Origin of the sequence: Pseudomonas uvaldensis (assembly GCF_021271205.1) — a bacterium.
Classification (GTDB): Bacteria; Pseudomonadota; Gammaproteobacteria; order Pseudomonadales; family Pseudomonadaceae; genus Aquipseudomonas; species Aquipseudomonas uvaldensis.
In genome coordinates, this window is sequence record NZ_JAIWKS010000008.1 from 1 (window position 1) to 55,511 (window position 55,511).

Here is a 55,511-nt window from a genome sequence, read left to right on the forward strand (position 1 = left end):
CTGGAACAACCGCTGCGTTTCCAGGGCCAATACCATGACCTGGAAAGCGGCCTGCACTACAACCGCCACCGCTACTACAATCCGGAAACGGGCCGCTATCTGACGCCTGATCCGAGCAAACTGGCGGGTGGGCTCAATGGGTACCGGTACACCCTGAACCCGACGGGGTGGGTGGATCCGTTGGGGTTGGTGGATTGTCCGGGGAAGGGTGGGTGTAGGCCGGCGGTTGGACAGCAGGATCCGGCGGCGAAGGCTCAGGTGGATGAGGGGGAACCGCGGCTGCCGATGACGGCGGAGCAGCGGCGGGCTCGGATTGATGAGTTAGCGGAAGCCAATGCTAAGCGACGTGTAGAGGAGTATGAGAGGAAATATGACATGCATACTATCGCTAAACATAGTCCCGAGATACCGGATAGAGCCATAAGGCGGCGGCCAATTGACGGGAGTCATCCAACGATAAATGGACGAATAGGTTCCGTGAGTTCCAGCTCCCAATTTAGGAGTTGGAGGATGCAGATGCACGCACTAAATGAAGCACTTACAAGAAAAGCTCGGGGATTACCCGCGCATACGGGATTCGACAGAAGACAAAACCCTATTGTTAGGATGGAAATGCCTGGCGCCGGTCGGGGGTACAAACCCAACAGAAGAGATAGAGACAATCCTATCTTGAATGAGCATATGGACGGTGCTGAAGTAAAGTTTGACAGAATTGAAACGGACAAGCCGTTTACGGCTTTTCCTATTGATTAAGCTTGTTCGGAAAAACGGAGTTAATTATGTTGCTCGCCCCCTTTACTGATTTGCCATATCAGCCGACTGTCGACTCGCTCTTGGCTGGCATAGATACGGAATATAAAGATAATTCTTTTAGGGAAGAGTTGCTAAAGCTTGATCCGAATAGTGCGGCGGATCGGCGGATTATAATTAAAGACTACATAATTAAAGAGCAGGAGTATTTGTCGTATAGACATAAATTTCTGCTTTTGAGAAAGTTGGAAGAGGCGTTGGCGGATAAGCTTTATGATTTTGATGCTATGTTTGAGTATGACTATGATACTAATGAGCCTTCAGCTTCGCCTTGGTTGGTATCTGATATCCAGACACCGCGTAGCTTCTTCGAGGATATATATAAATTAGCAAGCGAAGAGTGGAAGCAAGATATCAACAAAGCCGCACTAGAAGATTCATCCACTTGGTAGGGGCGATCTGGGATGGCCTACTTTATACCATCGCCCCAATAGACCCGACTCCCACCGCCTCCACCACATACAAACTCCCCCCCAAAATCTCCTTCGCATGATGCTTAGCCTGCGAAGCCAGTTCCGCCAACTGGCTCGCATCCAGTTCCTCGCAAGCGTCCGGTCGCAAATGCACCACCCCGATCGACAACGACAGCAATCCGAACTCCTGGCGAACGCCCTGTCGATTCAATGCGGTAAAGCAGCCGGCCTCGAGGTGCTCAGGCCGATAGAACCGGCGGCAGTAGGTCTGGAAGTCGCTCAATAACTGATTCAGGCGCTTGCGCCAGTCTTCCGGGCCGAGGACCAGCAGGAAGTCGTCGCCGCCGATGTGACCGACGAAGTCGCGGCTGGGGTCGATGCGTTCGTTCAGGCACTGGGCCAGGCAGAGCAGGACTTCGTCGCCCCGGCCGTAGCCGTAGATGTCATTGAAGGGTTTGAAGCTGTCGATGTCGACGTAGCAGATCACCGCTTCCTGCCGTTGTTGCAGCAGGCGCGTCAGGCATTGCTGGATCGGGACGTTACCCGGCAGCAGGGTCAGCGGGTTGGCATAGCGGGCTTGTTGGATCTTAAGCTCAGTGATGAGCTTGAGCACGTCGATCACGCGACCCAGCCCCAGGTACCCCCCGTTGAGGGTGATGATGAAGTCTTCTTCAATGCGTTGCCGGGCGCGGCTGGTGATGAGGCGGCTGACCTGTTGCAACGATTGATTGAGTTCCACCGCCAGGAAGTCATCGCTCATCAGGCGGCTGATGGGTTTGCGGGCGAACAGGTCGGTGGCGAAGGGCTTGAGCAGCGCATCGGAGAGCGAGTGGCGGTGGACGATACCGCAGGGGCGGTCCTGGTTGTCCAGCACGGCCAGAGAGTTGAGGTTGGCCTGGCGCCGGAAAGCGTCGAGCACGGTGGCCGTGGGGGTGTCATGGGCCACGGCCGGTTGTTCGTTGAGCAGGGCTCCGAGGTCGTTGACCTCGTCGTTCAATGACACCACGCCGCTGTCCTGCCTGGGCATCAGCGCCCTGGCGTCTCGGGACGGTTGTTCCTGGGGGCGGGCCAGCAAGTATCCCTGGACCAGGTCGACGCCCATCTCCATCAACACCGCCAGTTCCTCCGGCAGCTCGATGCCTTCGGCGATCACCTGGGACCGTGAGGTACGGGCGATTTTCAAAATCGAGCCGACGAACTCGCGCTTGAGAGCGTCCTGGTGAATGCCATCGATGAAATGCCGGTCGATTTTCACGTAGTCGGGACGCAGTTCTGACCACAGCCGCAGGCTGGAATACCCGGCACCAAGGTCATCCAGGGCAATGGAGAAGCCCATGGCGCGATAATGATGCAGGGCGTTTTGCAGCAGTTGGAAGTCATCGATCGGGGTCTGTTCGGTCAGCTCGATCACCACCTGGCTGGGCGGTATGCCGAAATCCTGCAACAGTTGCAGCGTACGACCAGTCTGGTGCGCCGACTCCAGCAAGGATTCGGGCGAGACGTTGAGGAACAACTTGCCCGGCAGGTTCTGCTCGTTGAAACGCTGGCAGGCGCTGCGCCGGCAGGCCAGTTCCAATTCACTGAGGCGTCCGGCCTGGCGGGCCACGGAAAGCAGAGCAATGGGGGAGTGCAAAGGGCTGTTGGACGGTCCTCGGGTCAGCGCTTCGTAACCCAGGATACGCCGTTCGGAAAGGCAGACGATTGGTTGGAACAGGCTGTGCAAACCGCTTTGAGCCAGAATTGAACTCAAGGCACTCAGCTGTTCGGTCGTGGTCATGGCAATCTCTGGCGATAAAAAAAGGACGGGGCACCCCTCAGAGGGGCGCCGCGTCCTGTATTTCACGACAGAATGATGTCAGTTTGATGACGCTCCGAGGAGCGGTGGCATTAAATGGCTATCACCCTCAGTGCTTGGCAACCGCCGTATTGAGTTTCAGGTAATCCAACAGGATCCGACCGGTTTCGCTCAAGTAGGCATCGTCTTCCGGTTTGGTTTTTTCCGGCTCGGTGATGAGGTCTTCGTCCTCTTTTTTCAGCTCCTTGAGCGGTTCTTCACCCTTGGCCTTGCGTCGCAGGTTTTCCATCGCCAGTTGTTTGGCCTCGATGTCGGCATGCTGCGCGCGACGATCGGCTTCGTTGAGGGTGACGGTCTTCTCGGTCATCAGCTTCTGCGCCAGGGCCAGCTTGTCGCGGATGAACACGAACTCTGCGTCCTGGGCCGTACGGGCATCATGCTCGGACTTGAGTTGGGCCAGGAACGGTTTGAAAGGATCCACGGCCGGTTTGATCGCAGGGCGGATGGTGTCCCATGGCATGGCTTCGGGCAGGGCGCTTTCACCGATTTCCTTGGTGTCGATGATCGACGGGTAATCGATGTCAGGCAGCACGCCCTGGTGCTGGGTGCTCTGGCCGGATACCCGGTAGAACTTGGCCAGGGTCAGCTTCAGTTCGCCGTGGTTGAGCGGCTGGATGGTCTGCACCGTGCCTTTACCGAAGGTCTGGCCGCCAATGATCAGCGCACGGTGGTAGTCCTGCATGGCGCCGGCGAAAATTTCCGAAGCCGAGGCGGACAGGCGGTTGACCAACAACGCCATCGGGCCTTTGTAGAACGCGCCCGGATTTTCGTCTTCCAGCACGTCCACCCGGCCGTCGGCATTACGCACGAGCACCGTCGGGCCCTTGTCGATGAACAGGCTGGTCAGCTCGGTGGCTTCCTGCAGGGAACCACCGCCGTTGTTACGCAGGTCGATGACCACGCCGTCGACCTTTTCCTTCTGCAGTTCGGTCAGCAGTTTCTTGACGTCGCGAGTGGTGCTCTTGTAGTCCGGATCACCGGCGCGGAATGCCTTGAAGTCCAGGTAGAAGGCCGGGATCTCGATGATGCCGAGCTTGTAGTCCCGGCCATCCTGCTTCAGGTTCAGTACCGATTTCTTCGCCGCCTGTTCTTCCAGCTTCACCGCTTCACGGGTGATGGACACGATCTTGCTGGTCTGGTCGTTCGGCGCATTGCTGGCTGGAATGACTTCCAGACGCACCACCGAGCCTTTCGGACCACGGATCAGCTTGACCACTTCGTCCAGGCGCCAGCCGACCACGTCGACCATTTCCTTGTTGCCTTGAGCGACGCCGATGATCTTGTCCGCCGGGCCGACCTGTTTGGTTTTGTCGGCAGGGCCAGCCGGGACCAGGCGCACGATCTTGACCTGATCGTTGTCGCTCTGCAGCACCGCGCCTATGCCTTCCAGGGACAGGCTCATGTTGATGTCGAAGTTTTCCGCGTTATCCGGCGACAGATAATTGGTGTGCGGGTCGTAGGACATGGCGAAGGTGTTGATGTACGCCTGGAAGATGTCTTCGGCGCGGGTCTGGTCCAGGCGGGCCAACTGGTTCTTGTAGCGCTTGATCAGGGTTTCCTGGATCTGCTTGGGATCCTTGCCGGCGATCTTCATGCGCAGCACTTCGTCCTTGACGCGTTTGCGCCACAGGTCGTCGAGTTCGGCAGTGCTTTTGAGCCAAGGGGCATCCTTGCGGTCGACCAGCAGGGTTTCCTTGGTATTGAAGTCGATCTTATCGACGCCTCTGTTCAGTTCGGCGAGGGCGTAGTCCAGACGCGCCTTCACGCGATCCAGGTAGCGCTTGTAGATGATGAACCCGGCGTTCAGGTCGCCACTCTTGAGGAAATCGTCGAACTGGGTCTTCCACTTGTCGAATTCAGCGATGTCGCTCGCCAGGAAATAACTGCGCGAGGGATCGAGGAGCTTCAAGTAGCTGTCGTAGATGATGACGGAGCGTGCATCATCGAGCGGCGGCTTGCTGTAATGATGGCGCTTGAGCAACTCAACGACGTTAAGGCTGGCGATGACCTCGTCGCGATCGGGTTGAAGCTTGTCCCAGCTGTTGGCTGCGAACGTATCGCTCGACAGTGGCAACAGGCCAAGGCCAATGACAAGCGCGAGGGCGGTACTGGGGAACAGGTGCTTCATACTGATTCGACGCAAGGACAATTGATAACGCATATTAGGCCGTCTTTGAAGTCGCCGGTTCCATGTGGCCCGGGCGCATAATGCAAGAAAGCCCGGTGTAACAGCAGCGGGCCCAGTCGAGACTCACTATGGAGGCACCGTGAAAGCATTGCAAGGCGTTGAAGGCCAAGTGGTATGGGCTGATGAACCAAGTCCTGCGTGTGATGCAGGGCAAGTTCGCATCCGTGTGGCGGCGGCAGGCCTTAATCGGGCCGATTTGTTGCAAAAAGCGGGGCTTTACCCACCGCCGCCCGGTGCCAGTCAAGTGCTCGGATTGGAATGCTCCGGGGTGATCAGCGAGGTCGGGCCGGGCTCGTCCTGGCAGGTAGGCGACCGCGTTTGCGCCTTGCTCGCCGGCGGTGGGATGGCCGAGGAAGTGGTGGTCGACGGCCGACATGTGCTGCCGGTGCCAGAAGGGTTGTCATTAGCTGAAGCCGCCGCATTGCCTGAGGTCTACAGCACGGCGTGGCTGAATCTGTTTCAGTTGGCAGCGCTCAAGCCGGGCGAGAAAGTGCTGCTGCACGCCGGCGCCAGTGGCGTCGGCTCGGCCGCCATCCAGCTGTGCAAGGCGTTCGGCAATCCGTGCTGGGTCAGTGTCGGTTCGGCTGATCGGCTGGCTTATTGCCAAGCTTTGGGGGCCCAGGGTGGCGTGGTGCGCACCGAAGACATCGAGCAATTGGAGGCCTTCGGTCCCTTCGATGTGATCCTCGACCCAGTGGGCGCCAGCTACGCCCGGCTCAACGTGAAACTTTTGTCAGTTGACGGGCGGTGGGTTCTGATCGGTTTGATGGGAGGGCGGGAAACCCAGCTGGATCTGGCGAAGATCCTCGCCAAGCGGATCCAGTTGGTGGGCTCGACCTTGCGCAGCCGCGATGAGCAGTTCAAAGCCGATCTGCTGCGAGAGTTGGGCGAGCATGTCTGGCCATTGTTTGCTGATAAACGCCTGAACCCGCAGTTGGCCGAAACCTTTTCGGTAAAAGATGCCGGTGCGGCATTTGACAGGCTGGCCAGCAACCAGGTCTCGGGTAAGTTGGTGCTATTGATCGATGAAAGCTTGAGCTGATTTAACGCGGTATCTGATCCTCAAGGCCGTCCCGGCGACCATGAGGATCAACCCCCGACCACGTCTCTTCGGGTCCCTCTGCCGCAGCCCATTATTGACTGGGCGAGGTAATACTGACCCTTAGGACCTGCGAAAACATACGTTGCTCGCTGCTGTTGTCACGGACAATCGAATAATTGACCAGCACTGTTTTTCCGCTGTTTTCGGTGATCCATGTGTCGGGGATATTGAATACGTTGGCCTGGCCAGGCGTCATGCTCTGTGATTCGGTGTCGTGCGTCGTGACACCGGTCCAACGCGCCCTGATGGAGTAGCCGGTCAGGCTGTCATTGTCCACGGTCACCTGGGTGCCTGAATATCTGGGGGGCGGTAATGGATGAACTGCTTGCGGATCGATATGCAGTGTCAATCGCGATGACTCTATCGTCTCACCAACCCCTTTTTCCTTGACGGAATAACCGACTTCGACAGAGCGACCGATATTGTCAACGACCTCCAGTCGAGGAACCGGAATCAGCCTTTTTCCGGGGGGATCACCCACTTCGATAATTGGGCTGTTGTAATTGACCCGACCCTGCCAGCGCACCCTGATGGTGTCGGTGGCATGCATATCGGCGTAGTGAGGGACTTCGACATCCACATGAGAGTCTGTGTAGATGTCGCTCATTCTCAGATGGTCGCCTGCTGCGTTATAGGCTTTGGATACCTTGGGTGCGGTTTTTTCCGGTAGTTCGGGCAAGATGGCCTGGTCCTCTGTTCGATAGACGAAAGTGGCGTTATCTGTCGGAGTGGACGGTAAAGTGAGTAGGATAATAGGCACGATGATGCCTGTTTCATTGTAAAAGTCCTGCTGGTCATGTTGGGCGGTTGCCAAACCGCTGCCGAAATAGAAAAAGGCCTCAAGTGGAAGTGTGCTGCCTGTTCCTTCGGACCATGTCGCCAAGCGCAGCTCATTCTGGTCGGCGAAAGACATTGACCCAAGTAATGTCATGGCCTGTAGAGTGGCATTGAATGCGCTGACTGCTCCCGCCCCCAGCCCGGCCCTTACATCGAAACCGCATTGATGAAAGTAGCGGATTTGCGCGGGAACACTTATAAAGTGTGCGTACCATTGCGATGCCGTTGTAATACCTTGACTTTGACATTCTCGACTAGTGCTGGGGTCAGGGATGTTAGTATTGTAATCGCAGCCTTGCTTGGTCGGCCGATCTTCGGTGTTGGCGTCGAGAGGGAATGAACAAAGTACATGGATATTTACTTTTCCTTCGGGGCGCCGAAGGGGGGCGAAAAAAATGAAACCGTTATTGTAGCCATAGGCCAATTTTCTGTATTTTGAATCACGTCGTAGGTATGAGAAAGAAACGCCACCGCTTATTTGGGAGGCGGGGCTTGGATCCCATGCGTGATATTGGGCTGATTTCGTGGCTCTAAAGATAATTCCTGAACATAGAAAAGCTGCGAGATTCGGCGAGCCGCAGTTTTCGGCCAAATCATTATAGCGTTCATTTAAACCACGGGCGGTTTCCTCTCCGGCATTAACATAAATGTTAGAGGTTTGAATGTCGGCTGGTGGTTGCAGTTGAGAGACACATCCCCATAGCACTGCCAGCATGATGGCTGTGATTGCCTTTATGCTGGTGTCGGCAAAAGTTCGCTGTTCAAGATGCTTATTCGTATTCATGAGCGCTCCAGTCGGTGAAGAGACCCGAGTTAGAATGGCCGTGGAATTTATTAACCTGCGGATATGGCAACGCGTCTACTGTCAGAAATAACAGGCACCATTCGTCGGGTAAGGTATATGACCTGTCAGGTCTGACAGTAGACGCCGCGATTGGAACTTCCCTAAATGGGGCCTGGGGTGGCTGGGTGTAGCACTCTAATCATTCTCCACCAACAGCAGAGGTGTTGTGATGGCTACCAGAGAGCTCCGCCTGTCAATGGCAGAAGTCGAGACCAGCAATAAATCACCTGAAGTTGTCGTCGAGTTCTACCTTGATAATGCATTTCAATTCGCCACCTTTGTTTCTTCCTCGGTAAAAGATGGTGCCTACGATACGGTGCACGTCAAGGCTGATGCCGATGACGACGGCGACATGGACACGCAGGACGAAACGATTCTCCTGGAGCTTGCCACTGCCTTTTCCAGGTTCAAATAACGATGCCGCCATTTGCACGGACCTGTGGAAGCAAGGCTTGCCCGCGATGCGGCCTCCATGATCTGGCCGGTTAGCGAGGCATTTCTACCTTGAGCAAACCTGGCTCTCGCAGAACACGCCTCCTTCCAGAGCGATGGCAATGAGAAAACCGTCACTGAGTGCCGTGGGCATCGCGTTGCTGCTGGGATGCAGTACGCCTTCAAGGCAGTTGCATACGAACGATGCCGATGCACTGGGAGCGCAAACAGCGATCGATCTGACCACTCGTTATCGTACAAAAGTGATCGCTTGCGACTCCGCTCGGCCAGCTTATTTGTGCTCGGGCATCATGCTCAGGGGAACGGTTGCATCGGAATCATTCTTCCCTTGGAACCCAAGTCCGCTGTCGGTCAACAGTGGCGGCGTGTCATTCTCGTTTCTTCGAGAGGATGCGAAATACATCCGCCTGAGCTATGGCTATGCCAATGGCTTTATGTTCCGGCCTTATCTTGATTCCGTACGGGCAGCCGTCCAGCCAGACGTATTGTGTTCCTTTCCTGTGGATAGCTGGACGCTGGACAGAGACGAGAAAGGTTGCGGACAGTATCAGGCATTCCCTGGCAGTAGTCGGGAATGCCAATCCCAGGGGATTACCACGGCTGCGCAATGGCTGGCGCACTATCAATCTGTGCCGTCGCAACAACGCCCACCGCATCAATGCGGCTTCAATGTTCGCGAGGTGCTTGGTGGTGCTGCGGCAAGTGCGTTCCACGCCAGCCTCGAAGCACGGGCGCTGGGTTATGACGATACGAGTATTGCGCCTGTCCAGAATGAACTGCGCTTAGCTACTTGGGCCCAGAATATTGGTGGTGACCTACCTGTCGAAGCCTTTTTTTACACGTCCGGCGGGCTGACCGGCGCACAAACTGACCAGCGAAATTTTTACCTTGAAACCCACAAGTGGGTTCCGATTATCGCTTTGACGCTGCCAGCGGCACCGACGGGGAACGCGACGTTTGCCTATCGCAGCACCGATCAGGCTTTTTTCCCGGGGGGACCGCTTTCAGTGGGTCAAGCGCCGATGGCGTTGAACGGTTTCAGGATTTTCGCATCGTGGCCGCAGGCGGGGGGCGATGCCAAGGACAACGCGCTGACTCGCAGGGCTGTGGGAGGGACACCGCCGTACCGGTATGTGTCCAGCAACCCCCAGGTAGCATCGGTCACTCCCGGCGGCAAGGTGACAGGCATAAGGCGAGGCAACACGGTCGTTACCGTATCTGACTCGAGCACGCCGGCACAGTCATTAACCTACCCCGTGCAGGTGAGCAATACCTGGCTGTTGGGCGTCGTGCAGCCAGGCACTTTCAGTGGCGTCGCGGACTTTCATCGGTGGCTGAGCGCATCGGGAGGATTCATCATCAATAGCAGCGGGCAGTTTCAGAATCTCGAACACCTGTATGCACAGCCTTTTCCCCTTCCCCGTGGCAGATATTGGCTGGGTGAGCACGGTGGTGTTTGCCCGACGGGTTATTACACCTACTACCATGCGGAACAGACCAATGGGCTCGCTTGCGCCCTGCCTGGAGAGCCAAGCGTAACCGGCGCGCTGTATGTAATACCTCATTGAGCTGCGGTAATGTTTGAATCTCCAGCTATTTCCAATGATGAATCGGCCACCCGGCTTTCTCTGCGTGTTCAAGCAACATGGGGTCCGGGTTCACCACATGCGGATGATCCACCCGCAGCAACAGCGGCAAATCATTGCGGGAGTCCGAGTAGAAGCTCGCGCCTTCCAGGTTTTCTTCCTCGGCATCCAGCCAATCCAGCAGGCGCGTGATCTTGCCTTCACGGTAAGTCAGGGTACCTACGGTCTTACCGCTGTACACGCCGTGGGCCACTTCGAGGTCGATGGCCAGGATCTCGTCGATGCCCAGGCGTTCGGCAATCGGTTTGACCAAGTGCGTGCCCGAGGCGGAGATCACCAGAATCCGGTCGCCGGCCTTGCGGTGTTCGGCGATGGCCTTGGTGGCGTCGCTGAAAATGATCGGTTCGATGAAATCCTCTACCCAGGGCGTCACCAGGTGTTCGATTTCTTCCGGCGTGCGACCGATCATCGGCTCCAGGCTGAAATCCATGTACTCTTCCATGCGCAGCTTGCCGTGGCTGTAGGCGTCCATCAGCTCGTTGTTGCGGCGCATGAACGACTCGGGATCAACCCATCCCAGGCGACCCATCTGCTCGCTCCAGAGAGTGGCGCAATCGCCGTGGATCAGGGTTTCGTCCAGATCAAAAATTGCCAGGGCCATCAGCGCGTTTCCCTTTTCAGTATCAGCTTCAGAATCGACAAAGCCATCAGGCTACCTCACACAGCGCCGACGGATCGATGGAAAGTGCCAATCGAGCGCCATCAGGGTGCAGGTCGGCGGCGGAGCGGTTGAGCACATCCACCACCAGTTCTACGCCACGGGCCTCGACCCGGTAGCGGATGACATTGCCCAACAGGCTGTGGCTGCGGATCAGCGCATCGGCCTCGCCGCTGCGGTTCAGCTCGATGGCTTCCGGACGAATCGCGATGCGGCTGTTCACCGGCCGTTGCAGCAGCCGTGTGGCGCTCTCGGCGTCCAGCAGGTTGTAGTTGCCGATGAATCCGGCGGCAAATACATCGACGGGCGCAGTGTAAAGGGTCTCGGCGTCGCCGCTCTGTACGATTTTTCCTTGGTTCATCAGGAAAATCCGGTCAGACATGGTCAGGGCTTCTTCCTGGTCGTGTGTGACGAAAATCGTGGTCAGGCCCAGTTCGCGCTGGATCTGACGGATCTGTTCGCGCAGGTGTTTACGAATGCGTGCATCCAGTGCCGACAACGGCTCGTCCAGCAACAACAGGCGCGGCCGGGTTACCAGGGAGCGGGCAAGAGCGACGCGCTGGCATTGCCCGCCGGAGAGTTGATGAGGATAGCGGGCAGCAAAATCGTGTAGCTCCACCAGCCGCAGAATCTCGGAGACGCGCTGGCGGCTGTCCTCGGCCTGGATCTTCTGCATGCGCAGGCCGAAGGCAACGTTCTGTTCGACGGTCATGTTGGGGAACAGGGCGTAGCTCTGGAACACCATGCCAATGCCACGTTTCTGCGGGCTTAGCGGGACGATGTCCTGGCCGTCCAGCAGGATCTGGCCGGCATCCACCGCCGTCAGGCCGGCGATGCAGCGCAGCAGCGTGGATTTGCCGCAGCCGGAGGGGCCGAGGAGGGTGACGAACTCGCCCTTGCCGATCTCGCAGTTGATATCGCTGAACACCGGCGTGCCGGCGTAGGTCTTTTGCAGGTGGTGGACGCTGACATAGCTCATTGGCTTTTGTCCTTGTTCAAGATGTTGGCCGCCCAGGTCAGGACCAGTACGAAGAAGAAATAGGAAATCACCAGTGCGCTGGTGAAATGGCCACTGCTGTTGCGCATGTTGTTCAGGTACACCTGCAGGGTTTCATAGCGGGTGCCCACCAGAATGTTGGCGAACACGAACTCGCCGAACAGGAACGAGAACGACAGCAGCAGCGCCACCATCAGGCCCTTGCGCAGGTTTGGCAGCACCACCAGCAAGGCTGCCTGGAACGTACTGGCGCCGAGCAGTTGGGCGGCGTCCATCAGGTCACGCAGGTTGATGGCTTGCAGGTTGTTGGTGATCGCCCGATACATGAACGGCAGGGCGACGGTGAAATAACAGCCGATCAGAATCCACGGCGTACCCACCATCGCCAGCGGTCCGGAGCCGTAGAGTTGCAGCAATCCCACCGATGACACCACCGGTGGCACGGCGAAGGGCAGCAGGATCAGGATGTTCATCAGCGCGTCGAGTTTCGGGAAGTGGTAGTGCACCACGAACAGCAGCGGCAGGATCAGCACCACCGAGAGCACCAGCGCCCCGACGCACACCACCAGTGATTGGCCGAAGGCCGCCAAGAAACGCGGATCGCTCCACAGCTGCACATACCATTTGAAGGTAAAGCCGCCAGGCAGCACGGTGGCCGACCAACTGCTGGCGATGGAGTAGATCAGGGTACCGGCCAAGGGCAGCAGCAGGACGGCAAACAGCAGGTACACCACCGTCCGATGATAGAGCCCGACGGGTCCCGATTCAGCGCGCGACATGGTAGCTCCTCTTGAGCAGCAACTGATGGATGACGGTCACCAGGGTCATCAGCGCCACCAGGACTACGGCCAGGGCGCTGGCCATGTTCGGGTCGAGGGAAATGTCCCCGGAAACCATGGCGGCGATGCGAATCGGCAGGACGTTGAAGTTGCCGGTGGTCAGCGCATAGACCGTGGCGTAGGCGCCGAGGGCGTTGGCCAGCAGGATCACGAAGGTGCCCAACAGCGCCGGGGTCAGCACCGGCAGGCCGATGTGCCGCCAGAACTGCCAGCCGCTGGCTCCCAGCAGTGCAGCCGATTCGCGCCAGTCTTCACGCAGCGCATCGAAGGCCGGATAGAGCAACAGCACGCCCAGGGGAATCTGGAAGTAGGTGTAGAGAATGATCAAACCGGTTTTCGAATACAGGTTGAAGTCCTCGATGATCCCGGCCTGTTTGAGCATGAGGGTGATGCTGCCGTTGAACCCCAGCAGAATGATGAAGGCGAAGGCCAGGGGCACGCCGGCGAAATTGCTGGTCATGTTGGCGAAGGCATTGACGAAGTTGCGCAGCCGCGAATCGACCCGACGCAATGAGTAGCTGCCCAGCACGGCGATGACGATGCCGAATACGCTGGACCAGAAGCTGATCTCCAGGCTGTGCTGGATCGCTTGGCGGTAGAACTTCGAGTTGATGATCTTGCTGAAATTGGCCAGGCCCCACCCGAATTCTTCCGACTCCAGGCTGTTGATCAACACCCAGAGCAGCGGTGCGATCTGGAACACGATAAAGAAAATCGCGAAGGGCACCAGGCACAACGCTGCCAGCCATTTGCCGCGCTTCATGGCATTCACTTGAGCAACTCCTGGCAATACGGTTTGTCGTGGTCGACGCCCAGCAACTGGCAAATGGTGCCGCACAGTTCGATCTGTCGAGGGGTCGCGCCCGGGTCGAGGCTGAAGCCGTCGCCCAGGACAAACAACGGTACTTCCCGTTCTTCGGTCAGCAAGCCGTTGTGGGAGCGATCGTTGTTCATACCGTGGTCGGCGGTCACCAGTACCTGATAGCCGGCGTCGAGCCAGGCTTGCAGGTAAACCGCCAGGTTGATGTCGGCCGAGCGGGCGCTGTTGCGGTACTGCGGGGTGTCGAGGCCGTGTTGGTGGCCGGCATCGTCAATGTTCATCGGATGCACCAGCAGGAAGTTGGGCGTGTAGCGCTGGCGCAGATGTTCGGCATCGGCGAACAGGTGGGAATCGGGATAATGGTCGTTCCAGTAAAAATGCCCGTACTGGATCGGCAGGTCGGGATTGTCGGTATGCCGGTCGCGAGCCGATATGAACGGCGAGGCGTTATACAGTTCACTGATCCAGTGGTAGGCCGCCGCTGCCGTGCTCAGCCCGGCGTCGGTGGCGTAGTGGAAAATGCTGCGCTGGTTCGACAGGCGCGAGACGTTGTTGTGCACGATCCCGCTGTCGATGGGCCCGACGCCGGTAAGGATGCATTCGTAGAGAGGGCGGGACAGGGCGGGCAGTTCACATTCCAGTTTGTAGAGCGCCGCGCGTCCTGCGCCGACATATGCCTGCAGATGCCCCATGGCATGCCGTGCGACTTCGTAATTGAGGCCGTCGAGCACTACCAGGATGACATTGTGCTTCATGGGGACCGGGACTCCGGACAGATACCAGTAAACCCGGATAGACACCGCTCCAGTGTGGGAGCGGGCTTTTGTGGGAGCCGAGCTTGCTCGCGATGAAGGCGACGCGGTTCAACAGCAAGACCGTGTCATGGTTCATCGCGAGCAAGCTCGGCTCCCACAGGGCCCGCTCCCACAGGGATCTGCTGTGCACGTCCGAGCGGGAGCTACCGCCTCACTTCATCTCGATGATCACGGTTTCCTGCCAATCCTGCGGCAGCTTCTTGGACGTCTTCTCCCACGCATCGGCGTCCTTGATCGGCGTCACACCCTTGTACTGCTCGTTGGGCAGCAGCTTGGCCTTCACCTCTTCAGGCAGCTTCAAGTGTTCGGCACGGATCGGACGTGCGTTGCCCTTGGCCAGGTTGATCTGGCCGGCGTCGCTGAAGATGTACTCACGGGTCAGCTTGGCGGCGTTCGGGTGCTTGGCGTATTTGTTGATGATGGTGGTGTAGCCGGAAATGACCGAGCCATCGGACGGAATCAGCACGACGTAGTCATCCGGGTCGGCCATCTTGGCCTTGTAGCTCAGGCCGTTGAAATCCCAGACCACGCCCACTTCGACTTCACCCTTTTCCATGGTGGCGATGGTCGGGTTGGCCATGGACAGGCGTCCTTGTTTGGCGAGTTCGGCGAACATCAGCAAGGCCGGTTGCAGGTTCTTTTCGTCGCCGCCGTTCGCCAGGGCGGCTGCCAGCACGCCGTTGGCGGCCTGGGCCGCGGTGCTCACGTCACCGATGGAAACCTTGTATTTGCCGCCTTTCAGGTCGGCCCATTTGGTAGGCACTTCGGAACCGTGCAGCAGCTTCTTGTTGACGATGAAGGCAATGGTGCCGGTGTAGGCCAGGGCCCAGTTACCGTCCTTGTCCTTGGCCCAGTCCGGAACCTGTTCCCAGGTGCTTGGTTTGTAAGGCTGGACCACGCCCTGCTTGACCGCAATCGGGCCGAAGGCCGCGCCCACGTCACCGATATCGGCGCTGGCGTTGTCTTTCTCGGCGGCAAACTTGGCGATCTCCTGGGCCGAGCTCATGTCGGTGTCGATATGCTTCAGGCCGTAGAGCTTGGCCAGGTCATCCCAGGTGCCTTTCCAGTTCGCCCAGTCGTCGGGCATGCCGACGCTGTTCACGGCGCCTTCCGCTTTCGCAGCGGCTTCCAGATCCTTCAGATTGGTCTCAGCGGCCATGGCGGTGGTGCACATGGCGATGGTCGAGCCTAACAGTGATGCCAGGAAAAGCTGTTTCATCCGTAGCTCCTATGGGCGTTTTCAACGCTGCGATTGCGGTTGTGTTGGTCTAGGTCAGCAATACCTGAGCCAATTTAAGCGGCCCCTGTGACAATTTGATGTCGATGCGGGAGGGGAGCACTTCTGCCAGGCTCGTGCAGGATGACTGCGAGTTAAGCGTAGACCATGGTTAAACGGCTGATCTGAAAGGGCTTGGCTATGATTTTGCAGGAAGTGTCGAATGACCGCCCGGCAAGTCTGTCATCTGCCGGTCATGTGCAATGCCTAGGCTTGCAAAGATGAAAAGAGGGGTCGCTGGGGTCACGATCCTGCCCGAAAACAGTGCTGGTCTAGTCCAGATAGGTAACGTTTGATGCGCATCGATGCAACCAAGGCGGTGACAACCATCGGGCAGGTCCTGCAAGAGCAGCTTGAGCACGGATTGCTGGCCCCCGGCAGCAAATTACCGGCCGAGCGCAAGCTCAGTGAGTTGTTCGGGACAACGCGCATCACCGTGCGTGAGGCTTTGTTGCAGCTCGAAGCCCAAGGGCAGATCTACCGCGAGGAACGTCGTGGCTGGTTCGTCTCGCCGCCACGCCTGGCCTATAACCTGATGCAGCGCAGCCATTTCCACGCCATGGTGGCCGCCCAAGGGCGAGTGCCTTCTACCCAGGTAATTTCGGCGCGCCTGCAACCGGCGTCGGCGGCGGTGTGTGCCTGGTTGCAGTTGCCGGCGTTGTCGAGCGTGATCCAGATCTGCCGCGTGCGGCGTATCGATGAGCGCCTGGTGCTCTATGTCGAGCATTACCTGAACCCGCAGTACTTTCCCGACATCCTGGAGTTCGACCTTAACCAGTCCATGACGGAGTTGTACGCCCGTCATTACGACCTGCATTACGGCCGGGTGAAATTTGAAATCGTCCCCACATCCTTGCAGCCGGAAGCAGCGGCGGCGCTGAAAGTGTCGGTCGGTAGCCCCGGCTTGCGAATCGCACGGGTCAACTACGATCAGCACCAACGACTGATCGACTGCGACCTGGAGTTCTGGCGACACGATGCGATCCATGTCGGGGTCGATGTGCCGGAGCAGCCACTCATGGCCTGACGAGCGTTACAGCGACTCGTTGAGTTTGGAGAGAATCCGGAACAACACCGTGGCGAGGATCAGCAGCATGCCGATCCACATGGCAAAGACCCCGACATTCTTGTCTCGGAAGTTGAAGCCTATGCCCAACAGGATCATGCCGGCGAGGATGGGCACCAGCATGGCATTGAGCGAAGACATGGAAATCATGGCGACAGCCTTATCCAGGGAGGAATAAGGTCAGTTTAGTTGGGGTTTGCTCAGGGTGGGGTGATGTACATCAACCCACCCTGATCGTGCAGGCAAGCTCCCTTGCCACAGGGGCAGTTGTTTCTACGGCAACTCGCGACTCGCGTAGAACGCACTCAACACCTTCACCAGATGGGCAAGGTCGTGGCTGCCGCACAGTTCACGGATCGAGTGCATGGCGAAGGTTGGCAGGCCGATGTCCACGGTACGCACGCCCAGTTGGCTGGCGGTGATTGGTCCGATGGTCGAACCGCAGCCCATGTCGCTGCGCACCACGAAGCTTTGCACCGGCACCTCTTCGGCCATGCACAGATGGCGGAAGAACCCGGCGGTTTCGCTGTTAGTGGCATAGCGTTGGTTGGAGTTGACCTTGATCACCGGGCCGGCGTTGAGCTTGGGCCCGTGGTTGGCGTCGTGTTTGTCGGCGTAGTTGGGGTGGACGCCGTGGGCATTATCGGCAGAAACCAGCAGTGATTTCTGGATGGCCCGTACAAATTCCTCACCGTCGGGGAGCAGGCGGCGCAACGTCTGTTCCAACATCGGACCATCGGCACCACAGGCCGAACAGGAGCCGACTTCTTCGTGATCGTTGCACACTAATACGCAGGTTTCTTCGGTATCAGCTTTCAGCAAGGCTTGCAGGCCGGCATAGCACGACAGCAGGTTGTCCAGGCGCGCACCGGCAATGAAATCGCCATGCAGGCCAACGATGGCAGCGCTTTGGGTGTCGTAGAAGCTCAGCTCGTAATCGAGCACCACATCGGCATTCAGGCCATGTTCGCGAGCCAGTTGGTCGGTGAGCACGGCACGGAAGTCGACGCGCTCATCGCCGGCGAACTGGGCGAGGATCGGCGGTAACTCGTTCTGTGGGTTGATGGCCCAGCCCTGGTTGGCCTCGCGATTGAGGTGGATGGCCAGGTTTGGAATCGTGGCGATCGGCGCCTTGAAATCGATCAGTTGGCTTTCGACCTTGCCATCACGGCGGAAGGTCACGCGTCCGGCCAGGGAAAGGTCACGGTCGAACCACGGCGCCAGCAACGCGCCCCCGTAGACTTCCACACCCAACTGCCAAAACCCGTGGCGTTGCAACTCAGGCTGCGGCTTGACCCGCAGGCACGGGCTGTCAGTGTGGGCGCCCACCAGGCGGATGCCGTCGTGCAAAGGCGCATTGCGCCCCAGTTTGAAGGCGATGATCGAGGAGTCGTTGCGCGTGACGTAATAGCGACCGTTGGCCTCGGTGGCCCAGGTTTCGCGTTCATCGAGACGTTGATAACCCGCCGCTTCAAGGCGCTTGGCGAGGCTGGCGGTGGCATGGAACGGGGTAGGGGAGGCCTTGAGAAAGTCGATCAGGCCCTGGTTCAACTCTGCGCGCATAAATAGCTCCAGACAGCAATGGTCGGGAGTTTACCCCATCGTCCGCCTGCGTTGCAGACCCATTCCCCGGTGCAGTTCAAGCCCGGGGGGGCGGATATGGATCAGCGCGACGTGGCAACTTGCTCGCGCAGGTAAGCCAGAATCAGGGGCTTGTCCTGGGGCTTCGACGGCTTGGGCAAATGCTTGGGCCAGTGTTCGAACTGACCGAACAGCTGTTCCTGATGCTTGAGGTCCAGGCGCAGGATCTCCCGTGAGGCCGAGTCCCACCAATGGTGCCTGCAAACGTCATAGTAGGGATTTTCAGGCGCCGCGCTGCCATACAACAGATCTCGGCCTATCCGGCGCAGGCTTGCGCGTTGTTTGCGCAGTTTCCATTTGATCTTCAGGCGCCGCCAGGCAGACGGGAACGGTTTGCTGCGGGGTACTTCAGCACAACGTTCTACCAGGCGAGAACTGAAAGCTTCCCCATACTGTGCGAAGAAATGCGCTTGCATGGCATGGAAGAAGCGTTTTTCGGCGAAGTAATGCAGCACTTGGCTGTTGGTTTCGCCAATGGGCCTGTCTCGTAATGTGAAAGAAATCGCGATCTGTTCGATGGTATGGATATCGAAGCCATCTGCGGTCCACTCATCGATCCGTTCGACGGCCTCGGCAAGCAACGAAGCGTCGCTATCGGTCACGCCGCACAGTCCGCTGTTGTAGAGCTTGAAGCCGTTGTCCCGGCTCACGCCGTGGGCCTGCAGGCACTTGCCGAGCTTGAGGTAGTCCTTGCGTTCGCAAACGTAGTCCCAGTCATACTCGAAGCTGTCCATCAGGTAGTGCCCTGGCTGGATTTGCTTGAACAGAAGGTCGGGATCGTCGAGGAATAACGTATCGGTGTCGACGAACAAGGTTTTTTCGGCGAGTGTCAGCCCTGCCGCAATGGCGCAGGCCTTGCGTCGATGCACGTAACCATGATCGCCTTGCCATTGCTGCAGCAATTGAGGGCTTAGCGCAATGGTTTCGACTGGCCAGCCAAGATAGTCCTCGGGCCGATCCGTCAGAATTCTGATGGTCGGCAACGTCGAGGGTCGGGCGTGTTTCAGGGCTGTCAGGATGCTGAACTTGGCTTCGTGCCGGTACGCCTGTTTGTCGCCGTAGACCAGGTACAGCAATTGGTGAGGGACTTTTTCTACCGGTGTTCCTTGGAAATCAATGACCTGCATGCAGAACTTTTCTCGGGTAAAGACGTTTTGGCTGGCGCGTTGGATACTTAGAAGGGCGCCGGGCACTCGAAGCGCAGGCGCTCGCCACTTTGCGGGTGGGTGAAGCTGAGCATGCTGGCATGCAGGCACAGGCGGGGCCAGGCGGCCAGGGCTTGCGGGTGGGCGTACAGTCCGTCACCCAGCAGCGGATGGCCGATGGACAACATATGCACACGCAACTGGTGGGAGCGGCCGGTGATCGGGGTCAGTTCGACCCGGCACCAGTCGCCGCAACGCTCCAGCACCCGCCAGAACGTCAGGGCATGCTTGCCGTGCTCATGGTCCACCACGTGGCGGGGTTTGGTCGGTGGGTCGTAGCGCAAGGGCAGGTCAATGCTGCCGCTGTCCAGTGCCGGCTGGCCCCAGCACAACGCGGTGTAGGCTTTTTCGGTTTCGCGGTCATGAAATTGCCGGGACAGTTCGCGATGGGTGTCCGGGTCGCGGGCCAGCAGAATGATGCCGGACGTTTCCCAGTCCAGGCGATGGACGATTCGCGCCTCCGGGTAGCCGTTTTCCTGCAAGCGGGTAATCAGGCAGTCCTTGTTGTCATCGGCCCGACCGGGTACGGACAGCAACAGGGTCGGCTTGTCGACCACCAGGACGGCGGCGTCCTGATGAATGATGCGGATGTTGGACAGGGGCATTAAAAACAGTCTCGGTACAAACGCCAACGGCGGCTCGGATTCTGCTCTCTACCTTGTACAGGGATGGAGGGCAGGACCCGAGCCGCCGTGGCTCCCGCAGGATCGATCAGCGATCCGGCAGGGTGATGTTGAGTTCCAGAATCGAGCAGCTGCCCTGGCTTTCCAGCGCGACATGCACGTCATCGTTACCGATGTTGACGTACTTGCGGATCACTTCGACCAGTTCCTTCTGCAAGGAAGGCAGGTAGTCCGGGGTGCTGCGTTGGCCGCGTTCGTGCGCCACGATGATCTGTAGACGCTCTTTCGCGACCGAGGCGGTACTGGGCTTTTTGTTGGCACGAAAGAAGTCAAAAAGGTTCATTACCTACCTCCAAACAGGCGCTCGAAGAATCCCTTCTTCTCGACGTTGAGGAACCGGTGTTCCAGGTCTTTGCCCAGCAGACGATCCACGGTATCGCTGTAGGCTTGGCCGGCGTCGCTCTGGTCGTCGAGAATCACCGGGACGCCCTGGTTGGAGGCCTTGAGCACCGCCTGGGATTCCGGGATCACGCCCAGCAGCCGGACGGCGAGGATTTCCTTGACGTCTTCGACGCCGAGCATTTCGCCCTTCTCGACACGCTCCGGGTGGTAGCGGGTGATCAGCAGGTGTTCCTTGATCGGCTCTTCGCCTTTCTCGGCGCGGCGGGATTTGCTCGCCAGCAGGCCCAGCATGCGGTCGGAGTCACGTACCGAGGACACTTCCGGGTTGGTCACGACGATCGCTTCGTCAGCGAAGTACATGGCCAGGTGGGCACCTTTCTCGATACCGGCCGGGGAGTCGCAGACCACGAACTCGAACTGCTCTTTGAGCTCCATCAGGACTTTTTCCACGCCTTCCTGGGTCAGCGCGTCCTTGTCACGGGTCTGGCTGGCGGCCAGCACGTAGAGGTTTTCAAGGCGCTTGTCCTTGATCAGGGCCTGTTGCAGGTTCGCTTCACCGTTGACCACGTTGACGAAGTCATAGACCACGCGGCGCTCGCAACCCATGATCAGGTCCAGGTTACGCAGGCCGACGTCGAAGTCGACGATGACAGTTTTGTGGCCGCGCAGAGCGAGGCCGGTACCGATAGCGGCGCTGGTGGTGGTCTTACCCACACCACCCTTGCCGGATGTAACCACGAGAATCTTGGCCAAGGTGTTTCACCCCTAAGGAAAAAGGACGTTGTCGGTCCCTGAAAAACATCTCTAGAGAACGGCGGCAATTGGACAGGCTTGGCTGGAACAGGGCGCTGAGCGGGGTTTACCTCCGGTAAACACTGCCTGGTCCTGTTTCCTACGTCGTTTCAGCCGTTTTCGCTACGTTTTAGAGATGCTTGGAAAATGCGGCAGTATCCGTTAAAGCCGAATGATGTTCAACACGTCGCCCGACAGGCTGACCTGGACACCGGCCCCCCACAGTGGGTCGCGGCGTAAATCTTCGGAAACCTTGTACTGCCCGGCGATGGAGAGCAGTTCAGCGCTCAACTGCTGGCAGAAAATCCTGGCTTTCGTGTCGCCCTTGACGCCGGCCAGCGCTCGACCGCGCATCGGGCCGTATACATGGATGTTGCCATCGGCCAGAAGTTCCGCCCCCGGGCTCACCGAGGACACCACGACCAGATCGCCACCCTGGGCATAGATCTGCTGTCCGCCGCGCACCGGCGAGGTGATGACGCGGGTCGGCTTGACGGTAGGCTCCGGCGGTTTCTCCGGTTTTTTCACCGCTTCGGCAGGCGCCGGTTCCAACAGCCGCTCCCGGGCGCCCGACGGCGGCAGTACGGGGATGTCGATGGCGATGGCGGCGGCGATGTCCTCGATGCGACTGGCACGAATCGCCAGGGTGCGCAGGCCATGCTGGCGGCAGACGCGCATCAGGCCGGGCAGGTCCACCGCGCCTTCGTTGGGCGGCAGCTTGTCCAGAGCCAGTACCAGGGGGGCATTGCTGAAAAAGTTCGGGGCTTGCGCGACTTTTGCCGTGAGCTGTCGGTCGAGGCCCTCCAGGTCGTTGCGGGCCAGCTCCAGCACCGTAATGGCGAGCATGCTGCCCTTCAGCTGGAACACGGGATCTTGGTCTAGCGGTTCGGTTTGGCTCATGGTCGGCGTACAACGGCTTGTCACTAAAAGTGCCGAGACTTATAACGAGATCGTCCGCCAGCCGCAAGCCGGGTCGAACGATGTAGAATGCGCGGCCCATGTCTTTATGGAAGCTGTAATGGATCGCCCGCGTTTTCAAACCGCTTTTTTTCATCCGCGTTTCTGGCTGCTCTGGTGCGGTCTGGGGCTGTTGTGGCTGATCGTGCAGTTGCCTTATCCGTGGCTGCTGCGGGTCGGTCGGCTACTGGGTGGATTGATGTACCGGGTGGCAGGCGACCGGCGGCGCATTGCCCGGCGCAACCTGGAGTTGTGCTTCCCGGAGAAGTCCGAGGCTGAACGCAAGCGTCTGCTCCAGGAGAACTTTGCCTCTACCGGTATCGCTTTTTTCGAGATGGCCATGAGCTGGTGGTGGTCGCGTTCGCGTCTGGCGAAGCTGGCTCACATCGAAGGCCTGGAGTATCTCAAGCAGGCCCAGCGCGACGGTCAGGGCGTGATCCTGATGGCCTTGCACTTCACAACACTGGAAATCGGCGCCGCATTGCTTGGCCAGCAGCACACCATCGACGGCATGTACCGCGAGCACAAGAACCCATTGTTCGATTACATTCAGCGACGGGGCCGTGAGCGACACAACCTCGACTCGCTGGCGGTCGAGCGTGACGATGTCCGCGGCATGCTCAAGTTGCTGCGCGCCGGTCGAGCGATCTGGTACGCGCCTGACCAGGATTACGGCGCCAAGCAGAGCGTCTTCGTCCCGCTGTTCGGCATCCAGGCGGCGACGGTCACGGCTACCAGCAAATTCGCCCGGCTGGGCAAGGCGCAAGTGGTGCCGTTCATCCAGGAGCGCCTGGCCGATGGCAGCGGCTATCGTCTGGTGATCCAGGCACCGTTGGATGATTTTCCCGGGGAGACCGAGGAAGTCGATTGCATCCGCATCAACCAATGGGTGGAGCAGTCGGTGCGTGGCTGTCCCGCGCAATACCTCTGGGCCCACCGGCGTTTCAAGAGTCGTCCGCCGGGTGAACCAAAGCTGTACGACAAGCGCGGTTGAACTGTAGTCCATATCCATGAGCACGGAGCGTTGCGATGACCCCAGCTGAACCGGTGACAGGATTGATTCTTTCCGGCGGCGGGGCTCGGGCGGCGTATCAGGTAGGTGTCTTGGCGGCGATTGCCGAATTGTTGCCGGACGGCGCGCAAAATCCGTTCCCGGTGATTGTCGGCACCTCGGCCGGGGCGATCAACGCCGTCAGCCTGGCGAGCGGGGCGATGGATTTCAAGATGGCGATCGAACGCCTGACTGCGTTCTGGCAGGCGGTGCGCAGCCATCAGGTTATGCGCAGTGACTGGCGTGGCGTGCTCGTCCAGGCAACGCGCTTCATCACCCACAGCTTGCTGGGCCTGGGCGCCAAGCTGCCAGTGGCGCTGATCGACAGCTCACCGCTGCGTGAATTGCTCCAGGCCCAATTCCACGCGTCGGGTATCGAGCAAGCCATCGCCGAGCAGCAATTGCGCGCCGTGGCGGTGACGGCGTTCGGTTACGAGTCCGGTCATGCCATGACCTTCTATCAGGGGCGTGGCACCATCGAGGCCTGGCTGCGACACCGACGGGTGGGCGTACCGGCCTTGTTGTCGGTCGAGCACCTGCTGGCCAGTTCGGCGATCCCCTTGCTGTTTGCGCCGGTCAAGATTGACCAGGAATATTTCGGCGACGGCGCGGTACGCCAATCGGCGCCCATCAGTCCGGCGTTGCATCTGGGGGCGAATCGGGTGCTGGTCATCGGTGTCAGCGGCAATCCTCGTGGTCCAGGCGCGCAAGCGCCGGCGGAGCGCAGCTACACCGGCCAGCAACCGACGCTGGCGCAGATCGGCGGGCATATGCTCAACAGTACGTTCATTGATAGTCTGGAAAGCGATATCGAGTTGCTCCAGCGTCTGAACGGGTTCAGTCATCTGCTGCCTGATAACGTGTCGCCCCATGCTCTGGGTGCCGCACCGGTAGACGTGCTGGTGATCTCGCCCAGCCAGCCGATCGACGAAATCGCCGCTCGCCATCGCCAGGAGCTGCCCCGCGCATTGCGGGTCTTCCTGCGGGGGCCGGGCGCGACCAAGACCAGCGGCGCGGGGGTGCTGAGTTATCTGTTGTTCGAGGCGGGGTATTGCAGCGAGTTGATCGAGTTGGGCCGGCAGGATGCGCTGGCCCAGCGGGAGGAACTGGCTCGATTTTTGGGGTTGGCTCAGGCGTGATGCAGCAACGCCAGCCAACATAAATCCACAAAGGGATTTACCGGACTGGGTAGGGATCAGAAATGGTACTTCAGCAAAAAGCTGGTAGTGCTCTGATTGGTCTTGAAGCCGTCGCTGTCTTCAATCGCGTATTTGTTTTTCCAGTAGTCGTATTCAACGCCCACATAGAGTTGCTTGGCCCCCAGTTTCAGCGCCTTGCCCAGGTCATATTTGATCTGCGGAACGATGTGCAGGTTGGCGTGGTAGGTACCTCTGGCATTGGTGTCGTTGTCGACGACCCAGTCGATGAAACCATCGATCAGGATGTCGGAGGAACCCACCGGCAGGGTATAGGCCCAGACGGGTGTGATCTGCCAGACGTCGTCGCCGGGGCGGGAGCCTTCGGTCTGGCGGTTGTAGAAGTTCAACTGGAAGTAGTCGAAGCCGGGGATCGACAGGTCGAAGCCGGGGCCGATCAGGTAAGACTCGTTGTCGCCTTCGCCAAACTCATAGGTCATGGCCAGCAGCACATCCTTGATCGGACCCACCTCCAGCTTTTGATCGAAGATCTTGCCGAACGACAGGCGCGGGCTGAATTCGCCGTAATAGGTGTTCGGCCCGGAGTTGCTGTCCTTTTTGCCGTTGTAAAAGATCCGGTCGAGGAAGAAGAAGTTGTCGCCGTACTTCCAGGCGTCGGCGTGTTCGAAGGTCACGGTCTGCTGGATGCGTGGGTTGATCTGGAAATCCTTGCCGTACAGGTAGGTCAGGCTGTTGTTCTGCCACTGCAACAGATCGTCGGCCATGGCCTGGCCGCCGGCCAGCAAGGAACCTGCAAGTATCAGGCTGGTGCACGTACGTTTCATTCGGTTTGCTCCCAAGGTCGGTGGTTTTTTAATTCAGCGCTCTGGTGTGGCGCCTTTTTGCCACGGATAAAACATCCGTTCGGTCAGCTTTCTGCTCGTGGCAGCGGCTGGCAGGATTGAGCCGAAGCCAGTCATGGCTGTCGGCAAGATCAGGCGTTGGACGTTATTGGAATTGGCCGGAGTCGAGCGGCCGCGCAGGATACGGGCTTGCACGGAAGGGCTCAAGTGCCTCCGCGTGGCATGTCTGCGGCGAATCTGAAGCGTGAGGGCGGGGCTGGGTCATCGGTGCATTCCTCTTGTTGTTATTGTCGAGGCGCAGGCAGTCGCTGACGGGCGACCGGCGGTGTGCCGGTGGCCTGTCAGCGGTATAACGGGTGATTGCCAGTGCTTAGTTGGTCCGTGCGCCCTGGCTGATCCAGGCACCGATCAGGTCGCGTTCCTGTTGGGTCATCTGGGTGATATTGCCCAGGGGCATGATCTGGGTGGTCACGGCCTGGGCCTGGATGCGTGCGGCCTGTTGCTGGATCTGCTGCGGCGTATCGAACATCACCCCGCCGGGCGCTGTGCTGAACAACGGGCTGGTGGGCTTGGCCGAGTGACAGACCGAGCAACGTTCCTGGATCACGGTATGGACTTTGTCGAACGACGGGCCCTGGGTGTTGGTGGCCTGGGTTGGGGCAGCGGCAGGTGCGGCCGGTGCGGGTTCAGGCTTGGCACCTCCACCCACGGCGGTTTCCGGCAACGGTTGGTACTCGATGACGCCCGGGGCCTTGGCCACCTCCGGTGCAGTGGGCGGTGCCTTGGGGCCCGTGACGTAAGCCAGGCATATCATCGCCAGAGCGCCGACCGGCAACGTCCAGGCAAACCGGTTGCTGTCGTGACGCGTATTGAAGTAGTGACGCACCAGCACCGCCGCCACCGCAATCCCGGCCAGGATCAACCAGTTGTATTGACTGCCGTAGGTGCTCGGGAAGTGGTTGCTGATCATGATGAACAGCACGGGCAGGGTGAAGTAGTTGTTGTGGCGCGAGCGCAGCAGACCTTTGGCCGGCAATGCCGGGTCGGGGGTGCGGTTCTCGGCGATGGCGGCCACCAGGGCGCGCTGCGCCGGCATGATGATGCGAAACACGTTGCCGACCATGATCGTCCCGATGACCGCCCCGACATGCAGGTAGGCGCCGCGTCCACTGAACACCTTGCTGAAGCCGTAGGCCGCCGCGATCAGCAGCACGAACAGGATCAGGCCGAGCAGGGCAGGGTATTTGCCCAGCACCGAGTCGCAGAGGAAGGAATAGACGAACCAGCCGACAAGCAACGAACCGAGTCCCAGGGCGACACCCTCGGCGCCGCTCAGGCCGCTGCCGGGGGCCAGCAGGTAGACGGTCGGGTTCCAATAGAACACCAGGCACAGCAGCACGATGCCCGACATCCACGTGAAGTAGGCTTCCCATTTGAACCAGTGCAGGTTCTCCGGCATGGACGGCGGCGCAAGTTTGTATTTTTCCAGGTGGTAGATACCGCCACCGTGGATGGCCCACAAGTCGCCGGCCAGGCCGCTCCTGGGGTTGACGCGATTGAGGTTGTTTTCCAGCCAGACGAAGTAGAACGACGCGCCGATCCAGGCCACGCCAGTGATCATGTGAACCCAGCGCACGCTCAGGTTCAGCCATTCCAGCAAATGTGCTTCCACAGTCGTTACCTCTCGCCCGTCACGCTTGTTCTCGCGTGATCGGACCTTCTCTTATTGGTGGGGGTCGAGGATCAAACACTCATCCTCTATGAAGAAATGCTCATCGCAGTTATTGCCTGTGCCACTGCGATCAACCACCAGGAAGTCATCCCGCTTTTCGATCGTCAGCACCGGGTGGTGCCAGACGCCGCGATGGTAATTGATGCCCTGCCTGCCGTTGGTGACGAAGGCGCGGACCAAGCCTGATACAGGTGCATCGCCAAGTGGCGCGACCACGATCAGAAAGGGGTTGCCGAGCAGCGGAATGAAAGCCTGGCTGCCCAGCGGATGGCGCTCCAGCATGCGTACGGTCAGTGGCATTTCCAGCGCATCGGCGCGGAAGATGCTGATGATCGCCTTGTCCTCCGGCGTGGCGGTTTCAACCGTCGCCAGACGATGGAAGCGCATGGTCGAACCGTTGTTGATCATGAAGTGATCGCTGCCGTCGGTTTCGATCACGTCACCGAACGGGGCGAAGGCTTCTTTGGTCAAGGGTTCGATCTTGAGTGTGCGCATGCTGGTCTTCTTAATCCAAATTCTGTGTTGTTGGTTCTGACGCCTTCGCGAGCAAGCCCGCTCCCACATTTGGAATGCGTACTCCTGTGGGAGCGGGCTTGCTCGCGAATGGCTTCACTGCCTACTTCGCGACCTTGCCCAAAACCCGCAGGCGACTCACGCCACCATCCGGGAACACATTCAAACGGATGTGGGTGATCGGGCCCAGGGCCTTGATCTGCTCGGCGAAGGTGTGTTCGGCGTGCATTTCCAGCTTCTGGCTGGGCAGCAGCTCACGCCAGAACAGCGATTGGGTTTCGATCTGGCTGTCGGTACCGCCTTTCACGAACGCGCCCTGGATCGAGCAGCTGTCCGGATAGTTACCCTTGAAGTGCAGGGTGTCGACGATGACTTTTTCAACGACGCCGGCATGGCCCAGGGCGACGATGACCCAGTCGTTGCCGGGGGTGCGGCGGCGGGCGGTTTCCCAGCCGTCGCCCATGTTCACGCCACGGCCCGGGTTGAGGATGTTGCTCATGCGGCCGAAATGCTCGTCGGAGCACGCCAGGGCACGCCCGCCATTGAGAGCGGCAGCCAGGTCGACCTGCTCGTTATCGCCCACGGCCGACCAGTCGCGGTAGGGAATGCCATACACACGCAGGCGGGCCACGCCACCATCGGGGTAGATGTTGAATCGCAGGTGGCTGAAGGCCTGGTCGTTGGCGATCTCATGGTAGTGATGGCTGTCGCCCTTCAATTCCACGGCCGCCAGAACTTCGGTCCACTGGGTGTTTTCGTCCGGCTCGCCTTCCGCCAGGAAGCAGGCTTCCAGGGAGGCAGACGGTGGGTAGTTGCCGGTGAAGAACGAGGTGTCGATGTCCACACCCTTGATCGAGCCCGGCACGCCCAGGCGGATCACGGCGCTGTCGTAGCCTTCGAAGCGCTTGCGGCGCGACTCCCAGCCATCCATCCACTTGCCGTTGTCGTCGAACACGCCCTCTTTCCACACGGCCGGGGTCGGCTGGAACAGGCGGTTGGCGTCGGCGAACCAGTCATCGGTGACCGAAATGATCCGGGTGCCCAGGCGCGCGTCGGCCAGGTTGACGAATTTCTCGAAAGGTACGGCGTAAGCTTTCATTCTTCTTGTCTGCCTTTTGATAAGTTGGCTGGGGATGCTTGCTCGACCCTGGGTCACCAGGGCGGCTCGCTAAAGGGTCAGTAGTCGGAACAACGCGATCTTGTTGATCTCCGCCAGCGCGCATTGGAACTCGGTGTCCACCGGGTTGTGGATGCGCGTTTCGAACGCCGCGAGGATCTGATGCCGGTTGCTGCCTTTTACCGCCATGATGAAGGGAAACCTGAACTTGGCTTTGTAGGCCTCGTTCAGCTCGGTGAAGCGCTGGAACTCTTCGGTCGTGCACTGGTGTATACCGGCGCCGGCCTGTTCGTTCGTGCTGGCTTCGGTCAGTTGGCCCTGGACAGCGGCTTTGCCGGCCAGGTCCGGGTGAGCGTTGATCAGGGCCAGTTGGCTGGCATGATCGGCGCTCAGCAGGATATCGCTCATGCGCTGGTGCAGGGTTTCGATCTCGTCGATCGATGGGTCCTGACCCAGGTCGAAGGCTTTTTCGGCCACCCATGGCGAGTGCTCGTAGATGTCGGCGAAGGCCAGGATGAAGGCTTCACGGCTCAAGGTGGACGGCTTGAGGGTCTGGAACGCGGTCATTTCGTCCCCTCCGTCTCAGAAGCGCCAGGGTGCGGATGGACCTGCTGCCAGTGGCGGGCAATGTCCACGCGACGGGTAAACCACACCCGCTCATGACCCTTTACATACTCAAGGAAACGCTTGAGGGAGGCGAGGCGGGCCGGGCGGCCAATCAGGCGGCAATGCAGTCCGATGGAAAGCATCTTCGGTGCTTCGGCGCCTTCGGCATACAGGACGTCGAAGGCGTCCTTGAGGTATTGAAAGAAGTCGTCCCCTTTGTTGAAGCCCTGCACCTGGGTGAAGCGCATGTCGTTGGTGTCCAGCGTATAGGGGATCACCAGGTGCGGCTTGCCGGTGGGTGTGTTGGGTTCCCAGTAGGGCAGGTCGTCGTCGTAGGTGTCGCTGTCGTAGAGAAAACCGCCTTCCTCCATGACCAGCCGGCGGGTGTTGGGGCCGGTGCGACCGGTGTACCAGCCCAGCGGGCGTTCGCCGGTGATTTCGGTGAGGATGCGGATCGCTTCGAGCATGTGCTCGCGTTCCTGAGCCTCATCCATGTACTGATAATCGATCCAGCGGTAACCATGGCTGCAGATTTCATGACCGGCGGCGACCATGGCGCGGATCACGTCCGGATGGCGCTGGGCGGCCATGGCCACGGCGAAGATAGTCAACGGGATATCGAATTCCTTGAACAGCTTGAGGATCCGCCAGACCCCGGCACGGCTGCCATACTCATACAGCGATTCCATGCTCATGTTGCGTTCGCCCTGCAGCGGTTGCGCCGCGACCATCTCCGAGAGAAAGGCTTCGGACTCCTTGTCACCGTGCAGGAGATTGCGCTCGCCACCTTCCTCGTAGTTGAGCACGAAGGAGAGGGCAATTCGGGCGTTGCCCGGCCAGTGGGGATGGGGAGGGTTTTTGCCGTAACCGATCAGGTCGCGTGGGTAGTCAGCGCTCACTGCAGTCTTCCTTCTTGTTCGAACCATGTAGGTGACGCCTGATGATGAGACTTGGGCTGGCGTCACGACGATGGGATGATTGTATACAACTTTATGCGCGCTTTGTAAGCCTGATTTTTTGCCTTTTTCACTCAGGCTCCGGGTCCATCTGCACTGCAAGAAATCTGCCCGTTTGGTCAGTTAGCCGGAGGAAAGTCATTGTATCCATTGGTTTGACCGCGAATTGGGACGAGAGGGCGGAGGAAAGCGAAGCAACGCAAATATCGGTATTTTATTGTGTACAATTTTCTCTTTAAGTGTCTTAATTCAACCATCGCCGTCCTGTCTCTTGCTCCGAAACGGTGCGGCTTGTCTTTTTAATCGATCAGGAGGCGCGCGCAATCAATGGGACGTTTGACCACTCACGTTTTGGATGCCGCACACGGTTGCCCGGGCAGTTCGATCAAGGTCGAGCTATATCGCGTGGAAGGTTCGCAATTGCAACGGGTCGCCAGCGCGCTGACCAATGATGATGGCCGTTGCGATGCGCCGCTGTTGCAAGGCGATGATTACCGATCCGGTGTCTATCAGATCCAGTTTCATGCTGGGGATTACTACCGCGCCCGTGGCGTCCAGCTGTCCGAGCCGGCGTTCCTGGATGTGGTGGTGCTGCGCTTCGGCATCTCGGCCGAGCAGGACCATTACCACGTACCCTTGCTGATTTCACCCTACGCCTATTCAACCTATCGAGGCAGCTGATCCCCCAAGCAGCTGCCTTGCCCTGGAAGCGACTGCGCATAGAGCTTCTTTGGTTTTTTGCCCGCTCACACTGCGGGCTTTTTTTTTGAGCGGTGTATCTACAGCCTGGCGTTGTCATCCCGGATGATGAACACCGTTTCCGCAATGCCTGGATGCATTTCCGACCCACCCTTGAGCCAGACGATCTTGTTGGCGGCGTGGGCGTCCCTGACGACTTTCGCAGCGGCTTCACCCAACTGGTTTTCCAAGAGGACGCCGGCCATATTGGGGTCCGTATAGGAAGGCAGGGAGATCTTCGGGATTCTGGTGCGGTGCAAGCTCATGAAAAATACATAGTCATGCCCCGTTCGTTGGAATACCAACGCCGGAAAGCTACTGAAAGAACTGGGGTCCATGACCGTATAACCATTGCGGGCCAGGAGTCCGGCCATAAAGCGCTTGAAGTCCACCGGCGAATAGGTCGTGAGAAAATAGAGCCAGTGTCGCTTGAACCGCAGGGGATCGAAGTCCAACCGATCCAGCGTTCCGGTGGCGGAAGGCGCGGGCAGGGCTATCGCACGGGCGGTACCTCTGGACGACGGAGAGGTGGGAAGAATCGGAAGCATCAGTAACGGATCGGTCCATTGCGGATGCGGTGACGGTGTCGCGTTGTTCCGACTGTCGATCATCTGTCGGAGAGCGTTCAAACCTGCCGCGTCGGCATAATGCGAGTCATTGGCGAGTTCGAATTGCCTTCTTGCAATATTTTCCAAGGTGACTGTAGTGACCTCTGGAAAATCCTCCCTGACGTAAGTTGTCAGCGGCTTGTCGAAAGGTAACCTGGTGTCGATTTCCCAGTGATTGTCCGGCGGAACGCGGGTCACGCTTCTGGGTTGCTCGTCGGGCGTATGCCTGAGGATGGCTTCCAGCAAGTCAAAATCATAGGCGGGATGCATGGGCGACTGAATGTAGGCGCCAGGGTACTGGCGTGCGTCGACGCGGGTCAGCACTTTGTAGTGGACATTGCCTAGGGTGATGTACTCCCACACCGTGAACCGTGGGTCGATTCCCCAATTCTTCGTGAACGCCGAGGTACTTTGTGTCGCTGCTTCGCTTTGTGAGGTTGTCGCACGTGCACGCTTGGGCGCGACAGCTTCCGGAGACTCATCATCCGACAGCCTGTGGAGCGTGACGGGGTTGAGATCACTGCCGTGCGTCACGTCGCGTTGCGGAATCAGGTGCCATAGAAGGCTGCCTTCCACTTGCGCCAGGCGCGGTCCGGAGGCGACGAGTTCGGTGCTTAATCGGGCTCTGAAGTTCTGTTCGGCGTCGCGTCCCAGCAGCACCGTTCCGCCCTCTGCAAGCTCGACATAAGTACGGGTTCTGAATGTCCGGATGCCGGAGGTTGGGTCTGGCTCCGATAACATGGGGACCAGTTCGGATGAGAGGTAATAGCGGTCCAGCGGTATCGAGAGCGTGGTATCGCCGAGGGCTGATGCGATTTCGGCTATGTGAATGGTTGGGGGCGGCAATTCGGGGGACTCCGGCGGTCGCCCGGTCGGGGAGAGGGGGGGCGGCTCTATTACTTCTCCCCTCACGGGAATCCTGACCATGGCTTCCTGGGTTGTATCGCGGCTGGGGTGGGGGCTTTCAGGGGACGAGGTCGGGACGTTGGGACGGGTATTTCGTCTTGGACTCATTGAAAATGTCTGCTCTTGAATATTTTGGAAAGGTGATTGGTCCACGTAGCCATGAGGCCTGCCGGCTGACAGGCCAAGGGCTTGAAGATGGTCGGGGAAAATGAGCAGGCAGGTGCACTACATATGTATAGGGCGCCTGAAAGAAGCTTCGGGAGCGTGACGCCTAGGTATGTTGGCGCGAGGCGCCACCCAGTGAGAGGGGCCAACTCAATCGGGAGAGTCTGATGCCAAAAAGCGCGCTCAGCACCAGTGTGCGAGCGAACATCGCCGAATGCCCCAGCGTGAAGCTTTCCATCACTTCCACGCATTTGGCCCGTAATGAACGAAGAGCGTCATCACCCATGGGAGGCGTCCGATCGAGGCCTTCCCGGGCCAGGTCCCGATAGATCTTGAGATGGTGGTCGCACAGGTTTGTCTTCCTCAAATTCGCCACTTCAATGACGCGGGGCTCACCGGTATCGAATATCCATTTGCGGGTTTCAAGGTCATAGCTCAACGTGCCGGCAGACCCATCCTTGACGGCCATGTGATAGACCTTGAGTCGTCTGGATGTCAGGCTCGACAGTTCATCGGTCAACGCTGCGCCGGGATCGCTAAGAGGGGACAAATACCGACCATCGAGCGCTTCCACATAAACCCGGCCGAACAGGCTGTCGACGGCATGAACGACGCCTTGCGCGGTGATGACACGTATCTGGTCGACAAGGTCATGCTCTTCAGGAATGGCAAGATGAATGACAGTTGTGCCAATCCGCAGCAGGTTGGCGGACAGTTTTATCTCCACTTGACCGAGGCCAGTGGCGTCGAGCTCCCAGGTGGAGGCCTGGGCCAACCGTGGTTTTGCGCCGGCCAGCGCACCTGGCGTGGACAGGCGTAGCGTCATGTTCGGGCTCAGGTGGACGAGGTACGTGGAGCCTTCGCCAATCAGGACTTCGATTCCCGTCTGTAGCGCGGGGGTGGTGAGCATGGCACAGGTTGCCCGATTGCGCAGGTGATAGGGCTGTTTGTCCAAGGGCGGCAGCCAGGCGTATTGCTTTTTGGTTGGGGCGAGGGTTGACAGTGACGCTTCTGTTTTCCACGCCATCGGCGCTTTATCCGTGAAGGGCCTATCCAGCAGCAGGCTATAGTCGGGTGAGGGTTGGACCAGGCGATAGGACGAGCCATCTTTCATGACAAGAATAAACGTGTGATGTGAACTCAAGGCGGAAAACGCCCGTCGGTTCACCTCAACTTTCTGTGCGCTGTAACGCTCATCGGAGCTCGCCAGGTTCTTCAGGACGACCTGCCTGTCGCCAAAGTGAAGCGTCAGGCCACATTCGCCATATCTGACGATGTCCCCTTCATCGTTCTGTGTGACATGAACGCTGTAGTGGGCTTCGACGCGTGTCAGCTCCGCGTGCATATAGTCCAGATGGAGCGTTGTGGAAAACCGGCTTTTTTGTTTGACCTTGAGCGTCGTGAGCTCAATGTAACGTGAAACGAAAAAACTCGAATCCTTGTCGTGGGCGATCTGTTGCTCTCCATCAGCATTCAAAATGGCCGGGTTTCTGGGTGTGCCTGGCTGCACCATGACGGTTTCAATGTCGAGCGGGCCAACATGCTCGATCACCTCGGGCAAATCCGGGACCAGATGGTAGCCATCCTTGGTCATGAACATCAGGCGATCGTTTTGCAGGCCCTTTGGATAATCAGTGTCTTCATAGACGTTCCTGATGATGACGTCGCGAAATTGCCAATCATTGGCGTCGAAGCATGAACGGATCACCAGGTTGCCTGATTCGATTTTCCAGCTTTCAATCAGGTCCGCCCTCCAGTCCAGCGCAATGGTGCTGTGGCCCGCGCCGTCTTCGGTGATGAAGACACAGCCCGGCTTATGAGCGATGGCATAGGCATCGTCACCAGGACCGCCGTCTGCATCACGGTTATTTCCACCGAGAATGAATATCCGGTCATCGCCCGCACCGGCCTCGATGGAATCATTGCCGCGGGATTTGATGATGTTTGCGCCAGCGGTACCCCTGATGACATTCGCGCCGCCTTCGGGAATCTCTACGTTTTCGATACTTTCCAGATCAGCGTGGCGATAGAGCCCGCTTTCGGTGCTACTGACATGAGTGATGAAAGACACTTGCCCGGTGTCCAGGTCGACGTCGTAACCCCGTCGCGGCTGCTCATTACCGCTGGCACGACCCGATAAAATGAGCGTGTCATTACCCAGGCCGCCCACGAGGCGACTGGGGGTTCCACTGAGGGTTTCGGTGCTGCCCTCGAAGATGAAGACGTCATCCTTGATGCCGCCGGATAGTTTTTTAACGCCTGCGCCATAGTGGAAGACATTGGGTTTGTTTTCGGTACCGAGCACCGTGTCGTCGCCACCGCCGATGTACCAGTGGATACCCTTGTGTTCGGCTGACGATACAACCACCGCACCCGGCGTCTCGGCCGTCACACCGCTGCGTGCATCGATCCGGTCGTCGGTGTCTTTGATCCTGGGACGTACCGTCGTCGCCTGGTATCTCTCTCCCGTCCACCAATTCCAGGTGTTGTAGGTCACCGGTTCGAGTTCCACGGTGAATTTGCCGTTTACGATAGCCCCCGTGCTGTCTTTCAACGGGCCCTTGAGCAAGTTCAGGGCACTGGCCTGGAGCAGCTTCGAATGTCCGACGGTGGTCTTGGCGATGGTATAGCGATCCTGGATATCCTGATCAGGACTGATCGTCCAGAAGGCAAACCAGCCCGTGCGCAGGCGCTCCTGTACGGTGAGGTCTATATAGTCGTCGATTTCATCGACTTGACGAATCGCCCCCCAGACTTGCGACCCAACCACCAGGATGAGCCCCGCGGCAAGACCCATGGGGCCGGCTGAGCTGAACCCCGCCAGTGCCGCCAGGCCGATGGTGACGGTCATGGCGGCGCTGGTGACGCTCAACGCGGCGCTGACATAATGATCGGTCGCCTCTTTCCCGGTAGCGTTGGCGGCCGCCTTGAAGGCGTCGACAGCGGCGACGATGTCGAAAGGCAGTGTCAGAACGCTGGCAATCAAGCCGCTTCCACGGGCCAGTTTCGTGGCGAAGGTCGTTTTAGTGAAATCGCCGAGGGAACGCTGACCCGCCGTGATCATCTGGGTGGCTTGCCGGGTCACGGCGGCTTCGACACCGATCGACGCCACTTCGGCGGCCACGCTGCTGCCATTGAAAACGGTCTGGTAGGCATCCTTGTTGCGAATGGCATCTTGCAAGCCCCGCAGGCCGCTGTAGATACCGAAGGCCTGGAGCCCCAGGCCCGTGGGAATGAGGGCATTGCTTCTGGTTTTGTTCACCCAACGCAGTGGCTGCTGCGCAAATGCCTGGAGATCCAGCTTCTGGGCGGCTTTCAAGAGCTTTTCCAGTGCGCTTCGGTGGCGGGCGGGCTCGGCCAGCGTTTCGGGACTTTCCCTTAGCAACGGCAGCGCGGTGTGCGAGCGCTGACTCGCTATTTCGAACAGCAACGTCGGCAGCCGATAGTCGTCAGTATCGGTGGTCAGTTTCAGACGGGTTTCGATATCAGGCGCGGTGAATTGCAAAGAGTCCACGAAGAACCGATTGGCAATGCGGAAAAACGTATTGTCCCCGTCCAGAGGCTGCCCATCAGTCGTTGCTCCCAGAGCATCGAGGGCTGAGCGGGTCACCGTTACGGAACCGATGTGCAGCGGACCATAAAGCCTATCGACGACTTCAAGTTGAGCCCGCCTGTGCAGGCGGTCCGACAAGAGCGCTACGTTATCCACAGCGTTGAAGTGGAGTGTCTCGACGGTGTGTTCGTTTGCGTGAAAGCCCAGGTCCGAAATGACGACGGTAGGCTTGTCGGGGAAGGAGCTGGGTTGGAGAGCCTTGGCCATGGTGAACGTCCTTGTTCAACGATGATTGAGGGCTCTATGTAAGGGATTTTCCTGAGGAGAGTATAGGAATGGGTTGTTGCCGCATTTTGCGTTCAGTGAGTGGACATCAAGGACAGCGCCCCCGCACCTCCGAATAATCCTGCGCTGATCCGATTGAACCAACTCTGGCCTTTGCCCGTGCGCAAGTACCGCGCGGCACCGTGGGCGCCAAGGCCGTAGGCCAGCTTGCAGAGCAGGTCGAGGATGGTCCAGGTGGCGATCATGACCAGCAGTTGCGGCAGGAACGGCTGTTCGGCGCTCAGGAACTGCGGCAGGAACGCGGCGAAGAAGAGGATGTCCTTGGGGTTGCTGGCGCCGAGCACGAACGCCCGACCGAACAATGCGCGAAATCGTGGGACGGTAGCAGCCTGGGGCACTTCGGCGCCTTGGGAGGGTTGGCGCGATTGCTGCCAGCTCTGCCAGGCCAGGTAAAACAGGTACAGCGCGCCGACGATCTTCAAGGCACTGAACAACTTTTCCGAGGCCAGCAGCAGCGCACCGAGCCCCAGCGCCGAGGCGCTCAACAGGCAGATCGAGGCGAACACACCGCCCAGGAACGCCGGGTACGAGCGACGCAGGCCATAGTTCAGGCTGTTGCCGATCATCAACAACGACAGCGGGCCCGGAATGAGGATCACCACCAGGGCGGCACCGCTGAACAACAGCCAGGTTTCCAGATTCATTGCTTTGCTCCTGATATACAAAAGCCCCACCCGGAGGGGTGAGGCGGGTGGATCGATGTATCGCCTACAGGAAAATGAACTTGGCGATGAAAATCGCGCAGAGCGCCCACAGGCTGACTGAAATGTCCTTGTGTTTACCGGTGCAGGCCTTGAGCACCACATAGGTGATGAAACCCAACGCGATGCCGTCGGCGACCGAAAAGGTCAGGGGCATCATGATGGCGGTCACGATGGCCGGGATGCTGTCGGTCGGTTCGTCCCATTCGATATGGGCCATACCGCCCATCATCAGCATGGCGACATAGATCAACGCTCCGGCGGTGGCGTAGGCAGGAATCATCCCGGCCAGCGGCGCGAAGAACATCGCGGCAATAAATAGCATGCCGACGGTCACCGCGGTAAGCCCCGTCCGGCCACCGGCCGCCACGCCGGCGGCGCTTTCCACGTAACTGGTCACCGGCGGCACGCCGACCATGGCGCCAAAGACACTGGAAGCACTGTCGGCCTTCAAGGCGCGAGACAGGTTCTCGATCCGACCGTCGGCCTTCACCAGGCCGGCTCGCTGGGCGACGCCCATCAAGGTACCGGCGGTGTCGAACATGTGGACGAACAGGAAGGCCAGCACCACGCTGATCATGCTGACGTTGAACACGCCGGCCACGTCCATTGCCATCCAGGTCGGCGCCAGGCTGGGCGGTGTCGACATGACGCCGTTGTACTGCACCAGCCCCAGGCCCCAACCCGCCAGGGTCACGGCGATGATGCTGATCAGGATCGCACCGAACACGCGGTGGTAGCTGAGCACGGCGATCATCAGGAAACACACGGCGGCCAGCAGCGGGCCGGGTTCACGCAGCGAGCCGAGTCTGATCAACGTGGCGGGACTGTCGACGATGATTCCGGCGGTCTTCAGACCGATCAGGCCGAGGAACAACCCGACCCCGGCGCCCATGGCGAACCGCAGGCTGACCGGAATACTGTTGAGCAGCCATTCCCGGATCCGTGACAACGTCAGGATCATGAACAGCACACCGGAAACGAACACCGCGCCCAGGGCGGTTTCCCAGTTGTAGCCCATGGTGCCGACTACGGTGTAGGTGAAAAACGCGTTCAGACCCATGCCCGGCGCCAGGCCCACCGGCCAGTTGGCGTACAGGCCCATCAACAGGCAACCCAGGGCGGCGGCGATGCAAGTGGCGACGAACGCGGCGCCATGATCGATGCCGGCGTCGGCCATGATGTTGGGGTTAACGAAAATGATGTAGGCCATGGTGATGAAGGTTGTCAGGCCGGCAATCAGCTCGGTCTTCACCGTGGTGCCATGCAAGCTGAGTTTGAAGAGGCGTTCCAGCCAGCCACCGCTTGATGGCGGCGAGAGATCCAGCGTTCGGGCTTCGGGTTTGCGGCTTTCCACAGCGAATACTCCTCAAGAGTTTTATTGTTATTTCCAGCACCCAGCCCCCTGAGGGTGGCTGCAGCGCTTTGAGGCAGGTAAGGCTGGCGAAGTGTTGACCTCGTGGTCAGAAACTCGCACGAGGCGAATTATGCTTTTGTATACAAATAAAGCAAATAATGTTTTTGGTTTTGTAGACGAAATGTATGGCGATAGGGTATATCGCGAGCCCTGGCAACCTCTGAACTAAGCCTTCCCTAGCCCCAGGTTCACCGCCAGCCACCCATTTACCGCCTCTTCCCCAGCCTCGGCAAATACACGCTCCAGCAATTTCACCTGCTCCCGACGCAACGCCTGTTCGAACCGCTCGCCCTCGGCGGTCAGTGCCAGCAGCCGCTTACGCTTATCGGTTTCGGACGCGACGCTGTTCACCAAGTGCATCTCCATCAACTGCCGCAGCGGCATGTTCAGCGCCTGTTTGCTCACGCCGAGTAGCACCAGCAGTTCTTTCACACTGAGCGACGGGTAACGGGCGATGAAGAACACGATCCGCTGATGCACTCGACTCAACCCGCGACGCTCGAGCATTTCGTCGGCTTTGGCGGTGAACGCCTGGTAGCCGAAGAAGAACGCTTCCATAGCCATTTGTTGAGAGGATGGGTTTTTAAGGTCAAGCATATTGACGTATCCAGAGAGGTCGGAGTAATTTCGGTCAATAAGTTTGACTCATTTTTCCAATGCCTCGCTACAGGTGGTTCCATGGCTTTTTCCGAACGTGTCTCGCGCCTCAAAAGCTCTTTGATTCGAGAAATCCTGGCAGCGGCGCAGCGGCCGCAAGTGATGTCGTTTGCCGGAGGCCTGCCGGCAGAAGCCATGCTCCCGAAAGTGGAGTGGGAAGCCATGCCGTTGTCCATGGGCCAATACGGCATGAGCGAAGGCGAGCCGGCCTTGCGCGAAGCCCTGGCTGCGCAGGCGCGAGCGTTGGGCGTGGCTTGTGAGGCGAGTCAGGTCCTGGTGGTCAGCGGCTCCCAGCAGACCCTCGACCTGGCGGCGAAACTGCATATCGATGTCGGCACCGAGATCATGCTGGAAGCGCCGACTTACCTGGCGGCGCTGCAGATTTTCCAGCTGTTCGGGGCTGCTTGCATCACGGTGCCGCTGGAGGCCGATGGCCCGGACCTGCAGCAACTGCGAGCCCGGTTGGAGCAGCACCGGCCGGCCTTCATCTATCTGATTCCTACCTTCCAGAATCCTTCGGCGGTGCGCTATAGCGAAGCCAAGCGCGATGCGGTGGCGGCGCTACTCGATGAGTTCGGCGTGACCTTGATCGAGGACGAACCCTACCGCGAGCTGACGTTCGATGGCGGTAGCGCCACGCCGATTGTCAGTCGCTTGAAAAAGGCCAGTTGGATTTACACGGGCACCGTGTCGAAAACCCTGTTGCCTGGACTGCGGGTGGGCTATCTGATCGCCAGCCCGGACCTGTTCCCGCATTTGCTGCGGCTCAAGCAATCGGCGGACCTGCACACCAACCGAATCGGTCAATGGCAGGCACTGCAATGGATCGGCACCGAGCGGTATCGCAGCCATCTCAGTGAGTTGAGGGACTTCTACCGGGATCGTCGCGACCGGTTCCAGGCGGGACTGCTGACCCATTTTGCCGACATCGCGGATTGGAACGTGCCCCAGGGCGGGCTGTTTTTCTGGCTGACCCTCAAACGTCCCCTGGACACCCGCACCTTGCTCGGTGCCGCGCTGGCCGCCGACGTGGCGTTCATGCCGGGTGAACCGTTCTTCCCGGAGCCGGACAAGCACCCCGGGCATCTGCGGTTGAATTTCAGTCATATCGACCCGGCGCGGCTGGATGAAGGGCTCCAGCGGCTGGCGGGGGTGGTGCGGGAGGCTATGGCTGCGCAAGCTGCCTGAATATTTGTAGTGACTGGGCTGGCCTCATCGCGAGCAGGCCAGCCCAGTCGACAAAAAACGATCAGACCGCCGAAAACCGCTTATCCAGATAATCAATGATCACCTTGGACTCATACATCCAGGTGGTCTTGCCATCCTCTTCGATGCGCAGGCACGGCACCTTGATCCGGCCACCTTGCTCCAGCAGCGTCTGGCGGTCCTGCTCATTGTTTTTCGCATCGCGCAGGGCCACCGGCACGTTGAGGCGGCGCAGGGTGCGGCGGGTCTTCACACAGAACGGACAGGCATGGAACTGATACAGCGTCAGGCCACGTGCGGCCTGGTCGACCTGTGCCTGGGCATCGGCCGGACGCTGCTTTTTGCTCGGGCGGGTGATGAAATCCAGAAAGATAATCAGCTGGCCCAGGCCAACTCGAAGCGCTTTGACGATCACGGTACAAGCCTCGCAGCACGGAAGAAGAGGGCGCGCAGCTTACCTGATTTTCACAGGCGAAAAAAAACCGGCGATCGATGCCGGTTTTTCTTCGTAAGACGGGTTACTTGATGAGGCTGAGGAATTCGCTGCGGGTCGCGGCGTTTTCCCGGAACTCTCCCAGCATCACCGAAGTGATCATCGAGGAGTTCTGCTTCTCCACACCGCGCATCATCATGCACATGTGCTTGGCTTCGATCACCACCGCCACACCCAGGGCGCCGGTCACCTGCTGGACCGCGTCGGCGATCTGGCGGCTGAGGTTTTCCTGGATCTGCAAGCGACGGGCGTACATGTCGACGATCCGCGCCACCTTCGACAGGCCCAGCACCTTGCCGCTCGGAATGTAGGCGACGTGAGCCTTGCCGATGAAAGGCAGCAGGTGATGCTCGCACAGCGAGTACAGCTCGATGTCCTTGACCAGCACCATTTCGCTGTTGTCGGAGCTGAACAAGGCGCCGTTGGTGACCTCTTCGAGGGTCTGTTGATAACCACGGCAGAGGTACTGCATGGCCTTGGCAGCACGCTTGGGCGTGTCGAGCAGGCCCTCGCGGGAGACGTCCTCGCCCAGTTGGCCGAGAATCGCGGTGTAATTCTGTTCCAGAGACATGAAACTACCTGTGGGATTTTACGCAAAGGGCAAGGGTACGGTGGCGGACACGGCGCTGCAAGCTCGGTAATCGCGGGTTACTCGTCGCGGCCTTCCATCATGGTGCGCTTGAGCATCACATACACTGCCCCGGCGCCGCCGTGTTTCGCCTGGCAGGAGGTGAAGCCCAGCACTTGCGGGTGCTGGCGCAGCCAGGTGTTGACATGGCTTTTGATCATCGGTCGCTTGCCGTCCAGCCGTACGGCCTTGCCATGGGTGACGCGCACGCAGCGGATTTCGAATTTCGTCGCTTCGGCCAGGAAGGCCCAGAGGGTTTCCCGGGCTTTTTCCACGGTCATGCCGTGCAGGTCCAGGCTGCCTTCGAACGGGATCTGCCCGACCTTGAGTTTACGCATCTGGCTTTCCTGGACGCCGTCGCGGGCCCACATCAACTCATCTTCGGGGCCCACGTCGATCACGAATTGATCGGACAAACCGTCCACGGTGGTGGCATCGGCGCGCACGGTGGCGGCCTGGCGCAGCTTGGCGATTTGAGCGCGATCTGCCTTGGGTTTGCCGGTTTCGGCACGATCGTGTTTGATCGGTTTTACGCCCTGGATCGCACTTTTGAACAGGGAAAAGTCGTCGTCTTGCATGTCAGCCTCCGCGAAGGCCGGCCAGTTTACCCAAGTCCAGCGGGATCGGGCGCGACAAAACGTCGAATGGCGGATCAGTCGTGCTTTTTCATGAGGTGGGGAGCCATGGCCAGCTCCAGGGATTGGCGAGCGCGACGGCGGCAGCGGCGCCAGAGCCAGATGCCCAGCCACAATACCAGCAGACCGATCGCCAGGATGATCGATGAACCGACAGGGGTAGCGTTCAACTCGCCCAGCGCGGGCGGGCGACCCAGCAGGCTGGCGGCACCGGCCATGGCCAGCAGGACACCCAGTGTTGCCAGGAGCGCGGCGATCGCCGCACCGACACGAAACCGCCAGTTGCTCGGGCCTTTGGGCCGCAAGCGACGTGCGTCAAAACCATCGGATATCTTCATTCCGACCTTCCTCAGTGGGTATCGGCCCTTCGACCGGAAGATGCTCGGGTTGTTCCGGGGGCCAGGCGAATGAGAGGCTTTTGCGGATGAGCGGCGGAACGGGCCGCTCATCGAAGGACATTCAGATGAGGTCGTGGGTCAGGGCCAGCGTGGCGAAGTTGTCCGCCATGATCGCCATTTCGGTCTGGTGCACATGTTCGGCACTGAGCACGCCGCCCTTGTGCGGCAGGTCGCGGGTGGCGCAGGCGTCTTCCACCAGTGTGCAGCGAAAACCGAGGTTCTTGGCAGCGCGCACGGTGGTGCTGACGCTGGAATGGCTCATGAACCCGCAGACGATCAGGTCCAGTGGGCCGAACTCTTCCAGGCGTTTTTTCAGTTCGGTGCCGTGGAAGGCGCTTGGCAGTAACTTGCCGATCACGGTTTCGTCGCCCTGGGGTTCGAGCCCTGGAATGAACTCGCCGCGTTCGCCCTGAGGGTCGAAGAGCCCGCCATGGGTGCCCAGGTGACGCACATGCACGATCGGGCGGCCGGCGGCACGGGCCGCGCCGAGCAATTGCTTGATGTTCGCAACCGCTGCATCCATGCCGCTCAGGGCCAGGGGGCCGGCGAGGTATTCCTTCTGGGCATCGATGATGATCAGGGTCGCTTGACTCAGGTTGGCCGCCGCGTAACCACGGCCACTGAGTTGAAACATCGTTTTTGGAACGGACATTCTGGGGCTCCTTCGGGTGGGGCTTTTGCGACATTGTCCTCTGGCTGAGCGGTTCTGTGAATCGCTTCCATCGCAAGGGCCGCCGTTGCTGGCCTACAGCCTTGTCAAGATGCCTGTGTTGTTCAATAGGCAGCTCAAAAAATGGAAAGATCCTACGGTCGCCCTGGCGTTTTTCGGTCGTCCTTGAGGCCGGTTTGGGTGACGGCGTGTTTGGCTGTTAGACTCGCCAGTCGTTTTTTCTGGAGTTTGCCGCCGTGATCACTTCCCGCCTTCGCACCCTGCGCGACCATATCCGTTGGGCCGTCAGCCGTTTTCATGGGGAGGATCTGTTTTTCGGCCATGGCACCGACAACGCTTGGGATGAAGCCCGGCAACTGGTGTTGGGCGCGCTGCATCTGCCTTGGGAAATCTCTGACAGCTACCTGGACTGCCGGCTCGAAGACGATGAGCTGGTCCATGTACAGCGTCTGTTGCATCGACGTATCGCCGACCGCATCCCGACGGCTTATCTGCTGGGGGAGGCCTGGTTCTGCGGGATGTCTTTCATTGTCGACGAGCGCGTGCTCATTCCGCGCTCGCCCATCGGTGAGCTGATCGAGAAACGCTTCGAACCCTGGTTGGCCCGGGAGCCTGCGAGAATTCTCGACCTTTGCACCGGATCGGGCTGCATCGGCATCGCCTGTGCCTATGAGTTCCCGGAGGCCGAGGTGGTGCTGGCCGACTTGTCGTTCGAAGCGTTGGAAGTCGCCAACCAGAACATCGAGCGTCACGGCGTCGACGAGCGTGTGTTTACCGTGCAAGGCGATGGTTTCGACGGCCTGCCGGGGCAGAGTTTCGACCTCATCGTGTCGAATCCGCCCTACGTCGATGCGGAAGATTTCGCCGACATGCCCCAGGAATACCAGCACGAACCGGCGCTGGGGCTGGCCTGTGGTGACGACGGTTTGAACCTGGTCCGCCGGATGCTGGCCGAGGCGGCCGATCATTTGACCGAGAAGGGGTTGTTGATCGTCGAAGTGGGCAACAGCCAGGTTCACGTCGAAGCGCTGTATCCGGAAGTCGATTTCGCCTGGCTGGAGTTCGAGCGCGGCGGCCATGGCGTGTTCATGCTCAGCGCCGAGCAATGCCGTCAGCATCAGGCGTTGTTTGCTTCGCGGGTTTGATCCACAGTTTTTTCGCTGGGGGATTTATCCCGAAGCGTACTGGCGGAACACAATACCTGTGGGAGCAAGGCTTGCCCGCGATGAAGACAACGTGGTTTTCTTGAAACCGAGTCGCTCGTATCGCGAGCAAGCTTTGCTCCCACCAGGCTCGCTCCCACAAGGTTATCTCGCTGCGGGCTCTTAGTGCCGCGTCGCAATCCAGATCAACAGCCCCGCCTGGAACATGGCAAAAGCCACCAGACAGGTAATGGTGAAACGCAGGCCGGCGTCTTCGCGCTTGAACTTGGAAACCCGTTCTTCCTGCTTCTGCAGTTTGACTTCCTGTTCCGCCAGGTTCTGCTCGGCTTGTTGCAGCATCTGCGCGGCTTCGAGAATCTCCACGAACTGAACCTTCTCGGTGTTCCAATCCCCCACCAGGTCACCGACCTGGACTTGCTTGACGCTGCCCTTGAGATGCTGGGCGTCGGCGTAGACCACCGCGAAGCCATGGGCCTTCAGGAAGTGATCGCGGCGCAGGCGGGTGTCTTCGTTCAGGGCGTCCTTGTTATTCAGGTCGGTGCCTTCCACCCGATAGCCCGACCAGCGTTTCTTGGCCCAGGTGATGGCCTGGGCGGCGAGGAAGCGGCCAAGGCCGCGATTCAACGGCTCGACTTGCAGGCTGTCCGGAGAAAAATGCAGGCGTTTCTCGACATGGTCGGCCCAGACGTCCAGATGATTCTGTTCCTTGCGCACCCGCTGGCCTGGCAACTGAACGCTCATGCGCAGCAAACTGCGCTCCTTGCTGTGGCGCTCGGCATAGTTGAATTCGACGAACCGCAGCGGCCGCGCACCCGTGGCACGGTCGGTCTTGAGCGGGGCCAGCCGGAGCATCTTATGGTGCTCGGCCTGCACGTCCGCCCAAGGCAACTCCGCCGCTGCTGGGGCGGGCGTCTCGGCGGTGGTGTCGGGTGTAGCTTCAGTGTCAGTCATAACGGCGAAATCCTGTCCAGGCCGGCTTGTCGACAGTCAATGCGCTGTCCGACACCGGTTTATCGGCCGCTCTTGGCAGGACTTCAGTGCCCACCGCTCAACGGGGCGCGATTGAGTCGATAAAACCCACGATCCGGGTGCCCAGCTCGGCCGCGAGGGGCAGGTTGGGGTCTTTGTAGGAGTCCAGTTGCCGTTTCACGTCGTTGGGCACGATGCGCATCACGTGGTTCATGCCTTCGATCAGCGCCAGTTCGGCGTCGGGCCTGGCGGCCTTCAATTGCCTGGCGTCTTCGACGCCGACCTGGATGTCATGGCTGCCCTGGATGATCAGCGCCGGTACTTTAAGCGCGGCGAAAGCTCCGGCGGGGTCCTGGCGAAACAGCGAGATCAGGTAGGGCTGGACGCTGGGGCGAAAAATGAATTGCAACTGCGCCGGCACGTTCCCGTCCGGACGGCCCGCCTTGAGGCTGTCGAGCAGTTCGTTACTGCGCAGCATCAAGGGTGGCGGCAGGCGCTGGCTCAGTTGTTGGCGCAGCACCTGATCGATCGGCCGAGCGCTGCCGGACAGCGAAATCACCGCCGCCGCATGGGCCTGGGGCGCGGCGAGGCTGGCAATCAGCGCGCCTTCGCTGTGGCCCAGCAGAATCAACGGGCCCATCCGCGGATCGCTGGCGAGTTTACGGCTCCAGGCCACGGCATCGGCCACGTAGGCTTCGACGCTCAAGTTGCGTTCGTCCGGCGTTGCGGCAAGGCTGGCGGCCACGCCGCGTTTGTCGTAACGCACGCTGGCGATGTTGTGCCTGGCCAGTACCCAGGCCAGGCGCTTGAGACTGTCGTTGCGACCGCCCTCGGGGTTGTTTCCGTCACGATCCGTAGGACCCGACCCGGAAATGATCAGGACAACCGGCACCGGCGTGTCGGACTTGGGCAACAACAACGAGCCGAACAGCTCACCGTTGCCCGTGTCGAGGCTGATGGGACGTTGTAATACCACGGCCTGGGCCAGGCCGGAAAAGAGGGTAAGGCACACGACAAGCAGCTTTAACATCATCAAGCCATCAGTTGCGAAGGTGCCGGTTGGACTGGCGGCCACCGATAAGGTTCGAGGATGAACTAAGCCGGGAGCCTGCGTATACTGGCGGCCATTACGAATCGGCGATTTTTCGGAGCTCCCTGCATGTCCGGCAATACCTACGGCAAGCTGTTCACTGTCACCACCGCGGGCGAAAGCCATGGCCCGGCGTTGGTCGCCATTGTCGACGGCTGCCCGCCGGGCCTGGAGATTTCCCTGGAGGACCTGCAGCGTGACCTGGACCGCCGCAAGCCCGGCACCAGCCGCCACACCACCCAGCGCCAGGAAGCCGACGAAGTCGAAATCCTGTCCGGTGTGTTCGAAGGCCGTACCACTGGCTGTGCTATCGGCCTGCTGATCCGCAACACCGACCAGAAGTCCAAGGACTACTCGGCCATCAAGGACCTGTTCCGGCCGGCCCACGCCGACTACACCTACCACCACAAGTACGGTGAGCGCGACTACCGTGGCGGTGGCCGCAGTTCGGCCCGGGAAACCGCCATGCGTGTGGCGGCCGGAGCGATTGCCAAGAAGTACCTGGCCAGCCAGGGCATCGTGATTCGCGGCTACATGAGCCAGCTTGGCCCCATCGAAATTCCGTTCAAGACTTGGGATTCGGTAGAGCAGAACGCCTTTTTCTGTCCCGATCCGGACAAAGTGCCGGAGCTCGAGGCCTACATGGACCAGTTGCGCCGGGACCAGGATTCGGTCGGCGCGAAGATTACCGTCGTGGCCGAGGGCGTGATGCCGGGGCTCGGCGAGCCGATCTTCGACCGCCTCGACGCCGAACTGGCCCACGCGCTGATGAGCATCAACGCGGTGAAAGGCGTGGAAATCGGCGCCGGTTTTGCCTGTGTTTCCCAGCGCGGGACCGAGCACCGTGACGAACTGACCCCCGAAGGTTTCCTGAGCAACAACGCCGGTGGCATTCTCGGCGGAATCTCCTCGGGTCAGCCGATCGTGGCGCACCTGGCCCTCAAGCCCACGTCCAGCATCACCACACCGGGTCGTTCCATCGACATCCACGGCAACCCAGTGGAAGTCATCACCAAAGGCCGCCACGACCCGTGCGTCGGCATCCGCGCCACGCCGATTGCCGAGGCGATGATGGCGATCGTGCTGATGGATCACCTGTTGCGCCACCGTGGCCAGAACGCCGATGTGCGGGTCACCACCCCGGCGCTGGGTCAGCTTTGATGGCTGACTGGCCGAGCGCCGTGGCCTGACGGGCATGGCGGCACTGCCGTACTGGCGGCTCTCCAGTTTCTACCTGTTCTATTTCGCGTTGCTCGGATCGACGGCGCCGTTCCTGGCGCTGTATTTCGATCACCTGGGGTTTAATGCGGCGCGCATCGGCGAGCTGGTGGCGATCCCCATGCTGATGCGTTGCGTGGCGCCGAACATCTGGGGTTGGCTGGGGGATTACACCGGCCAGCGCCTGGCGATCGTGCGTTTTGGTGCGATCTGTACGCTGCTGACTTTTTCGCTGATCTTCATCGATAAGAGCTACGCCTGGCTGGCCATGGTCATGGCATTGCATGCTTTCTTCTGGCATGCCGTGCTACCGCAGTTCGAAGTCATCACCCTGGCTCATTTGAGTGGGCAAGCGTCGCGCTACAGCCAGATTCGCCTGTGGGGCTCCATCGGCTTCATCATCACAGTGGTCGCGCTTGGGCGGTTGTTCGAATGGCTGAGCCTGGACATCTACCCGGTGGCGCTGGTGCTGATCATGAGCGGTATTGTGCTCGCCAGTTTCTGGGTGCCCAACGCCCAGCCGATGCAAGGGCCGCGCGTGGCAGGAGATGGCTTTTTGCGCCAGCTGTGCAACCCGGGCGTGCTCGCGTTTTATGTCTGTGTCGGCCTGATGCAGGTGAGCCATGGACCGTACTACACCTTCCTGACCTTGCACTTGGAACACTTGGGCTACAGCCGGGGCTTGATCGGTGTGCTCTGGGCCGTTGGCGTGGTGGCTGAAGTCCTGATATTCCTGTTGATGAGCCGGATCCTGGCGCGATTTTCCGTGCGCCGGGTGCTGTTGGCGAGCTTCCTGCTGGCGGCATTGCGCTGGTTGCTGCTGGGGTCTTTGGCCGAATTCCTCTGGGTGCTGCTGTTTGCCCAGGTTCTGCACGCCGCTACCTTCGGCAGCTTCCACGCCGCCGCCATTCATTTCGTGCAACGTAGTTTCGGCCCACGCCAGCAAGGTCAGGGCCAGGCGTTGTACGCGGCGCTGGCCGGAACGGGCGGGGCGTTGGGCGCGTTGTATTCCGGCTACAGCTGGACCGCCCTGGGTGCCGGTTGGACATTCAACATCGCCAGCCTCGCGGCCTTTGCGGCAGCCGTTCTCATTGCCGTACGCATGCAAGAAGACAGGCCATGAGCCTTCGAACCGTTAATTTGCTGGAGCCATTGTCATGAGCAGCCTGTCCGTTTATCACGTCTCAAGTCCTGAGATCCCGAACAAGGTGTTGACGCATTTCGAGGACATCGTCGCGACCCTGGGTGAAAAAGGCATTCGCTTCGATCGCTGGCAACCCACGACGAAACTCGAGGTCGGTGCCAGCCAGACTGAGGTCATCGCGGGCTACCAGGTCCAGATCGACGCATTCAAGGCCGAGCGCGGCGATGTCTCGGTGGATCTGATCAGCCTCGACAGTGACTACCCGCAAAAAGCCGAACTGCGCGCCAGATGTCTGAAGGAGCATCGCTATGCCGGGGAAGAGACGCGGTTCTTTGTCTCGGGGCGTGGCTTGTTCAGCCTGCACCTGGGGGACTACGTGTACGCGGTCCTGTGTGAAAAGAACGACCTGATCACCCTGCCGGCCGGTACACCACACTGGTTCGACGCGGGCGAACACCCGCACTTCGTGGCGATTCGCCTGCGCGGGGATTCCAGGGGGTGGGAAGAGACGTTCACCGGCGATGAAATCGCCAGCCAGTTCCCGAATTTAGAAGACTAAAACCTGTGAGAGCGAGCAGGCTCGCTCCCACCGGTCACTGTTTCCGATCTGTTCACGCGCTGTGGTAGGTCGGCAACGCGAAGCGATGCTGACTCTGCAACAGGGTGATCTGTGGCAGCTCGCTGGCCTGTTCGGCCAGGTCACGACGGATTGCGCTGATGGCCCAGGACAACTGGTCCCCGGCGTGCAACTGAGCGTAGGAAATCGTGCGTTTGAACAGTTTGCCTTCGCTGTTGCGCAGGGTCAGCAGAATGCCGCCATCCGGGCGTGCCTGTGTGGTGACTTCATAGTTGGAAAACAGGGATGCAAATTTTTCTTGAATCATATTCATGTGACTGCTCCATGGTGTGGCAAACCGTGGAGAAGCTGTTGCAGCGTCTGTGCCATCCTGTGGCTGGCTTTAAAACTCTTTAAAAACAATAGGTTATAAAACTTCCCATTTTTCGCTTTCGTGCATCTTGCATGAATGGCCATCGTGCATCCTGCATTTTGCGTGGTCTCGCAATTATTTTTGGAACCAAATGAGCCTCCGGCGCTCACGCTTCGCCTGCGCCGAGCAATGGATACAAAACATTGCAAAAACCGCATGTACAGCGCCGGAATCCCTGGCGTACTTTCGAGCGCAAATCACTTCAATCCGATGCCAAGAACCGAGGCCCGCGAGGTCGAACGGGGAGTTTCATGAGTCGTACACCCAGCGACGCCATTACCTGGGGCATGATGCTGCGCAAGCTGCCCACCCTTGCCAGGGCCATTCCCCGGATCGTCAAGGGCCTGAAGCTTGCCAACGTGCGGGATCCGGCCCAGCCGTGTGGCCTGGGGTGGTGTTTCGAACAAGCCGCGCAACGCAATCCCCAGGGGCCGGCATTGTTGTGGGGTGACCTGTCCCTGAGCTATACGCAGGTCAACGAGCAGGCCAATCGCATGGCCCACTACTTCTTGGCGCAGGGGATCGGCAAGGGTGATTGCGTTGCTGTTTTCCTGGAAAACCGTCCGCAACTGCTGGTGACGGTGCTGGCCGTGGCGAAGGTCGGCGCCGTCAGTGCCATGGTCAATACCTCGCAGACGGGGGATGCATTGGTGCACAGCCTGGCGCTGGTCGCGCCAGTCGCGGTGGTGGTGGGGGACGAGCGCGTCCCGGCCTACAACGACGTGCGAAGCCGAACCGCACTGTCGAGCGCTCGCACCTGGTGGGTCGCGGATGAACAAAACACAGGAATTCCCGAGGGATTCGTCGACCTGATGGGCAACAGCCAGGGCTATCCGGGCGACAACCCGTCCAGCAGCCGCCAAGTGTTTTTCAACGATCCCTGTTTTTACCTCTACACCTCGGGCACCACCGGGTTGCCCAAGGCCGGCGTGTTCCGCCATGGTCGCTGGATGCGCACCTCCACCAGTTTTGGCTTGATCGCCCTGGACATGCAGCCGCACGACATTCTCTATTGCACCTTGCCGCTGTACCACGCCACAGGCCTGTGTGTCTGTTGGGGAGCGGCGATTTGCGGCGCCTCGGGGTTCGCCATCCGGCGCAAGTTCAGCGCCAGTCAGTTCTGGAGCGATGTACGCCACTATCGGGCGACCACCCTGGGGTATGTCGGTGAGTTGTGTCGCTATCTGGTGGATCAGCCCGCCAGTGTCGAAGACCGTCGGCATGAAGTCAGCAAGATGATTGGCAACGGCCTGCGTCCAGGCGCTTGGTCGGCCTTCAAGACGCGTTTCGGCATTGAGCATATCTGCGAGTTGTATGCCGCCAGCGATGGCAACATCGGTTTTACCAACGTACTGAATTTCGACAATACCGTCGGTTTTTCCCTGATGGGTTGGGAACTGGTGCGTTACGATCACGACAGCGGGACGCCGTTGCGCAACCTGCAAGGGCGCATGCAAAAGGTGCCCAAGGGGCAACCGGGCCTTTTGCTGGCGAGGATCGACGACAAGGCGCCCCTGGACGGCTATACCGATCCGGCCAAGACCGAGAAAACCGTCTACCGGGACGTCTTCGTGCCCGGCGACCGTTATTTCAACACCGGTGACCTGCTGCGCAATATCGGATTTGGGCATGGACAGTTCGTCGACCGCCTGGGCGACACGTTCCGTTGGAAAGGTGAAAACGTCTCCACCACGGAAGTCGAGAATGTCCTGCTGCAGCATCCGCAGGTAGCCGAGGCTGTGGCCTACGGTGTGGAAATCTCCGGCACCAACGGGCGCGCCGGCATGGCGGCGATCACCCCGGCCGAATCCCTGGCGACCCTGGATTTCAGCGAGTTGCTCCAGTTCCTGCAAGGTCGATTGCCACCCTATGCGGTACCGCTGTTCCTGCGCATCAAAGTGAAGATGGACACCACTGGCACCTTCAAGTACCAGAAGACTCGCCTGCGCAGCGAAGCGTTCGACCCTTGCGTCACGGGCGAGGAGCCGGTCTATGCCTGGTTGCCCGGCACCGGAACCTACGTGCGTGTCGACCGGCAGTTGGCGACGCAGATCCAGGGTGGGCAATACCGCTATTGATTCTGGCTATGGCCAGTACAAGGAAAAAGAGGATGACAGGGCATGAGTCCCCCCGGAAACTAGCGGCTTTGCAAAGACCTGAATGGAGTGTTCTCATGCCCGATACAAGCCGCCAGATGACCCCGGAAGAGGCTGCGGAATTTGCCGAGCAGGTATTCAACGTGGCACGCCAGGGCGACGCCGCCATGATGGCCGCGTTGTTGAGCAAAGGCCTGCCGCCCAACCTGCGCAACCACAAGGGCGATACCTTGTTGATGCTGGCCGCTTATCACGGGCACGTGGATACGGTGAAAGTGTTGCTGGAGCACAAGGCCGATCCGGAAATACGCAACGACAATGGCCAGAGCCCGATTGCCGGCGCGGCCTTCAAGGGCGATCTGGCTGTTGTCACGGCATTGGTGGAGGGCGGCGCCCAGGTGGAAGGCGCTTCCTTCGATGGTCGAACGGCGTTGATGATGGCGGCGATGTTCAACCGGGTGCAGATCGTCGATTACTTGATCAGCAAAGGGGCGGACCCGAAAGCCAAGGACGCCAATGGTGCCTCGGCCCTCGATGCGGCCCGGACCATGGGTGCGGTGGATACCACGGCGCAGTTGGAAAAGCTGATCGGCTGAACCGCCATCGTTCTTTTGGCATCGGTTGTGGGAGCCAGCTTTGCCCCCACAACCTGATCCCCTCGCGAATGGGGTATCCTGCGCGGCTTAACTCTCATCGCCACAGGATTCACCATGAAAGCCGGACTCGTCGAACTCATCAGCAAAATCAGCTCCGGTTGCCTGGGCGATGCCGACATCGAGAGGATTGCGGACGAAGCGGCCCAGGCTTATGCCGATCCGGTCGCATTTCTGGCAGCCAATCCGGATATCAATTATGACGACACCTTTCCGATTCCATTGGGCGAGTGGGTCGTGGTGGGCAGCCTGCCGGACACTGTGCTGTTCCAGGCCGACACCTATGTGCAATTGTTCGAACAAATCCTCGCTTCGTTCGGCCCCGGCGTGGCGTTCAACCTCAAGCCCAAGCAACTGGCAAAGACTGAGCCACTCACCGCACTCAATCGCATCCAGATCCAGATGAGCAGCCTGAACAAGGAAAACGGCGGCTACGTGCTGATGAACTTCAGCCAGTTGCTCGACGATGAATTGCAGATGGTGTTGGTGTACGGCAACGATGTGCCGCGTGTCCTGGAACTCTGTGCCGAGGTCGGCATTGCTGCCGCGCCGGCCCTGGAAGCGCTGAAGGTCGCGGTTCACGTTTGAGCAAGAAAACGGAACCCTCGTTGGGGCGCCGCTATCCTAAGAGTGCATGCCACCATTCGGGAGCGACACCATGGGTTCTACCTTCAACGGCCTGATAGGCCTGATCATCCTGGCGCTCGATATCTGGGCGATTATCAATGTGCTCAAGAGCGGCGCCGGAACCGGGGCGAAAGTGCTGTGGGTGCTGTTGATCCTGCTGTTGCCGGTGCTGGGACTGATCATCTGGGCAATCGCCGGGCCGCGAGGCAACGTACGGGTCTGACCACTTCCTGAAACGGCCCGGCGGCTTGCGCGCCGCCGGGCTCCATATTTTCAGGCTGTCGCCAGAGAGTGTTGGCGCGAAGTGCCCAAAAAGCGCAGCAAGGCCAGCAGCGGGAAGGCGCTGCCCACGATTACCACCCACAGCCAGCCACCGTGCTCATAGACGGCACTGGCAATCGATGAACCGAAGGCGCCGCCGACGAAGATGCTGGTCATGTACAGCGCGTTGAGGCGGCTGCGGCTTTTGGCATCGAGGGCATAGATGGTGCGCTGCCCCAGGACCATGTTCATCTGTACGCAGAAATCCAATACCACGCCCGTGACCGCCAGGCCAATGACGCTGTAGAGCGGATGGATGAACGCGGGCAGAAAACTCAGGCTGGCAAAGAGCATCGCCAGCAGTGAAGCGATACGGGTGTGTCCGGCATCCGCCAACCGACCGGCAATGGGCGCGGCAATGGCCCCGATGGCGCCAACCAGGGCAAACAACGCGATCTCGGTCTGGCTCAGGCCATGGTTGCGCGCCAGCTCCAGGGGCACGGCCGTCCAGAACAGGCTGAAGGTGGCGAACATGCAGGCCTGGTAAAAGGCCCGCTGGCGCAGCAGAGGTTGCTGGCGCAGAAGGGTGCCGAGGGAACCCAGCAATTGTCCATAGCTGGCGCTGTGATCAGGCTGCCGCTTGGGCACGGTGAACGCCAGGATGATGCTGATGGCCGCCATCAGGGCCGCCGCGCTCATGAACATAGCCCTCCAGCCGAAATGATCGGCGACGACGCTGGACACCGGCCGCGCCAGCAGAATTCCCAGCAGCAATCCCCCCATGATTCCACCGACCACCCGGCCCCGGGATGCTTCCGGCGCGAGATGCGCGGCCAAGGGAATGAGGACTTGCACGGAAACCGAACTGAATCCCACCAGCAGCGACACCAGCAGGAACACGTTCGGCTGCTCGGTGAAGGCGGCCCCCAGCAGGCTGGCAATTGCCACCACCGTCGTGAGAATCATCAGCCGACGGTTTTCCAGCAAGTCCCCCAGCGGAACCAGAAAAAACAGGCCCAAGGCATAACCGATCTGGGTCAGCGAAACGATCAGGCTGGCCATCGTGCTGGTCAGGCCGACATCGGGGGCGATCAGTTCGATGATGGGCTGGGCGTAGTAGATGTTGGCAACGATGGCACCGCAGCAGAAGGCAAACAGCAGAACCATGCCTCGGGTGAGGGCGGGTGGATGAGCACTCATGGCAATCTCGACAGCAGGGAAAGGATGGTCGTGAGGCTAAAGAGTTGTGCGGCTCTGGAACAGGCTTTGTGGCTGATATTAGTCATGCTTGCGATTGATCTTCGGGGCAGAGCATGGCTCCCAATGAGTCAGGGCATGAGCCTGTGGGAGCGGAGCAAACCTGTGGGAGCAAGGCTTGCCCGCGATGAACGATAACGCATAAACCGCGTCGTCCGCATCGCCAGCAAGCTGTGCTCCCACAGAGAGTTTGCAAGCCTTGCTCCCACAGGTTTGCTCCCACCGTTTTGTTACTGCCCGCTGTAGATCTGGTCGAAAACCCCACCGTCATTGAAGTGAGTCTTCTGCACCGTGCGCCAGTCTCCGAAAGTTTTTTCCACCGACAGGAAATCCACTTTCGGGAATCGGTCGGTGTATTTGGCCAGGACGGCCGGATCCCGTGGACGCAGGTAGTTGGCAGCCGCGATTTCCTGGCCCTCGGGCGACCACAGGTACTTGAGATACGCCTCGGCAGCCTCGCGGGAGCCTTTTTTCTCGACGACCTTGTCCACCACGCTCACCGGCGGTTCGGCTTCGGCGGACACGCTTGGGTAGACCACTTCGAACTGATCGCGGCCGAACTCCCGAGCAATCATCTCGGCTTCGTTTTCAAAGGTCACCAGCACATCGCCGATCTGGTTGGTCATGAAGGTCGTGGTCGCTGCGCGACCGCCGGTGTCCAGGACCGGGGCCTGCTTGAACAGCTTGCCGACGAAGTCCTTGGCCTTGGTT

General features: G+C 59.6%; 56 protein-coding genes (1 of these 56 running past the window's edge). 18 read left to right on the forward strand and 38 right to left on the reverse strand.

The window, feature by feature from the left end:
- Positions 1–753: RHS repeat-associated core domain-containing protein (locus LCU97_RS18430; protein ID WP_232777431.1), on the forward strand; the 753-nt coding region annotated here is incomplete at its 5' end.
- A 26-nt stretch (positions 754–779) separates the two neighbouring features.
- Positions 780–1,202 (forward strand): hypothetical protein, encoded by a 423-nt coding sequence (locus LCU97_RS18435; protein ID WP_053149751.1) that lies wholly within the window; start codon positions 780–782, stop codon positions 1,200–1,202.
- A gap of 22 nt (positions 1,203–1,224) precedes the next feature.
- Here LCU97_RS18435 and LCU97_RS18440 read toward each other — a convergent pair whose 3' ends face one another.
- Together LCU97_RS18440 and LCU97_RS18445 are read right to left on the reverse strand one after the other, a co-directional pair.
- A complete protein-coding gene (locus LCU97_RS18440; protein ID WP_053149754.1) occupies positions 1,225–3,000 on the reverse strand; it encodes a bifunctional diguanylate cyclase/phosphodiesterase in 1,776 nt (591 codons plus the stop codon).
- Between the two features lie 127 nt (positions 3,001–3,127).
- The gene (locus LCU97_RS18445; protein WP_172679606.1) at positions 3,128–5,206 is read right to left on the reverse strand and encodes a carboxy terminal-processing peptidase; all 2,079 of its coding nucleotides are present in this window, start codon (positions 5,204–5,206) and stop codon (positions 3,128–3,130) included.
- Between the two features lie 139 nt (positions 5,207–5,345).
- On the opposite strand from LCU97_RS18445, the gene LCU97_RS18450 reads away from it, so the two are divergent.
- Complete coding sequence (locus LCU97_RS18450; RefSeq protein ID WP_053149760.1) at positions 5,346–6,308, forward strand: NAD(P)H-quinone oxidoreductase; 963 nt, start codon at positions 5,346–5,348, stop codon at positions 6,306–6,308.
- Positions 6,309–6,399: 91 nt separating this feature from the next.
- Here LCU97_RS18450 and LCU97_RS18455 read toward each other — a convergent pair whose 3' ends face one another.
- Positions 6,400–7,989 carry a hypothetical protein gene (locus LCU97_RS18455; protein ID WP_232777432.1) on the reverse strand — a complete coding sequence of 530 codons (1,590 nt, stop codon included), beginning with the start codon at positions 7,987–7,989 and terminating at the stop codon, positions 6,400–6,402.
- A 229-nt stretch (positions 7,990–8,218) separates the two neighbouring features.
- On the opposite strand from LCU97_RS18455, the gene LCU97_RS18460 reads away from it, so the two are divergent.
- Together LCU97_RS18460 and LCU97_RS18465 are read left to right on the forward strand one after the other, a co-directional pair.
- Complete coding sequence (locus LCU97_RS18460) at positions 8,219–8,464, forward strand: hypothetical protein (protein WP_232777433.1); 246 nt, start codon at positions 8,219–8,221, stop codon at positions 8,462–8,464.
- A gap of 139 nt (positions 8,465–8,603) precedes the next feature.
- Positions 8,604–10,070, forward strand: coding sequence for an Ig-like domain-containing protein (locus LCU97_RS18465; RefSeq protein ID WP_232777434.1), 1,467 nt, complete (start codon positions 8,604–8,606; stop codon positions 10,068–10,070).
- 25 nt (positions 10,071–10,095) lie between these two features.
- Here the strand turns inward: LCU97_RS18465 and LCU97_RS18470 are convergent, their stop codons facing one another.
- From LCU97_RS18470 to LCU97_RS18495, 6 genes are all read right to left on the reverse strand, one after another.
- A complete protein-coding gene (locus LCU97_RS18470; protein WP_232777435.1) occupies positions 10,096–10,749 on the reverse strand; it encodes an HAD family hydrolase in 654 nt (217 codons plus the stop codon).
- Positions 10,750–10,795: 46 nt separating this feature from the next.
- Positions 10,796–11,785 (reverse strand): ABC transporter ATP-binding protein, encoded by a 990-nt coding sequence (locus tag LCU97_RS18475; protein WP_232777436.1) that lies wholly within the window; start codon positions 11,783–11,785, stop codon positions 10,796–10,798.
- A complete protein-coding gene (locus LCU97_RS18480) occupies positions 11,782–12,582 on the reverse strand; it encodes an ABC transporter permease (protein WP_232777437.1) in 801 nt (266 codons plus the stop codon). Before LCU97_RS18480 ends, LCU97_RS18475 begins: the two co-directional genes overlap by 4 nt.
- Positions 12,569–13,405 (reverse strand): ABC transporter permease, encoded by an 837-nt coding sequence (locus LCU97_RS18485; protein WP_232777533.1) that lies wholly within the window; start codon positions 13,403–13,405, stop codon positions 12,569–12,571. Before LCU97_RS18485 ends, LCU97_RS18480 begins: the two co-directional genes overlap by 14 nt.
- A 5-nt stretch (positions 13,406–13,410) precedes the next feature.
- On the reverse strand, positions 13,411–14,217 hold the full coding sequence (locus LCU97_RS18490) for an alkaline phosphatase family protein (protein WP_232777438.1): 807 nt from the start codon (positions 14,215–14,217) through the stop codon (positions 13,411–13,413).
- A gap of 211 nt (positions 14,218–14,428) precedes the next feature.
- Positions 14,429–15,496 (reverse strand): ABC transporter substrate-binding protein, encoded by a 1,068-nt coding sequence (locus tag LCU97_RS18495; protein WP_053149799.1) that lies wholly within the window; start codon positions 15,494–15,496, stop codon positions 14,429–14,431.
- Positions 15,497–15,848: 352 nt separating this feature from the next.
- Between LCU97_RS18495 and LCU97_RS18500 the strand changes: the two genes are divergently transcribed.
- Positions 15,849–16,580 (forward strand): UTRA domain-containing protein, encoded by a 732-nt coding sequence (locus tag LCU97_RS18500; protein WP_053149801.1) that lies wholly within the window; start codon positions 15,849–15,851, stop codon positions 16,578–16,580.
- 6 nt (positions 16,581–16,586) lie between these two features.
- Here the strand turns inward: LCU97_RS18500 and LCU97_RS18505 are convergent, their stop codons facing one another.
- From LCU97_RS18505 to minC, 7 genes are all read right to left on the reverse strand, one after another.
- Positions 16,587–16,769: a hypothetical protein gene (locus LCU97_RS18505; protein ID WP_053149806.1), complete on the reverse strand. Its 183-nt coding sequence runs from the start codon at positions 16,767–16,769 to the stop codon at positions 16,587–16,589.
- Positions 16,770–16,892: 123 nt separating this feature from the next.
- A complete protein-coding gene (locus tag LCU97_RS18510) occupies positions 16,893–18,182 on the reverse strand; it encodes a M18 family aminopeptidase (RefSeq protein WP_053149809.1) in 1,290 nt (429 codons plus the stop codon).
- A 101-nt stretch (positions 18,183–18,283) separates the two neighbouring features.
- Positions 18,284–19,387, reverse strand: a complete 1,104-nt coding sequence (locus LCU97_RS18515) for a hypothetical protein (protein ID WP_232777439.1) — start codon at positions 19,385–19,387, stop codon at positions 18,284–18,286.
- Positions 19,388–19,434: 47 nt separating this feature from the next.
- Entirely contained in the window at positions 19,435–20,070 is a 636-nt protein-coding gene (locus LCU97_RS18520; protein WP_025214990.1) for an RluA family pseudouridine synthase, read from the reverse strand.
- 106 nt (positions 20,071–20,176) lie between these two features.
- Positions 20,177–20,431, reverse strand: a complete 255-nt coding sequence (gene minE, locus LCU97_RS18525) for a cell division topological specificity factor MinE (RefSeq protein ID WP_007960071.1) — start codon at positions 20,429–20,431, stop codon at positions 20,177–20,179.
- Positions 20,431–21,243, reverse strand: a complete 813-nt coding sequence (minD, locus tag LCU97_RS18530) for a septum site-determining protein MinD (RefSeq protein ID WP_024779631.1) — start codon at positions 21,241–21,243, stop codon at positions 20,431–20,433. Before minD ends, minE begins: the two co-directional genes overlap by 1 nt.
- A 201-nt stretch (positions 21,244–21,444) precedes the next feature.
- Positions 21,445–22,182: a septum site-determining protein MinC gene (gene minC / locus LCU97_RS18535; protein ID WP_053149815.1), complete on the reverse strand. Its 738-nt coding sequence runs from the start codon at positions 22,180–22,182 to the stop codon at positions 21,445–21,447.
- A gap of 118 nt (positions 22,183–22,300) precedes the next feature.
- On the opposite strand from minC, the gene LCU97_RS18540 reads away from it, so the two are divergent.
- Positions 22,301–23,233, forward strand: a complete 933-nt coding sequence (locus tag LCU97_RS18540; protein ID WP_053149818.1) for a lipid A biosynthesis lauroyl acyltransferase — start codon at positions 22,301–22,303, stop codon at positions 23,231–23,233.
- 35 nt (positions 23,234–23,268) lie between these two features.
- The gene (locus LCU97_RS18545; protein WP_053149820.1) at positions 23,269–24,429 is read left to right on the forward strand and encodes a patatin-like phospholipase family protein; all 1,161 of its coding nucleotides are present in this window, start codon (positions 23,269–23,271) and stop codon (positions 24,427–24,429) included.
- A 56-nt stretch (positions 24,430–24,485) separates the two neighbouring features.
- On the opposite strand, the gene LCU97_RS18550 is transcribed toward LCU97_RS18545, so the two are convergent.
- The 7 genes from LCU97_RS18550 to puuE form a co-directional block, all read right to left on the reverse strand.
- Complete coding sequence (locus LCU97_RS18550) at positions 24,486–25,271, reverse strand: outer membrane protein OmpK (RefSeq protein ID WP_053149823.1); 786 nt, start codon at positions 25,269–25,271, stop codon at positions 24,486–24,488.
- Between the two features lie 33 nt (positions 25,272–25,304).
- Entirely contained in the window at positions 25,305–25,484 is a 180-nt protein-coding gene (locus LCU97_RS18555; RefSeq protein WP_232777440.1) for a hypothetical protein, read from the reverse strand.
- A gap of 175 nt (positions 25,485–25,659) precedes the next feature.
- Positions 25,660–26,961, reverse strand: coding sequence for a urate hydroxylase PuuD (locus tag LCU97_RS18560; RefSeq protein ID WP_053149829.1), 1,302 nt, complete (start codon positions 26,959–26,961; stop codon positions 25,660–25,662).
- A gap of 51 nt (positions 26,962–27,012) precedes the next feature.
- Positions 27,013–27,516, reverse strand: coding sequence for an ureidoglycolate lyase (locus tag LCU97_RS18565; RefSeq protein WP_232777441.1), 504 nt, complete (start codon positions 27,514–27,516; stop codon positions 27,013–27,015).
- Between the two features lie 121 nt (positions 27,517–27,637).
- Positions 27,638–28,633 carry an allantoicase gene (gene alc / locus LCU97_RS18570; RefSeq protein WP_053149833.1) on the reverse strand — a complete coding sequence of 332 codons (996 nt, stop codon included), beginning with the start codon at positions 28,631–28,633 and terminating at the stop codon, positions 27,638–27,640.
- A 69-nt stretch (positions 28,634–28,702) separates the two neighbouring features.
- The gene (gene uraD, locus LCU97_RS18575) at positions 28,703–29,218 is read right to left on the reverse strand and encodes a 2-oxo-4-hydroxy-4-carboxy-5-ureidoimidazoline decarboxylase (RefSeq protein ID WP_053149836.1); all 516 of its coding nucleotides are present in this window, start codon (positions 29,216–29,218) and stop codon (positions 28,703–28,705) included.
- On the reverse strand, positions 29,215–30,156 hold the full coding sequence (gene puuE / locus LCU97_RS18580) for an allantoinase PuuE (RefSeq protein ID WP_232777442.1): 942 nt from the start codon (positions 30,154–30,156) through the stop codon (positions 29,215–29,217). Before puuE ends, uraD begins: the two co-directional genes overlap by 4 nt.
- A gap of 384 nt (positions 30,157–30,540) precedes the next feature.
- Here puuE and uraH point away from each other — a divergent pair, with 384 nt between their 5' ends.
- The gene (gene uraH, locus LCU97_RS18585; RefSeq protein ID WP_053149842.1) at positions 30,541–30,894 is read left to right on the forward strand and encodes a hydroxyisourate hydrolase; all 354 of its coding nucleotides are present in this window, start codon (positions 30,541–30,543) and stop codon (positions 30,892–30,894) included.
- Between the two features lie 98 nt (positions 30,895–30,992).
- Here uraH and LCU97_RS18590 read toward each other — a convergent pair whose 3' ends face one another.
- The 5 genes from LCU97_RS18590 to LCU97_RS18610 form a co-directional block, all read right to left on the reverse strand.
- Positions 30,993–32,405, reverse strand: a complete 1,413-nt coding sequence (locus tag LCU97_RS18590; RefSeq protein WP_232777443.1) for a hypothetical protein — start codon at positions 32,403–32,405, stop codon at positions 30,993–30,995.
- Positions 32,406–32,736: 331 nt separating this feature from the next.
- Complete coding sequence (locus LCU97_RS18595; RefSeq protein WP_232777444.1) at positions 32,737–36,450, reverse strand: calcium-binding protein; 3,714 nt, start codon at positions 36,448–36,450, stop codon at positions 32,737–32,739.
- Positions 36,451–36,542: 92 nt separating this feature from the next.
- On the reverse strand, positions 36,543–37,172 hold the full coding sequence (locus LCU97_RS18600) for a LysE family translocator (RefSeq protein WP_232777445.1): 630 nt from the start codon (positions 37,170–37,172) through the stop codon (positions 36,543–36,545).
- A 64-nt stretch (positions 37,173–37,236) separates the two neighbouring features.
- A complete protein-coding gene (locus LCU97_RS18605; RefSeq protein ID WP_232777446.1) occupies positions 37,237–38,586 on the reverse strand; it encodes an NCS2 family permease in 1,350 nt (449 codons plus the stop codon).
- 225 nt (positions 38,587–38,811) lie between these two features.
- A complete protein-coding gene (locus LCU97_RS18610) occupies positions 38,812–39,243 on the reverse strand; it encodes a MarR family winged helix-turn-helix transcriptional regulator (RefSeq protein WP_232777447.1) in 432 nt (143 codons plus the stop codon).
- Positions 39,244–39,324: 81 nt separating this feature from the next.
- Here LCU97_RS18610 and LCU97_RS18615 point away from each other — a divergent pair, with 81 nt between their 5' ends.
- The gene (locus tag LCU97_RS18615) at positions 39,325–40,491 is read left to right on the forward strand and encodes an aminotransferase-like domain-containing protein (protein ID WP_232777448.1); all 1,167 of its coding nucleotides are present in this window, start codon (positions 39,325–39,327) and stop codon (positions 40,489–40,491) included.
- A gap of 61 nt (positions 40,492–40,552) precedes the next feature.
- Here LCU97_RS18615 and LCU97_RS18620 read toward each other — a convergent pair whose 3' ends face one another.
- From LCU97_RS18620 to LCU97_RS18640, 5 genes are all read right to left on the reverse strand, one after another.
- Positions 40,553–40,924, reverse strand: coding sequence for a glutathione S-transferase N-terminal domain-containing protein (locus LCU97_RS18620; RefSeq protein WP_232777449.1), 372 nt, complete (start codon positions 40,922–40,924; stop codon positions 40,553–40,555).
- Between the two features lie 103 nt (positions 40,925–41,027).
- The gene (folE, locus tag LCU97_RS18625; RefSeq protein ID WP_011333202.1) at positions 41,028–41,573 is read right to left on the reverse strand and encodes a GTP cyclohydrolase I FolE; all 546 of its coding nucleotides are present in this window, start codon (positions 41,571–41,573) and stop codon (positions 41,028–41,030) included.
- Positions 41,574–41,650: 77 nt separating this feature from the next.
- The gene (locus tag LCU97_RS18630; RefSeq protein WP_053149863.1) at positions 41,651–42,208 is read right to left on the reverse strand and encodes a Smr/MutS family protein; all 558 of its coding nucleotides are present in this window, start codon (positions 42,206–42,208) and stop codon (positions 41,651–41,653) included.
- Between the two features lie 74 nt (positions 42,209–42,282).
- Positions 42,283–42,603, reverse strand: a complete 321-nt coding sequence (locus LCU97_RS18635) for a hypothetical protein (protein WP_053149866.1) — start codon at positions 42,601–42,603, stop codon at positions 42,283–42,285.
- Positions 42,604–42,724: 121 nt separating this feature from the next.
- Positions 42,725–43,315 carry a cysteine hydrolase family protein gene (locus LCU97_RS18640; RefSeq protein WP_053149869.1) on the reverse strand — a complete coding sequence of 197 codons (591 nt, stop codon included), beginning with the start codon at positions 43,313–43,315 and terminating at the stop codon, positions 42,725–42,727.
- Between the two features lie 254 nt (positions 43,316–43,569).
- Between LCU97_RS18640 and prmB the strand changes: the two genes are divergently transcribed.
- Positions 43,570–44,478 carry a 50S ribosomal protein L3 N(5)-glutamine methyltransferase gene (gene prmB, locus LCU97_RS18645; RefSeq protein ID WP_232777450.1) on the forward strand — a complete coding sequence of 303 codons (909 nt, stop codon included), beginning with the start codon at positions 43,570–43,572 and terminating at the stop codon, positions 44,476–44,478.
- Positions 44,479–44,658: 180 nt separating this feature from the next.
- On the opposite strand, the gene LCU97_RS18650 is transcribed toward prmB, so the two are convergent.
- Together LCU97_RS18650 and LCU97_RS18655 are read right to left on the reverse strand one after the other, a co-directional pair.
- The gene (locus LCU97_RS18650) at positions 44,659–45,447 is read right to left on the reverse strand and encodes a hypothetical protein (protein ID WP_053149875.1); all 789 of its coding nucleotides are present in this window, start codon (positions 45,445–45,447) and stop codon (positions 44,659–44,661) included.
- 97 nt (positions 45,448–45,544) lie between these two features.
- Positions 45,545–46,498 carry an alpha/beta hydrolase gene (locus LCU97_RS18655; protein WP_232777451.1) on the reverse strand — a complete coding sequence of 318 codons (954 nt, stop codon included), beginning with the start codon at positions 46,496–46,498 and terminating at the stop codon, positions 45,545–45,547.
- 126 nt (positions 46,499–46,624) lie between these two features.
- Here LCU97_RS18655 and aroC point away from each other — a divergent pair, with 126 nt between their 5' ends.
- The 3 genes from aroC to LCU97_RS18670 are packed head-to-tail and all read left to right on the forward strand — an operon-like array spanning position 46,625 to position 49,476.
- Positions 46,625–47,716, forward strand: coding sequence for a chorismate synthase (gene aroC, locus LCU97_RS18660; protein WP_232777452.1), 1,092 nt, complete (start codon positions 46,625–46,627; stop codon positions 47,714–47,716).
- A gap of 34 nt (positions 47,717–47,750) precedes the next feature.
- Positions 47,751–48,896, forward strand: a complete 1,146-nt coding sequence (locus tag LCU97_RS18665) for an MFS transporter (protein ID WP_053149883.1) — start codon at positions 47,751–47,753, stop codon at positions 48,894–48,896.
- Between the two features lie 34 nt (positions 48,897–48,930).
- Complete coding sequence (locus LCU97_RS18670; protein WP_232777453.1) at positions 48,931–49,476, forward strand: 1,2-dihydroxy-3-keto-5-methylthiopentene dioxygenase; 546 nt, start codon at positions 48,931–48,933, stop codon at positions 49,474–49,476.
- A 52-nt stretch (positions 49,477–49,528) separates the two neighbouring features.
- Here LCU97_RS18670 and LCU97_RS18675 read toward each other — a convergent pair whose 3' ends face one another.
- Positions 49,529–49,807, reverse strand: coding sequence for a DUF3509 domain-containing protein (locus LCU97_RS18675; protein ID WP_053149889.1), 279 nt, complete (start codon positions 49,805–49,807; stop codon positions 49,529–49,531).
- Between the two features lie 350 nt (positions 49,808–50,157).
- Here LCU97_RS18675 and LCU97_RS18680 point away from each other — a divergent pair, with 350 nt between their 5' ends.
- From LCU97_RS18680 to LCU97_RS18695, 4 genes are all read left to right on the forward strand, one after another.
- Positions 50,158–51,984 (forward strand): long-chain-acyl-CoA synthetase, encoded by a 1,827-nt coding sequence (locus LCU97_RS18680; RefSeq protein WP_232777454.1) that lies wholly within the window; start codon positions 50,158–50,160, stop codon positions 51,982–51,984.
- A 95-nt stretch (positions 51,985–52,079) separates the two neighbouring features.
- Positions 52,080–52,598: an ankyrin repeat domain-containing protein gene (locus tag LCU97_RS18685; protein WP_053149895.1), complete on the forward strand. Its 519-nt coding sequence runs from the start codon at positions 52,080–52,082 to the stop codon at positions 52,596–52,598.
- 114 nt (positions 52,599–52,712) lie between these two features.
- Positions 52,713–53,243 (forward strand): hypothetical protein, encoded by a 531-nt coding sequence (locus LCU97_RS18690; protein WP_232777455.1) that lies wholly within the window; start codon positions 52,713–52,715, stop codon positions 53,241–53,243.
- Between the two features lie 70 nt (positions 53,244–53,313).
- Complete coding sequence (locus LCU97_RS18695) at positions 53,314–53,505, forward strand: PLDc N-terminal domain-containing protein (protein WP_053149901.1); 192 nt, start codon at positions 53,314–53,316, stop codon at positions 53,503–53,505.
- Between the two features lie 50 nt (positions 53,506–53,555).
- Here LCU97_RS18695 and LCU97_RS18700 read toward each other — a convergent pair whose 3' ends face one another.
- On the reverse strand, positions 53,556–54,743 hold the full coding sequence (locus tag LCU97_RS18700) for an MFS transporter (RefSeq protein ID WP_053149904.1): 1,188 nt from the start codon (positions 54,741–54,743) through the stop codon (positions 53,556–53,558).
- Positions 54,744–55,030: 287 nt separating this feature from the next.
- On the reverse strand, positions 55,031–55,511 hold the 3' portion of the coding sequence (locus LCU97_RS18705; RefSeq protein ID WP_053149907.1) for a sulfate ABC transporter substrate-binding protein. It continues 518 nt past the right edge of the window; 481 of the gene's 999 nt are visible here — the last part of the coding sequence; its start codon lies off the right edge, out of view; it ends in the stop codon at positions 55,031–55,033.

What these genes read in the sequence shown, in the direction of transcription:
- LCU97_RS18680 (WP_232777454.1), top strand. Translation starts at nt 50,158, where the DNA reads ATGAGTCGTACACCCAGCGACGCCATTACCTGGGGCATGATGCTGCGC.
- LCU97_RS18440 (WP_053149754.1), bottom strand. Translation starts at nt 3,000, where the DNA reads ATGACCACGACCGAACAGCTGAGTGCCTTGAGTTCAATTCTGGCTCAA.
- LCU97_RS18470 (WP_232777435.1), bottom strand. Translation starts at nt 10,749, where the DNA reads ATGGCCCTGGCAATTTTTGATCTGGACGAAACCCTGATCCACGGCGAT.
- LCU97_RS18475 (WP_232777436.1), bottom strand. Translation starts at nt 11,785, where the DNA reads ATGAGCTATGTCAGCGTCCACCACCTGCAAAAGACCTACGCCGGCACG.
- uraD (WP_053149836.1), bottom strand. Translation starts at nt 29,218, where the DNA reads ATGACCGCGTTCCAGACCCTCAAGCCGTCCACCTTGAGCCGTGAAGCC.
- LCU97_RS18565 (WP_232777441.1), bottom strand. Translation starts at nt 27,516, where the DNA reads ATGCGCACACTCAAGATCGAACCCTTGACCAAAGAAGCCTTCGCCCCG.
- LCU97_RS18490 (WP_232777438.1), bottom strand. Translation starts at nt 14,217, where the DNA reads ATGAAGCACAATGTCATCCTGGTAGTGCTCGACGGCCTCAATTACGAA.
- LCU97_RS18665 (WP_053149883.1), top strand. Translation starts at nt 47,751, where the DNA reads ATGGCGGCACTGCCGTACTGGCGGCTCTCCAGTTTCTACCTGTTCTAT.
- minE (WP_007960071.1), bottom strand. Translation starts at nt 20,431, where the DNA reads ATGAACCTTTTTGACTTCTTTCGTGCCAACAAAAAGCCCAGTACCGCC.
- LCU97_RS18515 (WP_232777439.1), bottom strand. Translation starts at nt 19,387, where the DNA reads ATGCAGGTCATTGATTTCCAAGGAACACCGGTAGAAAAAGTCCCTCAC.
- LCU97_RS18675 (WP_053149889.1), bottom strand. Translation starts at nt 49,807, where the DNA reads ATGAATATGATTCAAGAAAAATTTGCATCCCTGTTTTCCAACTATGAA.
- LCU97_RS18485 (WP_232777533.1), bottom strand. Translation starts at nt 13,405, where the DNA reads ATGAAGCGCGGCAAATGGCTGGCAGCGTTGTGCCTGGTGCCCTTCGCG.
- LCU97_RS18610 (WP_232777447.1), bottom strand. Translation starts at nt 39,243, where the DNA reads ATGCTTGACCTTAAAAACCCATCCTCTCAACAAATGGCTATGGAAGCG.
- LCU97_RS18480 (WP_232777437.1), bottom strand. Translation starts at nt 12,582, where the DNA reads ATGTCGCGCGCTGAATCGGGACCCGTCGGGCTCTATCATCGGACGGTG.
- LCU97_RS18670 (WP_232777453.1), top strand. Translation starts at nt 48,931, where the DNA reads ATGAGCAGCCTGTCCGTTTATCACGTCTCAAGTCCTGAGATCCCGAAC.
- uraH (WP_053149842.1), top strand. Translation starts at nt 30,541, where the DNA reads ATGGGACGTTTGACCACTCACGTTTTGGATGCCGCACACGGTTGCCCG.
- LCU97_RS18640 (WP_053149869.1), bottom strand. Translation starts at nt 43,315, where the DNA reads ATGTCCGTTCCAAAAACGATGTTTCAACTCAGTGGCCGTGGTTACGCG.
- LCU97_RS18445 (WP_172679606.1), bottom strand. Translation starts at nt 5,206, where the DNA reads ATGAAGCACCTGTTCCCCAGTACCGCCCTCGCGCTTGTCATTGGCCTT.
- minC (WP_053149815.1), bottom strand. Translation starts at nt 22,182, where the DNA reads ATGAGCCAAACCGAACCGCTAGACCAAGATCCCGTGTTCCAGCTGAAG.
- LCU97_RS18700 (WP_053149904.1), bottom strand. Translation starts at nt 54,743, where the DNA reads ATGAGTGCTCATCCACCCGCCCTCACCCGAGGCATGGTTCTGCTGTTT.
- LCU97_RS18435 (WP_053149751.1), top strand. Translation starts at nt 780, where the DNA reads ATGTTGCTCGCCCCCTTTACTGATTTGCCATATCAGCCGACTGTCGAC.
- LCU97_RS18460 (WP_232777433.1), top strand. Translation starts at nt 8,219, where the DNA reads ATGGCTACCAGAGAGCTCCGCCTGTCAATGGCAGAAGTCGAGACCAGC.
- LCU97_RS18465 (WP_232777434.1), top strand. Translation starts at nt 8,604, where the DNA reads ATGAGAAAACCGTCACTGAGTGCCGTGGGCATCGCGTTGCTGCTGGGA.
- LCU97_RS18690 (WP_232777455.1), top strand. Translation starts at nt 52,713, where the DNA reads ATGAAAGCCGGACTCGTCGAACTCATCAGCAAAATCAGCTCCGGTTGC.
- LCU97_RS18545 (WP_053149820.1), top strand. Translation starts at nt 23,269, where the DNA reads ATGACCCCAGCTGAACCGGTGACAGGATTGATTCTTTCCGGCGGCGGG.
- aroC (WP_232777452.1), top strand. Translation starts at nt 46,625, where the DNA reads ATGTCCGGCAATACCTACGGCAAGCTGTTCACTGTCACCACCGCGGGC.
- LCU97_RS18455 (WP_232777432.1), bottom strand. Translation starts at nt 7,989, where the DNA reads ATGAATACGAATAAGCATCTTGAACAGCGAACTTTTGCCGACACCAGC.
- LCU97_RS18540 (WP_053149818.1), top strand. Translation starts at nt 22,301, where the DNA reads ATGGATCGCCCGCGTTTTCAAACCGCTTTTTTTCATCCGCGTTTCTGG.
- LCU97_RS18655 (WP_232777451.1), bottom strand. Translation starts at nt 46,498, where the DNA reads ATGATGTTAAAGCTGCTTGTCGTGTGCCTTACCCTCTTTTCCGGCCTG.
- LCU97_RS18595 (WP_232777444.1), bottom strand. Translation starts at nt 36,450, where the DNA reads ATGGCCAAGGCTCTCCAACCCAGCTCCTTCCCCGACAAGCCTACCGTC.
- LCU97_RS18495 (WP_053149799.1), bottom strand. Translation starts at nt 15,496, where the DNA reads ATGAAACAGCTTTTCCTGGCATCACTGTTAGGCTCGACCATCGCCATG.
- LCU97_RS18550 (WP_053149823.1), bottom strand. Translation starts at nt 25,271, where the DNA reads ATGAAACGTACGTGCACCAGCCTGATACTTGCAGGTTCCTTGCTGGCC.
- LCU97_RS18685 (WP_053149895.1), top strand. Translation starts at nt 52,080, where the DNA reads ATGCCCGATACAAGCCGCCAGATGACCCCGGAAGAGGCTGCGGAATTT.
- LCU97_RS18600 (WP_232777445.1), bottom strand. Translation starts at nt 37,172, where the DNA reads ATGAATCTGGAAACCTGGCTGTTGTTCAGCGGTGCCGCCCTGGTGGTG.
- folE (WP_011333202.1), bottom strand. Translation starts at nt 41,573, where the DNA reads ATGTCTCTGGAACAGAATTACACCGCGATTCTCGGCCAACTGGGCGAG.
- LCU97_RS18650 (WP_053149875.1), bottom strand. Translation starts at nt 45,447, where the DNA reads ATGACTGACACTGAAGCTACACCCGACACCACCGCCGAGACGCCCGCC.
- LCU97_RS18510 (WP_053149809.1), bottom strand. Translation starts at nt 18,182, where the DNA reads ATGCGCGCAGAGTTGAACCAGGGCCTGATCGACTTTCTCAAGGCCTCC.
- LCU97_RS18630 (WP_053149863.1), bottom strand. Translation starts at nt 42,208, where the DNA reads ATGCAAGACGACGACTTTTCCCTGTTCAAAAGTGCGATCCAGGGCGTA.
- LCU97_RS18500 (WP_053149801.1), top strand. Translation starts at nt 15,849, where the DNA reads ATGCGCATCGATGCAACCAAGGCGGTGACAACCATCGGGCAGGTCCTG.
- LCU97_RS18615 (WP_232777448.1), top strand. Translation starts at nt 39,325, where the DNA reads ATGGCTTTTTCCGAACGTGTCTCGCGCCTCAAAAGCTCTTTGATTCGA.
- LCU97_RS18635 (WP_053149866.1), bottom strand. Translation starts at nt 42,603, where the DNA reads ATGAAGATATCCGATGGTTTTGACGCACGTCGCTTGCGGCCCAAAGGC.
- alc (WP_053149833.1), bottom strand. Translation starts at nt 28,633, where the DNA reads ATGAAAGCTTACGCCGTACCTTTCGAGAAATTCGTCAACCTGGCCGAC.
- LCU97_RS18695 (WP_053149901.1), top strand. Translation starts at nt 53,314, where the DNA reads ATGGGTTCTACCTTCAACGGCCTGATAGGCCTGATCATCCTGGCGCTC.
- LCU97_RS18520 (WP_025214990.1), bottom strand. Translation starts at nt 20,070, where the DNA reads ATGCCCCTGTCCAACATCCGCATCATTCATCAGGACGCCGCCGTCCTG.
- LCU97_RS18505 (WP_053149806.1), bottom strand. Translation starts at nt 16,769, where the DNA reads ATGATTTCCATGTCTTCGCTCAATGCCATGCTGGTGCCCATCCTCGCC.